Source organism: Gemmiger formicilis, assembly GCF_024462815.1.
GTDB lineage: Bacteria > Bacillota > Clostridia > Oscillospirales > Ruminococcaceae > Gemmiger.
This window is the reverse complement of sequence record NZ_JANGCG010000013.1, coordinates 1-57,671: the sequence shown is the minus strand read 5'-3', so window position 1 is coordinate 57,671 and position 57,671 is coordinate 1. Positions and strand designations below refer to the sequence as shown.

Annotated in this window: 48 protein-coding genes, 1 tRNA gene and 1 pseudogene; 20 read left to right on the top strand and 30 right to left on the bottom strand. The window is 56.0% G+C overall.

Annotated features, from left to right (window positions below):
* Positions 1-25: 25 nt before the first annotated feature.
* The gene (locus tag NE623_RS11035) at positions 26-838 is read left to right on the top strand and encodes a substrate-binding periplasmic protein (protein ID WP_256272479.1); all 813 of its coding nucleotides are present in this window, start codon (positions 26-28) and stop codon (positions 836-838) included.
* Entirely contained in the window at positions 828-3,005 is a 2,178-nt protein-coding gene (locus NE623_RS11030) for an ATP-binding protein (RefSeq protein WP_256272480.1), read from the top strand. The genes NE623_RS11035 and NE623_RS11030 overlap by 11 nt, the downstream gene beginning before the upstream one ends.
* 103 nt (positions 3,006-3,108) lie before the next feature.
* Here the strand turns inward: NE623_RS11030 and NE623_RS11025 are convergent, their stop codons facing one another.
* The gene (locus NE623_RS11025; RefSeq protein WP_256272481.1) at positions 3,109-3,912 is read right to left on the bottom strand and encodes an AraC family transcriptional regulator; all 804 of its coding nucleotides are present in this window, start codon (positions 3,910-3,912) and stop codon (positions 3,109-3,111) included.
* Between the two features lie 103 nt (positions 3,913-4,015).
* On the opposite strand from NE623_RS11025, the gene xylB reads away from it, so the two are divergent.
* The 4 genes from xylB (at position 4,016) to NE623_RS11005 (ending at position 8,682) form a co-directional block, all read left to right on the top strand.
* Positions 4,016-5,500, top strand: a complete 1,485-nt coding sequence (xylB, locus tag NE623_RS11020) for a xylulokinase (RefSeq protein ID WP_256272482.1) — start codon at positions 4,016-4,018, stop codon at positions 5,498-5,500.
* Positions 5,497-6,126, top strand: a complete 630-nt coding sequence (locus NE623_RS11015) for a DUF4867 family protein (protein WP_256272483.1) — start codon at positions 5,497-5,499, stop codon at positions 6,124-6,126. The genes xylB and NE623_RS11015 overlap by 4 nt, the downstream gene beginning before the upstream one ends.
* Positions 6,127-6,168: 42 nt before the next feature.
* Positions 6,169-7,659 carry an L-fucose/L-arabinose isomerase family protein gene (locus tag NE623_RS11010; protein WP_256272484.1) on the top strand — a complete coding sequence of 497 codons (1,491 nt, stop codon included), beginning with the start codon at positions 6,169-6,171 and terminating at the stop codon, positions 7,657-7,659.
* A gap of 177 nt (positions 7,660-7,836) precedes the next feature.
* Positions 7,837-8,682: a MurR/RpiR family transcriptional regulator gene (locus tag NE623_RS11005; RefSeq protein ID WP_256272485.1), complete on the top strand. Its 846-nt coding sequence runs from the start codon at positions 7,837-7,839 to the stop codon at positions 8,680-8,682.
* A 153-nt stretch (positions 8,683-8,835) separates the two neighbouring features.
* On the opposite strand, the gene NE623_RS11000 is transcribed toward NE623_RS11005, so the two are convergent.
* The 3 genes from NE623_RS11000 to NE623_RS10990 form a co-directional block, all read right to left on the bottom strand.
* The gene (locus NE623_RS11000; RefSeq protein WP_256272486.1) at positions 8,836-9,435 is read right to left on the bottom strand and encodes a TetR/AcrR family transcriptional regulator; all 600 of its coding nucleotides are present in this window, start codon (positions 9,433-9,435) and stop codon (positions 8,836-8,838) included.
* The gene (locus NE623_RS10995) at positions 9,425-13,891 is read right to left on the bottom strand and encodes an efflux RND transporter permease subunit (protein WP_256272487.1); all 4,467 of its coding nucleotides are present in this window, start codon (positions 13,889-13,891) and stop codon (positions 9,425-9,427) included. The genes NE623_RS11000 and NE623_RS10995 overlap by 11 nt, the downstream gene beginning before the upstream one ends.
* Before the next feature lie 237 nt (positions 13,892-14,128).
* Entirely contained in the window at positions 14,129-16,564 is a 2,436-nt protein-coding gene (locus NE623_RS10990; protein WP_256272488.1) for a GH36-type glycosyl hydrolase domain-containing protein, read from the bottom strand.
* Positions 16,565-17,009: 445 nt separating this feature from the next.
* On the opposite strand from NE623_RS10990, the gene NE623_RS10985 reads away from it, so the two are divergent.
* The 7 genes and pseudogenes from NE623_RS10985 (at position 17,010) to NE623_RS10955 (ending at position 25,092) form a co-directional block, all read left to right on the top strand.
* Entirely contained in the window at positions 17,010-18,029 is a 1,020-nt protein-coding gene (locus tag NE623_RS10985; protein WP_256272489.1) for a LacI family DNA-binding transcriptional regulator, read from the top strand.
* Between the two features lie 83 nt (positions 18,030-18,112).
* A pseudogene (locus tag NE623_RS10980) lies at positions 18,113-19,558 on the top strand (carbohydrate ABC transporter substrate-binding protein).
* A 159-nt stretch (positions 19,559-19,717) separates the two neighbouring features.
* Positions 19,718-20,677: a carbohydrate ABC transporter permease gene (locus NE623_RS10975; protein WP_256272527.1), complete on the top strand. Its 960-nt coding sequence runs from the start codon at positions 19,718-19,720 to the stop codon at positions 20,675-20,677.
* Between the two features lie 5 nt (positions 20,678-20,682).
* A complete protein-coding gene (locus tag NE623_RS10970) occupies positions 20,683-21,573 on the top strand; it encodes a carbohydrate ABC transporter permease (protein ID WP_256272490.1) in 891 nt (296 codons plus the stop codon).
* Between the two features lie 132 nt (positions 21,574-21,705).
* Complete coding sequence (locus tag NE623_RS10965) at positions 21,706-22,413, top strand: LytR/AlgR family response regulator transcription factor (RefSeq protein WP_256272491.1); 708 nt, start codon at positions 21,706-21,708, stop codon at positions 22,411-22,413.
* Positions 22,410-23,537, top strand: coding sequence for a hypothetical protein (locus NE623_RS10960; protein WP_256272492.1), 1,128 nt, complete (start codon positions 22,410-22,412; stop codon positions 23,535-23,537). Before NE623_RS10965 ends, NE623_RS10960 begins: the two co-directional genes overlap by 4 nt.
* On the top strand, positions 23,530-25,092 hold the full coding sequence (locus NE623_RS10955; protein WP_256272493.1) for an MFS transporter: 1,563 nt from the start codon (positions 23,530-23,532) through the stop codon (positions 25,090-25,092). Before NE623_RS10960 ends, NE623_RS10955 begins: the two co-directional genes overlap by 8 nt.
* Here the strand turns inward: NE623_RS10955 and NE623_RS10950 are convergent.
* Positions 25,055-25,369, bottom strand: a complete 315-nt coding sequence (locus NE623_RS10950) for a PTS transporter subunit EIIB (RefSeq protein ID WP_256272494.1) — start codon at positions 25,367-25,369, stop codon at positions 25,055-25,057. The genes NE623_RS10955 and NE623_RS10950 overlap by 38 nt on opposite strands.
* Positions 25,370-25,557: 188 nt before the next feature.
* Positions 25,558-26,322, bottom strand: a complete 765-nt coding sequence (locus NE623_RS10945) for a MurR/RpiR family transcriptional regulator (RefSeq protein ID WP_256272528.1) — start codon at positions 26,320-26,322, stop codon at positions 25,558-25,560.
* 20 nt (positions 26,323-26,342) lie between these two features.
* Here NE623_RS10945 and NE623_RS10940 point away from each other — a divergent pair, with 20 nt between their 5' ends.
* Both NE623_RS10940 and NE623_RS10935 read left to right on the top strand, forming a co-directional pair.
* Positions 26,343-26,915 carry an alpha/beta hydrolase gene (locus tag NE623_RS10940; RefSeq protein ID WP_256272495.1) on the top strand — a complete coding sequence of 191 codons (573 nt, stop codon included), beginning with the start codon at positions 26,343-26,345 and terminating at the stop codon, positions 26,913-26,915.
* A gap of 142 nt (positions 26,916-27,057) precedes the next feature.
* A tRNA-Ser gene (locus NE623_RS10935) sits at positions 27,058-27,146 on the top strand.
* A gap of 344 nt (positions 27,147-27,490) precedes the next feature.
* Here NE623_RS10935 and NE623_RS10930 read toward each other — a convergent pair.
* The 5 genes from NE623_RS10930 to NE623_RS10910 all read right to left on the bottom strand — a co-directional run bounded on the left by NE623_RS10930 (position 27,491) and on the right by NE623_RS10910 (position 31,820).
* Positions 27,491-28,846, bottom strand: a complete 1,356-nt coding sequence (locus tag NE623_RS10930; RefSeq protein ID WP_256272496.1) for a M48 family metallopeptidase — start codon at positions 28,844-28,846, stop codon at positions 27,491-27,493.
* A gap of 118 nt (positions 28,847-28,964) precedes the next feature.
* Entirely contained in the window at positions 28,965-29,396 is a 432-nt protein-coding gene (locus NE623_RS10925; protein WP_256272497.1) for a relaxase/mobilization nuclease domain-containing protein, read from the bottom strand.
* Entirely contained in the window at positions 29,383-29,652 is a 270-nt protein-coding gene (locus tag NE623_RS10920; protein WP_256272498.1) for a plasmid mobilization protein, read from the bottom strand. Before NE623_RS10920 ends, NE623_RS10925 begins: the two co-directional genes overlap by 14 nt.
* A complete protein-coding gene (locus NE623_RS10915; protein ID WP_256272499.1) occupies positions 29,649-30,833 on the bottom strand; it encodes an AAA family ATPase in 1,185 nt (394 codons plus the stop codon). Before NE623_RS10915 ends, NE623_RS10920 begins: the two co-directional genes overlap by 4 nt.
* Before the next feature lie 750 nt (positions 30,834-31,583).
* On the bottom strand, positions 31,584-31,820 hold the full coding sequence (locus NE623_RS10910) for a helix-turn-helix domain-containing protein (protein WP_256272500.1): 237 nt from the start codon (positions 31,818-31,820) through the stop codon (positions 31,584-31,586).
* A gap of 180 nt (positions 31,821-32,000) precedes the next feature.
* Between NE623_RS10910 and NE623_RS10905 the strand changes: the two genes are divergently transcribed.
* The gene (locus NE623_RS10905; protein WP_256272502.1) at positions 32,001-32,561 is read left to right on the top strand and encodes a helix-turn-helix domain-containing protein; all 561 of its coding nucleotides are present in this window, start codon (positions 32,001-32,003) and stop codon (positions 32,559-32,561) included.
* A 622-nt stretch (positions 32,562-33,183) separates the two neighbouring features.
* Here the strand turns inward: NE623_RS10905 and NE623_RS10900 are convergent.
* Positions 33,184-33,495, bottom strand: a complete 312-nt coding sequence (locus NE623_RS10900; RefSeq protein WP_256272503.1) for a hypothetical protein — start codon at positions 33,493-33,495, stop codon at positions 33,184-33,186.
* 445 nt (positions 33,496-33,940) lie between these two features.
* Complete coding sequence (locus NE623_RS10895; RefSeq protein ID WP_256272504.1) at positions 33,941-34,594, bottom strand: DUF3846 domain-containing protein; 654 nt, start codon at positions 34,592-34,594, stop codon at positions 33,941-33,943.
* Between the two features lie 293 nt (positions 34,595-34,887).
* Here NE623_RS10895 and NE623_RS10890 point away from each other — a divergent pair, with 293 nt between their 5' ends.
* Positions 34,888-35,208 (top strand): transposase, encoded by a 321-nt coding sequence (locus tag NE623_RS10890; protein WP_256272505.1) that lies wholly within the window; start codon positions 34,888-34,890, stop codon positions 35,206-35,208.
* 70 nt (positions 35,209-35,278) lie between these two features.
* Here NE623_RS10890 and NE623_RS10885 read toward each other — a convergent pair whose 3' ends face one another.
* The 6 genes from NE623_RS10885 to NE623_RS10860 all read right to left on the bottom strand — a co-directional run bounded on the left by NE623_RS10885 (position 35,279) and on the right by NE623_RS10860 (position 45,648).
* Positions 35,279-36,124 carry an MFS transporter gene (locus tag NE623_RS10885; protein ID WP_256272506.1) on the bottom strand — a complete coding sequence of 282 codons (846 nt, stop codon included), beginning with the start codon at positions 36,122-36,124 and terminating at the stop codon, positions 35,279-35,281.
* Positions 36,125-36,225: 101 nt separating this feature from the next.
* Positions 36,226-37,602, bottom strand: coding sequence for an MFS transporter (locus NE623_RS10880; RefSeq protein ID WP_256272507.1), 1,377 nt, complete (start codon positions 37,600-37,602; stop codon positions 36,226-36,228).
* A 304-nt stretch (positions 37,603-37,906) separates the two neighbouring features.
* Positions 37,907-40,702: an alpha-L-rhamnosidase gene (locus NE623_RS10875; RefSeq protein WP_256272508.1), complete on the bottom strand. Its 2,796-nt coding sequence runs from the start codon at positions 40,700-40,702 to the stop codon at positions 37,907-37,909.
* A gap of 21 nt (positions 40,703-40,723) precedes the next feature.
* A complete protein-coding gene (locus NE623_RS10870) occupies positions 40,724-41,815 on the bottom strand; it encodes an alpha/beta hydrolase (RefSeq protein ID WP_256272509.1) in 1,092 nt (363 codons plus the stop codon).
* Between the two features lie 682 nt (positions 41,816-42,497).
* The gene (locus NE623_RS10865; protein WP_256272510.1) at positions 42,498-43,304 is read right to left on the bottom strand and encodes an SGNH/GDSL hydrolase family protein; all 807 of its coding nucleotides are present in this window, start codon (positions 43,302-43,304) and stop codon (positions 42,498-42,500) included.
* Between the two features lie 88 nt (positions 43,305-43,392).
* A complete protein-coding gene (locus tag NE623_RS10860) occupies positions 43,393-45,648 on the bottom strand; it encodes a glycoside hydrolase family 3 C-terminal domain-containing protein (protein WP_256272511.1) in 2,256 nt (751 codons plus the stop codon).
* 137 nt (positions 45,649-45,785) lie between these two features.
* On the opposite strand from NE623_RS10860, the gene NE623_RS10855 reads away from it, so the two are divergent.
* Complete coding sequence (locus NE623_RS10855; protein WP_256272512.1) at positions 45,786-46,571, top strand: helix-turn-helix domain-containing protein; 786 nt, start codon at positions 45,786-45,788, stop codon at positions 46,569-46,571.
* A gap of 329 nt (positions 46,572-46,900) precedes the next feature.
* Here the strand turns inward: NE623_RS10855 and NE623_RS10850 are convergent, their stop codons facing one another.
* From NE623_RS10850 to NE623_RS10840, 3 genes are all read right to left on the bottom strand, one after another.
* Positions 46,901-47,524, bottom strand: coding sequence for a helix-turn-helix domain-containing protein (locus NE623_RS10850; RefSeq protein ID WP_256276153.1), 624 nt, complete (start codon positions 47,522-47,524; stop codon positions 46,901-46,903).
* Positions 47,525-47,931: 407 nt separating this feature from the next.
* A complete protein-coding gene (locus NE623_RS10845) occupies positions 47,932-48,387 on the bottom strand; it encodes a hypothetical protein (protein WP_256272515.1) in 456 nt (151 codons plus the stop codon).
* A gap of 32 nt (positions 48,388-48,419) precedes the next feature.
* On the bottom strand, positions 48,420-48,980 hold the full coding sequence (locus tag NE623_RS10840; RefSeq protein WP_256272517.1) for a hypothetical protein: 561 nt from the start codon (positions 48,978-48,980) through the stop codon (positions 48,420-48,422).
* Between the two features lie 61 nt (positions 48,981-49,041).
* On the opposite strand from NE623_RS10840, the gene NE623_RS10835 reads away from it, so the two are divergent.
* Positions 49,042-49,440, top strand: coding sequence for a DUF2264 domain-containing protein (locus tag NE623_RS10835; RefSeq protein ID WP_256272518.1), 399 nt, complete (start codon positions 49,042-49,044; stop codon positions 49,438-49,440).
* On the opposite strand, the gene NE623_RS10830 is transcribed toward NE623_RS10835, so the two are convergent.
* From NE623_RS10830 to NE623_RS10800, 7 genes are all read right to left on the bottom strand, one after another.
* Entirely contained in the window at positions 49,391-50,176 is a 786-nt protein-coding gene (locus NE623_RS10830; protein WP_256272519.1) for a hypothetical protein, read from the bottom strand. The two genes, NE623_RS10835 and NE623_RS10830, sit on opposite strands and share 50 nt — an antisense overlap.
* Before the next feature lie 140 nt (positions 50,177-50,316).
* A complete protein-coding gene (locus NE623_RS10825; RefSeq protein ID WP_256272520.1) occupies positions 50,317-50,514 on the bottom strand; it encodes a hypothetical protein in 198 nt (65 codons plus the stop codon).
* Positions 50,515-50,694: 180 nt separating this feature from the next.
* The gene (locus NE623_RS10820; protein WP_256272521.1) at positions 50,695-52,644 is read right to left on the bottom strand and encodes an FAD-dependent oxidoreductase; all 1,950 of its coding nucleotides are present in this window, start codon (positions 52,642-52,644) and stop codon (positions 50,695-50,697) included.
* 11 nt (positions 52,645-52,655) lie between these two features.
* On the bottom strand, positions 52,656-53,423 hold the full coding sequence (locus NE623_RS10815; protein WP_256272522.1) for a 3-ketoacyl-ACP reductase: 768 nt from the start codon (positions 53,421-53,423) through the stop codon (positions 52,656-52,658).
* Between the two features lie 16 nt (positions 53,424-53,439).
* On the bottom strand, positions 53,440-54,795 hold the full coding sequence (locus tag NE623_RS10810; protein ID WP_256272523.1) for an oxidoreductase: 1,356 nt from the start codon (positions 54,793-54,795) through the stop codon (positions 53,440-53,442).
* A 16-nt stretch (positions 54,796-54,811) separates the two neighbouring features.
* The gene (locus NE623_RS14915; protein ID WP_256272524.1) at positions 54,812-55,372 is read right to left on the bottom strand and encodes a helix-turn-helix domain-containing protein; all 561 of its coding nucleotides are present in this window, start codon (positions 55,370-55,372) and stop codon (positions 54,812-54,814) included.
* A gap of 211 nt (positions 55,373-55,583) precedes the next feature.
* Positions 55,584-55,778, bottom strand: coding sequence for a hypothetical protein (locus tag NE623_RS10800; RefSeq protein WP_256272525.1), 195 nt, complete (start codon positions 55,776-55,778; stop codon positions 55,584-55,586).
* Between the two features lie 156 nt (positions 55,779-55,934).
* Here NE623_RS10800 and NE623_RS10795 point away from each other — a divergent pair, with 156 nt between their 5' ends.
* Positions 55,935-56,585 (top strand): YczE/YyaS/YitT family protein, encoded by a 651-nt coding sequence (locus NE623_RS10795; RefSeq protein WP_256272526.1) that lies wholly within the window; start codon positions 55,935-55,937, stop codon positions 56,583-56,585.
* 269 nt (positions 56,586-56,854) lie between these two features.
* Here the strand turns inward: NE623_RS10795 and NE623_RS10790 are convergent.
* On the bottom strand, positions 56,855-57,671 hold an 817-nt coding region (locus NE623_RS10790; protein ID WP_256276152.1), incomplete at its 5' end, for a transposase.

Sequence of the window (57,671 nt, the reverse complement as noted above, 5' to 3'; positions counted from 1 at the left end):
TGTATGCTGCAAAGGACGCCACCGTATGAAACGTTGTTTTCTCTGTCTGCTTTCTGCTCTGTGTCTGGCTGTGCTGCTGGCGGGCTGTGCTTCCCGCGGCCAAACGGCTGACGCGGACGCCGATTTGCCTGTCATAAAAGTCGGCTATGACAACTACCCGCCGTTCAGCTATCTGGACGCGGACGGCCAGCCCACCGGCATTGATGTTGCACTGGCGCGGGAGGCCTTCTCCCGCATGGGTTACCGGCCGGAGTTTGTCCCGGTTGACTGGGTGGAGAAAACCCATCTGCTGGACAGCGGCGCGGTGGATTGCCTGTGGAGCAGCTTTACCATGACTGACCGCGAGGATGACTACCACTGGGCCGGGCCGTATATGCTCAGCCGCCAGGTGGTAGCCGTTATGCCGGGCAGCAAGATTCAGACCCTTGCCGATTTGGCCGGGAAAACCGTGGCCGTGCAGGCCACCACCAAGCCGGAATCGCTTTTTCTGAACCACACCGATTCCCGCATCCCGGAGGTGCACGCCCTGCTCACGGTGCAGAAACGTGAGCTGATTTTCAGCTATCTGAGCAAGGGCTATGTTGATGCCATAGCCGCGCACGAAATCTCCATCGTGCAGTTTATGCAGGATTACGGGCTGGAATACCGGATTCTGGACGAGCCGCTGCAGGTTGTGTGGCTGGGTGTGGCGTTTTCGCGCAGCGATACCCGCGGGCTGGACACCGAGCTGAACGCCGTACTGGCGGAAATGAGGGCGGACGGCACGGCACAGGCCATTCTGGCCGGGTATCTGCCCAACCCCGAGCGCTATCTGGAGGTGGACGGCTATGGCAAATAATCTGCGCCTGAGCAGCCGGAGCTTCCGGATTCTGACCGCCGTCATCGGCGTTGTGCTGCTGGTCAGCACCTGCCTCTATTCCATCAACATCGATATGAACCATATGGCGGAGGTGCTGACCCACCGTGTGGAATACATCGAGGGCCAATGCACCGATTACAGCAGCCTGACGCTTGCCTCGGAGGCCAAAAGCATACTGCGCGTAACCGAGAGCGCCCAGCAGTGCGCCCGGGACATCCGGTACTGTGACGTGCAGTATGATGGCCCCGCGCCCACCAAGCATGAGGTGCTGACCGGCTGTGTGGAGAGCCACTATCTGACCGGCCTTGTGCTGATGGCACCGGACGGTACCATCACAGACAGCTACTCCAAGGATGATGCCGCGCTGCCGCTGTTACAGGACGCGCTGGTCTCGGATTCGCTGCTGGACGTGGCCGCCCACCCCGAAAAGAGCTACGCCTTGCGCATTTCCTGTGCGGATAATTCCTACATCGACCTTGCCGCCAGCGCCCTGCTGGACGGCGAGGGCATTGTGGCGGTGTTCTACCACACGCCCGCCGAATATGTGCAGGCCTACAGCCTTTCCTACCAGCGGCTGCTGGAGGGCTTTAACGTGAACAATGACGGCACGATTGTGGTGACGGACGGCACAACCATTCTGGCCTCCAACGATGACGCCCTGCGCGGGTTTTCCACCAGCGAGGTACCCGCGCTGCAGCTCATTCAGCAGCGCGGCCGCTATGATGAAATGCTCTACGTCCGGCAGGACGGTCTCTGGCAAAGCGGCTGGTTCGGCTACCTTGTGCAGGGACGTGGGTTCTATGTCTGCGCCTATCTGCCGGAGCAATCCGTCTTTGAAACCCCGCCCAAAAATATGATTTTCATTGTGGTGACCTATCTGATGATTGTACTGCTCATTGAGCTGGTGCGCCGCCGCACAATGCGCAGCTATGAGGCCGAGCATCTGCGCCAGCAGCGCGCCTACCAGATTGAGCTGGAGCAGGCCGCCCACAAGGCCGAGGCCGCCAACGTGGCCAAGACTGAGTTCCTGCAGCGGATGAGCCACGATATCCGCACGCCCATCAACGGCATACGCGGCATGGTGGAGATTGGCAACCATTACAGCGATGACCCGGACAAGCAGGCCGAGTGCCGCCGCAAAATCTGGGACGCCTCCGGCCTGCTGCTGGAGCTTGTCAACGAGGTTCTGGACATGGGCAAGCTGGAATCCGGCGAGATTATCCTTGAGCACCGGCCTTTCAATATGGTCAAGCTGCTCACCGGCCTGCGGGACGTGCTGGAAAAGCAGGCCGCCGGGCGCGGCATCAAAATCATCTGCGAGGATATTGCCCTGCCCCACCCCGAGCTTATCGGCAGCCCGGTGCACGTCAAGCGGCTCATGATGAACATTATGAGCAACGCTGTCAAATACAACAAGGACAACGGCACCATCACCGTCACCCTGCAGGAGCTGCGCTGTGAGGGCGGCAAGGCGTGGATACGCTTTACCTGTGCGGATACCGGCATCGGCATGAGCGAGGAATTCCAGAAGCACATCTTTGAGCCGTTCACGCAGGAGGCGCTGGACGCACGCTCCACCTACGGCGGCACCGGGCTGGGTATGTCCATCACCAAGAGTCTGGTGGACAAGATGGACGGCACCATCACCTTTGAGAGCAAGCAGGGCGTGGGCACAACCTACGTGATTACCCTGCCCTTTGAGATTAACCACGACGCCGAGCCCCAGCCCGGGCACGAAAAGTCGATGGACGTGTCCACCCTGCAGGGGATGCGCGTGCTGCTGGTGGAGGACAATGACCTGAACCTGGAAATTGCCCAGTTCCTGCTGGAAAACGCCGGTATGAAGGTCACCACCGCCCGCAACGGGCAGCAGGCCGTGGACACCTTTGCCGCCGCAGCCCCCGGCAGCTTTGACGCGATTCTGATGGATGTGATGATGCCGGTTATGGACGGCTACGAGGCCACCCGCACCATCCGCAGGCTGGACCGCCTGGACGCGGGCAGCATCCCGATTCTGGCCATGACGGCAAACGCCTTCACCGAGGACCGCCGCCGCGCCTACGAGGCCGGTATGAACGAGCACCTGACCAAGCCGCTGGAAACCGAGCTTGTGTTAAAGACACTGGCTAAGTACGTAAAGAAATAAAATCACGCCGCCGCGACGGGTTTTTCTCGCCACGGCGGCGTTTTTGTTTTCGCCCACCGGGCGAAAACTCCACCATATTTATTATTTCTTATTTTTTATTTGTTTATCTGTTCATCCTCCGGAACACACTCGGTGCCACACCTTTGGCCTTCAAAAACACCCGGTTAAAGCTGCGGATGGTGCCGAAGCCGCACTGCTCGGCCACCTGGGTGATGGGCAGGCTGCTGCCGCGCAACAGTGCCTCGGCGCGGCTGACGCGGTACAGGTTGACGAAATCCTGAAATCCGGTGTGCAGCCGCTGGTTGAAATACGCCGACAGATAGGTGTAATTGTAGCCAAGCGCCCGGGCCATCTGCTCCAGCGTCAGCGGGCCGGTGTAGTTTTCCTGCACGTAGTTGACGATACGCGCCTCCAGCGGGTCATCCGCGCCCTGCCCGGGCCGCGGGCAGAGGGTACACTGCTCCAGCGCCGTGCCGCAAATCAAATACAGCCCCGCCAGCTTTTTACAGCGGTTGTTGCCGGGCCACAGCAGCTCCATCAGGGGCGCGGTCTCCATGCGGAACACAGGGTTTTCAAACGCACGCTGGCCCAGCTGCGCCTTAAAATCCGGCACCCAATCGTTGGAAAATATCCACAGCACACTCTGGGAGCTCTGCTTGGTCGCATAGCTGTGTATCTGGTCGGGCAGCACCAGCAGTGCCTGCCCGGGGTGAATCTCATACGAATTTGTTTCCAGTGTGCAGGTCAGCGTCCCGGCCTGCACGCTCAGAAATTCATAGCTGTGGTGCAGATGCGCCGGAAAGTTGAAATCGTGGTCGCGCTGGCAGTAGAGGTATTCCAGCTGCTCGGAGCGCTCGGTCTCATAAATCAGCAATGCGGTCACTTCCTTGCGGGCGGTAAAATCCAAACTTATGTCTACTATTTTACACACTCTTTCTTGCCAGTGCAAGGGGGAAACAGGTAGAATAATGGTAAATTGGATTATCTGTACGTTAAAGGAGCAACACGCCATGTATTACATCGGCATTGATTTGGGTACCTCCGCCGTCAAGCTGCTGCTGATGGACGAGACCGGCCGGATTGCCAACATCGTCGACCGCGAATACCCGCTGGCCTTCCCGCATCCCGGCTGGAGTGAGCAGAACCCCTCCGACTGGTGGAGCGCCGTCTGTGACGGTATCCCCGCCCTGCTGGACGGCTTTGACGCCGCGCAGGTCAGGGGCATCGGCGCGGGCGGGCAGATGCACGGGCTGGTAGTGCTGGATAAAGACGATAACGTTATCCGCCCCTGCATCCTCTGGAATGACGGCCGCACCCAAAAGCAGGTGGACTACCTGAATGATACGATTGGCACCGAGCTTTTGAGCCGCTGCACCGCCAACATCGCGTTTGCGGGCTTCACTGCGCCCAAGCTGCTCTGGCTGCGCGCCAACGAGCCGGAAAATTTTGCCCGCATTGCCAAAATTATGCTGCCGAAGGACTACATCAACTACAAGCTGACCGGCGTCCACTGCACGGACTACTCCGATGCGTCCGGCATGCTGCTGCTGGACGTACAGCACAAATGCTGGAGCCGCGAGATACTGGACATCTGCGGCGTGACCGAGGCCCAGCTGCCCCGCCTGTTTGAGAGCTGGCAGCCTGTGGCTACCCTGACCGCCGAAGCAGCCCGCCTGCTGGGCCTGCCCGCCGGGGTTGTGGTCTGCGCCGGTGCCGGTGACAACGCCGCCGCGGCGGTTGGCTGCGGCGCTGTGGGCGGCGGAAAATGCAACATCTCGCTGGGCACCTCGGGCACCGTGTTCATTACGAGTGATACCTTCGGCGTGGACAGCCGCAACGCCCTGCACAGCTTTGCCCACGCGGACGGCGGCTACCACCTGATGGGCTGCATCCTCTCCGCCGCGTCCTGCAACAAGTGGTGGAATGAGGAAATCCTGCGCACCACGGACTTTGCCGCCGAGCAGGCCCCCATCACGCCCGACAGGCTGGGCACAAACGATGTCTACTTTTTGCCCTACCTGATGGGCGAGCGCAGCCCCCACAATGACCCCGCCGCGCGCGGCGCTTTCCTGGGACTGCGGATGGACACCCCGCGCGCCGCCATGACGCAGGCCGTGCTGGAGGGCGTGGCCTTCGCCATCCGCGATTGTGTTGAGATTGCCCGCGCACAGGGCGTGGAGATTGCATCCAGCACCCTCTGCGGCGGCGGCGCAAAAAGCCCGCTGTGGCGGGAAATTCTCGCCAACGTGCTGGGCATCCCGCTGACGCTGCCCCAGACCGAGCAGGGCCCCGGCTACGGCGGCGCTATGCTGGCGGCAGTGGCCTGCGGGGCCTACCCCACGGTACAGGCCTGCGCACAGGCCCTTGTGCACGCAAAAAGCACCACCGCGCCCGACCCCGCGCTGGTGGAAAAATACAACGCACGCTATGCCGTGTGGCATAAGCTGTACCCCGCACTGAAAGCATCCTATGTAGAAATGGAGGCATTGCAATGAAAATTTATTCTGTAACAGACCCCGAATTCAAAGCCTACGGCCGTGTTGTGACCGGGCTGAACGCCGCCAAGGCGGAAATTCTGGAAGCACTGGCCAAGACCCCGCAGCCCGCCGAAGGCACCGGCTACGTGCCGGAGGACGAGCGCCTGCAGGAGCTGCCCGCCGCCGTGGAGGTGTCGGAGCATCTGTTCGGCGGTATGCCCTGCCAGCTGGGCTGGTGCAACGGCCACAACAACGCGCTCAACTGTCTGGAATACCACCGCGACAGTGAATTCAACTTAGGCACCGAGGACTTCGTCCTGCTGCTGGCCAAACAGGACGAGATTGAGAACGGCAAGCTGGACACCGCCAAGGTCAAAGCGTTCCGCGTGCCCGCGGGCACGCTGGTAGAGGTCTACGCCACCACGCTGCACTACGCTCCCTGCCACACCGACGCCGAGAAGGGCTTCCGCGTGCTGGTGGCCCTGCCCAAGGGCACGAACACCGCCAAGCCCGACATGGCAAACAACGGCGGCGATGATGCCCTGCTGTGGGCCTGCAACAAGTGGCTGCTGGCCCACCCCGACAGCGCCGAGGCCAAGGCCGGTGCCTACATCGGCCTGATTGGCGAGAATGTGCATATTTGAAAGAGTTTTCAACAACAATCTTTAAGACGGAGGAAAACCACCATGAAATCCACAAACATCCCCGAGGTCAGGCTGGGCATTATCGCTGTCAGCCGTGACTGCTTCCCCATTGCGCTGAGCATCAGCCGCCGCGCCGCCATTGCTGCGGCCTGCAAGGCCAAGGGCCTCGACCTCTACGAGTGCCAGACCACCGTGGAGAACGAGCACGATATGCAGAAGGCCGTGGCCGAGGTCACCGAGGCCGGCTGCAACGCGCTGACCGTTTTCCTGGGCAACTTCGGCCCCGAGACCCCCGAAACCCTGATTGCCAAATACTTTGACGGCCCCTGTATGTTCGTGGCCGCCGCCGAGGGTGACGGCGATATGATCAACGGCCGCGGTGACGCCTACTGCGGTATGCTGAACTGTTCCTACAACTTAGGTATGCGCCACCTGAAAGGCTACATCCCCGAGTACCCTGTGGGCACGGCGGAGGAAATCGCCGACAAGATGGCCGACTTTGTGCCGATTGCCCGCACCCTGCTGGGCGTGCGTGATTTGAAAATCATCACCTTCGGCCCGCGCCCGCAGGACTTCTTTGCCTGCAATGCCCCCATCAAGGGCCTGTATGAGCTGGGTGTCGAGATTGAGGAAAACTCCGAGCTCGACCTGCTCGTCTCCTACAAGGAGCACGCCGGGGACGCCCGCATTGAGGAGGTCTGCAAGGATATGGCCGCCGAGATGGGCGAGGGGCACTACTACCCCGACCTGCTGGCCCGCATGGCGCAGTTTGAGCTGACCCTGCTCGACTGGGCCGAGAACCACAAGGGCAGCAAGAAATACGTTGCCTTTGCCGACAAGTGCTGGCCCGCCTTCCCCTCGCAGTTCGGCTTTGAGCCCTGCTACGTCAACTCCCGCCTGGCCAGCCGCGGTATCCCGGTGGCCTGCGAGGTCGACATCTACGGCGCATTGTCCGAGTATGTCGGTATGTGTGCCTCCGGCGATACCGTCACCCTGCTGGACATCAACAACAGCGTGCCCAAGTACATCTATGACGAGGACATCACCGGCAAGTTTGACTACAAGCTGACCGATACCTTTATGGGCTTCCACTGCGGCAACACGCCGTCCTGCAAGATGTGCAGCGACCGCGCCGTCAAGTACCAGCTTATCCAGCATCGCCTGCTGGAGCCCGCCGGCAGCGACCCCGACTTCACCCGCGGCACGCTGGAGGGCGACATTGCGCCGTCTGACATCACCTTCTACCGCCTGCAGTGCGACAGCGAGGGCCAGCTTCGCGCCTACATCGCGCAGGGCGAAATCCTGCCGGTGGCCACCCGCAGCTTCGGCGGCATTGCCGTATTTGCCATCCCGGAAATGGGCCGCTTCTACCGCCATGTGCTGATTCAGAAGCGCTACCCGCACCACGGTGCGGTGGCCTTCGGCCATTACGGCAAGACGCTGTTTGAGGTGTTCAAGTTCCTGGGCATTGCGGACATTGCCTACAACCAGCCCAAGAGCCTGCCGTACCCCACCGAGAATCCGTTTGCCTGATTTACGGCCGCCCAATTTCAATCCCATCCGGCCTTTTTCAAGGTTTCCGGATGGGATTTTTCTTGCCGATTTTGTCACACTGCATAAAGTGCCGCTCAAAGGCCTTGCAAAAGGCGCGGCGCGGGGGTACACTGTAAATAGCACCCCCGACACTATACAGAAAGGACCTTCCCCATCATGGTAGAACAGAGCTTTTGGGAAATGCTGCGCGCCAAGCGCGACAGCCTGACAAAATCCGGTGCAATCGTGGCCGATTATCTGGTACAGCACGCCGAGGATGCGCAGTACCTCTCGATTTCCTCGCTGGCCAAGGCCTGCGGCGTGGCCGAGGCAACCATATTCCGATTTTGTCGCTCCCTGGGCTTTGACGGCTACAACGAGATGAAGATTGCGCTGGCCAAGGCCATGGCAACCTCCGCCCCGGTCGCAAAAAAGCTGGAGCCCGGTGTGGACACCCAGACCCTGACCACCCACGCCTACAACACCGTGATTGACGCGCTGAACGGCACCCGCAGTACGCTGGACCCAAACGCCGTGGACTGCGCCGCCACCCTGCTGCAGCGCGCACGGCAGGTGTTCTGCTTTGGGCAGGGCGGCAGCCAGGCACTGGCCAATGACATCTGGGCCCGCTTTGCTACCATTTCCACCAAGTTCCATACAGCCGGGGACAGCCATATGCAGGCCATTACCGCCAGCCTGCTGGGGCCGGAGGATGTGGTGCTGTTCATCTCCTACTCGGGCTCGACCCGCGATATGATGGACACGCTGCATCTGGCCAAGGAGAGCGGTGCCAAGGTCATCCTGATTACCCACTACGATGATGCGCCCGGCGTGGCGCTGGCCGATGTGGTGCTTTTGTGCGGCGCTAAGGAAAGCCCGCTGGATTCCGGCAGTATGCCGGTCAAACTGGCCGTCCTGTTTGTGGCAAGCGTGCTGGTGCTGCGCTACACCCTCGACAATCAGGAGCTCGCGAGTCTCTCCCTCACCCGCACCAGCCACGCGCTGGGGAATAAGCTGCTGTAAGTAACAGGGCGTTCCGGCGGGGTGGGGCTCTGCTCCGCCCGCGGTGGTTTCCCGCAAGCCGCATTTACCGGGCAACATCCGGGGCATCCATCAAAGCAAAACCACCCCAGCCGGGAGCGCTTGCTCCGCAGGCCGGGGTGGCTTTTTATTGCTTTATTGCACGGTCAGGGCGCGGTGCAGCAGCTGCCTGATGTTGCGGGGCAGGCTGGTTTCCTCACCCTGCACGGCTGTGTAGCACAGCCCCAGCAGGCCGCCCACCACGATGGACAACAGCGCAGTGCAGCAGTATTCGGGGGTCAGCGTGGGGTCAATCTCACCCGCCGCGTGCAGCCGCCGCAGCAGGCCAAGCATCGTGCTGCGCAGCTCCTGTACGCAGTCGGTCATGCCCCCGCATTGCAGCGGGCCATCCGGCGGGCCGCCCAGCGCCTGGGCCAGCATACGGTAGCTGCCCATCCGTTCGGCCACAATATCCTGTAGGTAATCCGCGATGATTTCCTCCAGCTCTGCCAGTGTTGCGCAGTCGGCCATCAGGGCGCGGATGCGTGCATTTTCCCGGGCAAAGCAGTAGACCGCCAGCCCGTGCAGAATTTCATCCTTGGAGGAAAAATACTCGTACACGGTGCCTTTGCCGATGCCCGCGGCATCCGCCAGTTGCTGGATTTTCAGCGCGGCGGGGCTTACCCCCTGCCCGATGAGCTGCAGCGCGGCCTCGTACACGGCTGCCTTCCGGGCCTCATGTACATCAGCTGTCATTGCGCGCCTCCTCTTTCGGTTCGTCCGCGGGTTCTTCTGCGGGCTTTTCCTCCGCATGGGCCGCACGGCTCAAGTCCGGGCGACGCTTTTCCTCGCCGGGGGCGTTGTCCTGCTCTGCGGCGCGGCGGGCGGCAAAGGCAGCCGCAAACTCGGCAGCGTCGTCGGGCAGGTCGTCCATACCGTCATCGCCCACGTCAATATTGACCGGCGGCTTGCGGTAGAACAGGTCATACAGCACCGGCACGATGAACAGCGTCATCAGGGTGGCGTAGCTCAGACCGCCGATAATGACAATCGCCATACCGGTGCCCATCTCGCTGGCCATATCGTTGCCGAACAGCATCGTCACCATGGCCAGCACGGTGGTCAGCGTGGTCATCAGAATCGGGCGCATACGGGTGCGGCCGGTGGCTACCAGCGCATCCTCACGTTCCAGTCCGCCGATGCGCAGCTGGTTGGCGTAGTCCACAAAGACAATGCCGTTGTTGACAACCACGCCCATCAGCACAAGGAAGCCCATCAGCGAAATCAGGGACAGCTGCTCACCGGCAAGGGTCAGGCCAATCATACCGCCGGTGAAGGCCAGCGGAATCGTGAACAGAACAATGAAGGGGGACAGCAGGCTCTGGAACTGCGCCACCATGACAAAGTAGACGAAAACCAGCGCCAACGCCAGCATCTGTGCCATCTGGCCCAGCATCTCGGTGACCTGTGTGGTCTCACCGGCCAGCTCGGCGGTCACGCCGTCGGGCAGCTGCAGCTCTGCCAGCTTCGGCTCCAGCTCGCGGGAGAGCAGCGTGGTGTTGTAGCCCTCCGCCGTCTCGCTGGTCACGCTCAGCATACGGGAGCCGTTCTCGCGGGAAATCGAGGTATAGCCCTCGGTGGTGGTACGGGTGGCAAACTCGCCCAGGGTGTGCGTTTCCTTCACGGTGTTGCCGCTGTCATCGGTGGTGGACGTCTCAAACTCCATGTTGAAGATATCGTCCAGCGTAGGCACGTCTGTTTTATCCACAATTTTGACCGTGTAGCTGTCGCCGCCCGCCTTCAGGGTGGTGGCGGTGGTATCGGTGGTCAGCTTGGCGGCAATCTGCTGGTAGACCTGTGCCACGGTCAGCCCCAGGCGCATGGCCTTGTCCTTGTCGATGCTGATATTCACCTCGGCATCGCTGGCTTCCTGACCGTCCGAGACGTTCTCAATGCCGTCAACGCTCTCCATCAGCGCGGCCACCTGCTTGCCCGCGGTGCGCAAATCCTCCAAATCGTTGCCGTAGAGGTCAACCTGCGTACCGGAGCCGGACAGCGCGCTCATATCCATCATACCGTTGGTGTTCACGGTGACGGTGCAGTCCATATCGGCCGTTCTGGCGTCGATTTCCTTGGCAACGGCCTTGGGGGCGGCGCTGGTGTCCAGCAGGACATAGTAGGTAAAGGTTGTGTTGTCGGTGGTGCCGCTCGAGCCCGCCATCATCATGCTCTCAGAGCCGCCGGACATGGCACCGACTGTCTCAACGCCGTCAATGCCCATCACGGCATCCATCACGCTGTCCGCCGCGGCAAAGGCATCCTCCTTGGCGGTATCGTTGGTCACGTCCACGGTGACGGTAATCTGGTTGCTGCTCATATCGGGAATCATAACAATGCCCATTGTGGCCACACGCCAGACCGAGGCCGCCAGCAGCACCACGGCCAGCGCCAGCGGCACGGCCTTGCGGCGCAGGCAGAAGCGCAGCAGCTTCTCATAGCCGTCCAGAATCTTGTCAAACCACGGGTGCTTGATGTCCTTCTGCTTTTTCAGCACGGTGGAGCCCGCGCAGGGCACCACGGTCAGCGCCACAACCAGCGACGCCAGCAGGCTGAAGGTGATAGTCCACGCCATATCGCTGAGCAGTTCCAGCACCATGCCGGAGGTAAAGACCAGCGGCAGGAACACGCAGATGGTGGTCAGCGTGGAGGAGACGATAGAGCCCGCCACCTGCCTTGCGCCCTGCACCGAGGCGCGGGCTGCCGGGATGCCCCGGTTGCGCAGACGGTAGATATTCTCAATGACAACGACCGAGTTATCGACCAGCATACCGACGCCCAACCCCAGACCGGACAGGGAGAGGATGTTGAAGGTGATGCCGGTAAAATACATCAGCACAATGGCGAACAGCACGCTCAACGGCATACTGATGGCCACCACGATGGTCGGGCGCAGGTCCTTCAGGAAGAGCGCCAGCACGATGATGGCCAGCACAGCGCCCTCGACAAGGTTGGAGAGCACGCTGTTGACAATCAGCTTGATGTAATCGCCCTGGTCCATAATGGTGGTCAGGTGCAGGCCCTCGTTCTCCGCCATCAGCGTCTCCATGGCCGCCTTGCTGGCGTTGGAGACGGTGGAGGTGGACGCCGTGGAGCTCTTGTAAATCGAGAGCAGAACCGCACGGTTCTTGTCCACCTTGGCGTAGGCATCATCGGCGTTGTCGGTCATTTCCACATTGGCCACATCGGCCAGCCGCACATCGCCAATGCCGTCGATGTTGCACAGCACCATATTTTTCAGCTCATCGGCATCGCTGAAGGCGTCGCCGACCTTGATGATATAGCGGTTATTGTCGCCCGCACCGCCCTCGATATAGCCCGCAGGCATCGAGAAGTTCTGGGCGTAAATCAGCTGCTGCAGTGTGGTCATATTCAGCAGCTGGTTGAGGTTTGCGTTTTTCAGGGCCTCCTCGCGGGCGGAGTCATACTCCTCCTGCGCGGCCTCCAGCTGGGTTTTGCCGGCCTCCAGCTGGGTGCGCCCGCTGGATAGCTGGAATTCGCCCAGCTGCAGCTGGGCCTCGCTGCCGCTGAGCAGCAGTTGCACGGCCATATCGGCCATGGCCGGGTCAATGGCCTCATTGCCCAAATCGCCCAGCATCTTCTGCAGCTTGGCGCGCTGGTCATTCAGCTGGGTCAGCAGCTCCTGTGCCTTGGTCAGCTGCTCATTCAGCGCCTGCACAGTCTCGTTCAGCGTCTGCTGCAGCGGCTTCAGGCCGTTGTTCAGCTGGCTTTCGGCCTGCTGGCGGGCCTGCAGCAGCACGGTGGCGTTCTGCAGGGCCAGCTTGGTGGTGGAAAGGGTGGTCAGGTTACTGTTCAGCTCGTTGACGCGGGCGCGGCGGGCGGCGTTGGCGTCAATCACGCTCTGGCAACGCGCCTGCTCGCTGCGGTCATCGTCAATCCGCTGCTGCAGTCTCTCCGCTTCCTCCTGGTTTCCGGCTGCCTCGGCGGCGTTCTTCTGGTCGGTCAGCGAGGCAATCTCCACATCCAGCGTCTGAATCCGGGAGACCATCGCCGTGTATTGGGCGTCCAGATAGGCGGAGGTCTGCTCCACCGTCATATTCTGCTCGAGCAGACCTTCGTTCTGGGCCGTGGCGCGGATGGCAGCGTCCGCGGCGTCAATCGCGTTAATCATGGCGCCCATCTTGGCAAGGTCGCTCTGGGCCTCGGCCAGATTGGCGGGCAGCATGGCAGGGTCATACGCCGCGCCGGAGTCGGCAATGACCTGCTTGCAGCTGGCAAACAGGGCATCGTCAATCGGCAGCGTGACCTCCGGCAGGGTGGTGGTGTTGTTCTTGGCCTCCTCCAGCTTGCGGTTGGCGTCATCCAAATCCTTCTGCAGGTCGGCAATCTTCTTTTCCAGCGCGGGGATTTCCTTGTTCAGCTCGGTGATGGCATCCCGCAGCTGGGTCGTCACATCGGCCTTCTGGCTGTTCAGCTGGGCCTTGCCCGCGTCCAGCTGGGCCTGTGCATCGTCCAGCTCCTTCAGGCCGCTGTTGATTTTGGCCTTATTGGCGTCCAACTCCTTCTTGGCCTCGGCCAGACGGTCGCTGACCTGCACCAGCAGCTTGTCATTGACCTCGTCAATTTTATCCTGGTCCAGCGTAATCTCCACGGTCTTTTCCACAAGACCGGTGGTGGAAATGCTGGCCACGCCGTCCACGCGCTCCAGCTGGGGCAGCACGGTTTCGTTCACATAGTCGGACAGCGCGTAGATGTCCATGCCGTCATAGTCCACGGCCACATACTGGGTGGCCATCATATCGGGGCTGATTTCCATCAGCGTGGGCGTGCCGGCCATATCGGGCAGCGTATCACCGAGCTGGTTCACCGCGGTGCTGGCCTTGACCATCGCGCTGTCCATATCGGTGCTTTCCTGATATTCCATATAAATCAGGCTGTAGTTTTCGTTGCTCTGGCTCGTCACGTTCTTCACGCCATTCAGCGTGGATAGGGCGCTTTCCAGCGGCTGGGTGACGTCCGTCTCGACCTGCTCCGGGCTTGCGCCGGGATAGGTTGTGATAACCAGCAGATACGGCAGATTCATGGCGGGCAGCAAATCGGTCTGGATGCCCATCAGACTGACAAAGCCCAGCACCAGCACCAGTATGACCGCCACCAGAATGGTAAATGGCTTCTTTACACTGTATTTTGGCATGGATACGTTCCCTTTCTCTTTCGACCGACCGGTCGGTCGAGTTTATTATAGCACTATGGAAAGGGGATGTAAAGACAAAAAAATATGCCGTGCGGACATATTTTTGTCCGCACGGCGAAGGGCCATGTTATAAGCCGGATTCCCGCGCAATATCCTTGATGGTCATAAAAAAGGACCTCTTTTCTGGTACAGCCGTTATGACTCCACTATACCAGAAAGAGGTCCAAAAGTCTATAATCAGCCCATCGTGATATTCACCTGCACCGTGCTGCCTGCGGGTGCGGGGGTCAGGACGTTGCCGCTTACCGGCTGGCCGTCCACCGTCATGGCCTTGACGCCCTTCTCCACATGGGCGGCGTTGTCGACCGTGATTTCATAGGTGGCACCGCGCCAGACACGGCGCAGGGTGAAGCCGTCCAGCTCATGCGGGATGCAGGGGTCAATCCGCAGCCCTGCCAGCGTCGGCTGCACGCCCAGAATATACTGGCTCACGTCCACAAACGTCCAGGCGGCCGTGCCGGTCAGCCAGCTGTTCTTGGCCTCGCCAAAGCTCGCGGCATCACGGCCCGCCACCATCTGGCTGTAGACATAGGGCTCGGTGCGGTGGATTTCGCTGATGTCCTCGATGTAGGCGGGGCAGGTCTTTTTGTAGATTTCAAAAGCGCGGTCGCCGTGGCCAACTACCGTCTCGGCGCAGCTGACCCACGGGTTGTTGTGGCAGAAGATGCCCGCGTTCTCCTTGTATCCCGGGGGGTAGCTGGAAATCTCGCCCAGTTCCAGATGATACCGGGTGTAGGCAGGCTGCAGCAGTACAATGCCGTACTTGGTATCCAGCTTGTCCTTCACGCTCTGCAGGGCGGTGACAGCCTCGCCGGACTTCACGCCGATGCCCGCCATCACGCACATACCCTGCGGCTCGATGAAGATTTTGCCTTCCTCACATTCCTCGCCGCCGACCACATGGCCGTAGGCATCGTAGGCGCGGCGGAACCATTTGCCGTCCCAGCCTGCGGTCAGGGCGGCGTGCTCCATTGCAGCGGTCTCTTTGCGCACGTCGGCGGCCTCGTCTGCCTGCCCGACGGCGTCCAGGATCTCGGCCAGGGCGTTGCCGTATTTCACATACATACCGGCGATGAAAACGCTCTCAGCCACGGGGCCCTCGCTCGGGCCGGTGGTCTGGAAGCTCTCGCCCGGCTCCTTGCTGAAGCAGTTCAGGTTCAGGCAGTCATTCCAATCGGCGCGGCCAATCAGCGGCAGGCCGTGCGGGCCCTTGTGGTCGCGCAGATAGCCGAAGCTGCGTCGCAGATGCTCGAGCAGCGGCTGGGCCAGCGCGTGGTCATTGTCGAAATCGACCTGCTCCTCCAGAATACTGTAGTCGCCGGTCTCGCCCAAGTAAGCGTAGACCGCGGCAATCAGCCACAGCGGGTCATCGTTGAAGCCGGAGCCAATGTCCATATTGCCCTTCTTGGTCAGGGGCTGGTACTGGTGGTAAGCGCTGCCGTCGGGGAACTGGGTGGCCGCAATGTCCAGAATACGCTCCCTTGCGCGGGCGGGAATCAGGTGCACGAAGCCCAGCAAATCCTGGCAGGAATCGCGGAAGCCCATACCACGGCCGGTGCCGCTTTCATAGTAGCTGGCCGAACGGCTCATATTAAAGGTGACCATGCACTGGTACTGGTTCCAGATATTGACCATACGGTCGAGCTTTTCATCGCTCGACTTGACAGAGTAGGTGGACAGCAGCCTGTTCCAGTGGTCATGCAGGGCGGCCAGTGCGGCGTCCACCTGTGCATCGGTGGCGTAGCGGGCGGCCATCTCCTTGGCGCGGGTCTTGTTGATAACGCCGGGCGCGGCCCACTTTTCCTCCTCTGGGTTCTCGATATAGCCCAGCAGGAAAATCAGGCTGCGGCTCTCGCCTGGGGCCAGCGTGACGTTAATCTGGTGCACGCCGACCGGTGCCCAGCCGTGCGCCACCGAGTTGGTGCAGGCCCCCTTCTCGACAGCCTCGGGGTTGGCGTTGCTGCGCCAGCCGCCCAAAAAGGCGTCGCGGCTCGTGTCAAAGCCGTCCACCGGGGTGTTGACCGTGAACATGGCGTAGTGGTTGCGGCGCTCGCGGTACTCGGTCTTGTGGTAGATGGCGCTGCCCTCGACCTCGACCTCACCGGTTGAGAAGTTGCGCTGGAAGTTGGTGGAATCGTCCACGGCGTTCCAGAGGCAGAACTCTACATAGCTGAACACGGTAAACGTTTTCGGCGCGTCAGACTCGTTGGTCAGCACCAGCCGGTCAATCTCGCAGTTGTCGCTCACGGGAACAAACAGCTCCAGCTTGGCCGCAAGGCCGTTCTTTTTGCCGGTGATGACGCTGTAGCCCAGGCCGTGGCGGCACTCATAGCTGTCCAGCTCGGTCTGGGTGGGCTGCCAGCCGGGGTTCCAGACGGTATCGCCGTCCTTGATATAATAGTAGCGTCCGTTGGAGTCCGCCGGGACGTTGTTGTAGCGGTAGCGGGTGATGCGCCGCAGCTTGGCATCCTTATAGAAGCTGTACCCGCCTGCCGTGTGGGAGACAAGACTGAAAAATGCTTCACTGCCCAGATAGTTAATCCACGGCAGCGGCGTGCGCGGTGTGGTGATGACGTACTCCCGCGCAGCGTCATCGAAATGACCGAACTTCATAGATATCCTCTCCTTTAACCGGAAATGAAAGCTCACGTCGAAAACGATTAAGCTATTGTCTTTACAATAGCGCATTTTCCGCACAAATGCAAGAGGGTCGTGTGAAAATTACGATAAATTGGCAAATTATACAATTTCAGTCGCTTAATTCTGAACGAAACGTCCGCAGTCTGCCTATAGCTTTCCTTATTATATTATAGCGTTTACGCCCGGTTTTCGCTCCTTCGCACGGTCAACGCAGGGATAACTGTTACATTTTGCTTAAAAAGCAACGAAAATCACAAACGAAACCACCAAAAACATCCCCGCAACTTGTGGCAAAACGCCAAATCCAACGATTTTGCACAAAAATCTAGAAAAAGCGCTTGATTTTCTGGTTGACCTGTTGTATAGTAAAAGCACGAAAACGATTAAGTGATTACAAATCCGCTGGGAGGTGATATTCATGGCATCCATCAAGGACATCGCAAAGGCTTGCGGCGTTTCGGTGGCTACCGTGAGTAAGGCGCTGAACGGCCACAGTGATATAAGTCAGGCCACCAAGGAAAAGGTCCGGCAGGCTGCTGACAAGCTGGGCTATATGCCAAACTCCGCAGCGCGTGCCCTGAAAACCAACCGCACCTACAATCTGGGCGTGCTCTTTGTAGACGATGCCCAAAGCGGTCTGACGCATGAGTTCTTCGCCGCCGTGCTGGACAGCTTCAAACGCCACGCTGAGGGCCGGGGCTATGACATCACCTTTATTAACCACAACATTGGCCACGGCCACTCCAGTTATCTGGAGCATTGCCGCTACCGCGGCGTGGACGGCGTGATTGCCGCCTGCGTCCAGTTTGATGACCCCGAGGTCGTGGAGCTGGCCTACAGCAATCTGCCGCTGGTCACCGTTGACCACGTGTTCAACAACCGGGCAGCCGTTCTCTCCGACAATATGGAGGGCATCCGCCGACTGGTGGATGAGCTCGCCGCCCTCGGGCATGAGCGCATCGCCTTTATCCACGGCGAAAAGCACAGCGCCGTCACCCAGAAGCGTCTGGTCGGCTTCTACCGCGCCTGCGAGGCACACGGCATCACGGTGCCGGATGAATACGTCATCCACGGCAGCTACCACGATGTCTCCGGATGCGCGGACGCCACCCGCCGCCTGCTGGCACTGCCCAAAAGGCCCACGGCAATTCTTTTCTCCGATGATTTCTCCGCCATCGGCGGGATTCAGGCCATCCGCGAGGAGGGTCTGCTGATTCCCCGGGACATTTCGGTGGTCGGCTATGACGGCAGCCTGATTTCACAGGTTATGTCGCCCCAGCTTTCCACCTACCACCAGGACACCGAGGCCCTTGGCCGTGAGGCCGCCGCGCTGCTGATTGAGGAGGTCGAAGCTCCCCGCACAGCGCTGCCGGAGCAACGGCTGATTGCAGGCAGCTTCCTGCAGGGGCAGTCCATCGGCCCACCGCCGAAAACCTAATTCTTTGGCTCTCTGCCCGCAAGAGTGCGGGCGCTGAAATGAAATTTCATAATACGTTTCTTTAGAAGGAGGAAAACACAATTATGAAAAAGGCTGTTTCTTTACTGACCGCGACTGCTATGGCAGCAACCATGCTGGTTGGCTGCGGCGGAGGCGCCGCAAGCTCGTCCGCTGCACCGGCTGAATCCACCTCTACCGAGACCGCCAGCAGCACCGCTGAATCCACCACCGCTGAGGAGGGTCAGGTCCTGAACATCTGGTGCTGGAACGATGAGTTCCAGTCCCGCTTCAACGACTACTATCCCGGCGTCAAGGAAGTTGCCGCGGACAAGTCCACCACCACGCTGGACAACGGCGTGACCGTGAAATGGACCATCAACCCCAACGATAACAACAACTATCAGAACAAGCTGGATGAGGCCCTGCTGAAGCAGGACAGCGCCGCCGCCGATGATAAGATTGATATCTTCCTGATTGAGGCTGACTACGCTCTGAAGTATGTTGACTCTGACTACACGCTGGACGTCAAGAAGGACATCGGCCTGACCGATGATGACCTGAAGGACCAGTACCAGTACACGAAGGACATCGTCACGGTGGACGGCGTCCAGAAGGGCACCACCTGGCAGGCAACCCCGGGCCTGTTCGCTTATCGCCGCAGCATCGCCAAGGATGTTCTGGGCACCGATGATCCCGTTGAGGTCCAGGCCGCACTGAGCGATTGGGACAAGTTCAATGACGTGGCCAAGCAGGCCGCTGCCAAGGGCTACAAGATGCTCTCCGGCTACGATGATTCCTATCGCACCTTCTCCAACAACGTGTCCGCCGGTTGGGTGGACGGCACCACCGTCAAGGTTGACCCCAACATCATGAACTGAGTTGACCAGACCAAGGATTACACCGACAACGGCTACAACAACAAGACCAGCCTGTGGAGCGACCAGTGGGCCGCCGATCAGGGCCCTGCCGGTAAGGTTTTCGGCTTCTTCTACTCCACTTGGGGCATCAACTTCACCCTGCTGGGCAACTCTCTTGCAACCCCGACCTCTGAGGGCGGCAAGGAAGAAGTCGGCAACGGTATCTACGGTGACTATGCAGTCTGCCAGGGCCCTCAGCCTTATTACTGGGGCGGTACTTGGATTTGCGCAGCAACCGGCACTGACAACGTTGCTACCATCAAGGACGTTATGTACTCTCTGACCTGCGACTCCGACATCATGACCAAGATTACCGAGGACACGCAGGACTACACCAACAGCAAGAGCGCTATGGATGCCATCGCTGCTGACCCCAGCTTCGGCTCCGACTTCCTGGGCGGCCAGAACCACATTGCTCTGTTCGCAGAGGTTGCTCCCACCATTGATATGTCCAATGCTGGCCCGTACGATCAGGGCTGCAACGAGACCTTCCAGTCCTGCTTCAAGGATTACTTCGACGGCACCGTTGACCTCGAGACCGCAAAGAGCAACTTCGAGAATCAGATTAAGGTTAAGTATCCTGAGCTGACCAGCGTTGAGTGGCCTGCCTGATGCGCTGACCGCACCGCAAAACTGAATCCATACTTATAACACAAGCCACGCCGGGGGCGGGTCAGCGCCCGCCCTCGGTTTTGTATTGTAAAGGCCCTGCCCTTCGTGGGGCAACGCCCGATAAGGAGGGTGAGACCTGTGAAAACCAAACGTAACGGCATGAGCTACGCCAAGTGGGGCTACATCTTCTTAGCGCCATTCTTTATCACGTTCTTTGTATTCCAGTTCTGGCCGTTGGCAACAACGATTTATTACAGCTTCTTTGAATATTTCCGCAGTGGTCTGAAAGTCATCGGCCCCAACTTTGTGGGCTTGAAGAACTACGCCGCGATGATTCAGGAAGTGCCAAAGTATTTCGGCAACACGATGATTATGTGGCTGATGGGCTTCATCCCGCAGATTGTCATCTCGCTGCTGCTGGCCGCATGGTTTACCGACCTACGCCTGAAGCTACGCTTCCAGGGCTTTTTCAAGACGGTCATTTATATGCCCAACCTGATTATGGCCTCTGCATTCGCAATGCTGTTCTTCACGCTGTTCTCCAACTCGGAGACCGGTCCTATCAACTCCATCCTGCTCAAGCTCGGCCTTGTCAGTGAGCCGGTGCGCTGGCTGTCCAACGTCTGGACGGCCCGCGGGCTGGTGGGCCTGATGAACTTCCTGATGTGGTTCGGCAACACCACCATCATCCTGATGGCTGCCATTATGGGCGTTGACCCCGGCCTGTACGAGGCCGCCCAGCTGGACGGTGCGTCCTCGAACCAGATGTTCTGGAAGATTACCATTCCCCTGATTCGCCCGCTGCTGGTCTACACCCTCATCACCAGCCTGATTGGCGGCCTGCAGATGTTCGATGTGCCGCAGGTTCTGACGAACGGCAAGGGCGACCCCAACGGCTCGACCAACACGATTATTATGTACCTGAACCAGCATCTGTACAGCAAGAACTACGGCACTGCCGGTGCTATCTCGGTGCTGATGTTCCTGATTTGCGCGGTGCTCTGTGTGATTATCTACTTCACCCTCACGCAGGAGGATGACGGTCTGACCCGCGAGCAGCGCAAAGCCGAAAAGGCACGCAAAAAAGCAGCACACGCTGCCGCTAAGAAAGGAGCCTGATGGATATGCCGAATGCGACAAAGCCTGTACAGAACACGGAGAAGGCCCAGCACATCCATGACCCGGCCCTGACAGCCCGCCGTGTGATTGCCTACATCGTGCTGTTTTTCCTCAGCTTTTTGTGCCTGTTCTTCTTCTACGTGCTGATTGTCAACTCCACGCACAACAACTTTACCATCCAGCAGGGCTTTGATCCCATGCCCCGCGGCAGCTTTGGCACCAACTTCTACAACACCACCCACGATGCCAACGTGCCGATTCTGACCGGCCTGCGCAACAGTCTGATTGTCTCTGCGGCCAACGCAGCGCTGTCGGTGTATTTCAGCGCGCTGACGGCCTACGCCATCTACGCCTATGACTTCAAGTTCAAAAAGGCGGCGTTCACGATTATCCTGCTCATCATGACAATGCCGACACAGGTTTCCGCGCTGGGCTTTTTGAACCTGATGGACTCGATGCACCTGACCAACACGCTGTGGCCGTTGATTCTGCCCAGCATTGCCGCGCCGACCGTGTTCTTCTTCATGAAGCAGTACATGGATTCCAGCCTCCCGCGTGAGATTATCGACGCAGCGCGCATTGATGGCTCCGGTGAGTTCAACACCTTCAACAAGGTCATTCTTCCCATCCTGAAGCCCGCCATGGCTGTGCAGGCCATCTTCAGTTTCGTCGGCGCGTGGAACAACTACTTCATCCCCGCGTTGATTATCAACGATGCGAAGTGGAAAACCGTTCCCATTCTGGTTGCCCAGCTGCGCAGCGCAGACTTCCTGAAGTTTGATATGGGCAAGGTCTATATGGCCATCACCGTCGCCATCCTGCCCGTCATCATCGTCTACCTCTGCCTGTCCAAGTACATTGTCCGCGGCGTCGCCCTCGGCAGCGTCAAGGGCTAAAAAGAGCTCTGCCTCTGCATAAGTAAAGTCAGAAATAGCCGGCCTGTGCCATTTGGTACAGGCCGGCTATTTGCAAAATGCAGCAGTATCCCCTATAATAAAGGCAGAACAGTTCACGAAGGCGGAGAGCATATGCTGCGGATTGCGGTGGTGGATGATGAGCCGGCTATGCGGGAACAGCTTTGCGGCTATGTACGGCAGTATGCGGAGGAAAACCATCTGGCGGTGGAGGTAGTGCCGTTTGCAGACGGCGCCGCCATTGCCATGCCGTATCAGACCGGGTTTGACATCATCATGCTGGATGTGGATATGCCGCTGCTGGGCGGTATGCCAACGGCGGAGCGCATCCAGAAAGAGGACAAAAACGTTGTACTGATGTTCATTACCAATATGGCCCAGTGCGCCATCCACGGCTATGAGGTGGACGCGCTGGACTTTGTGGTCAAGCCGGTGAGCTATGCGCCGTTCAGTATGCGGCTGGCGCGGGCGGTCAAGCGGGCGCGGCGGCGCGCCGCCATGACGGTATCGCTGCAGACCGATGACGGGTTGAAAATCCTGTCCGTGAATGACATCCTGTGGATAGAAACCGTCGACCACGCGGTCATCTGCCACACAAAAACGGACTCCTTTGTGGTCAAAAGCAGCCTGCAGAACGCCGAGAAGCTGCTGCAGAAGCATGGCTTTGCCCGCTGCAACAAGTGCTATCTGGTCAACCTGCGGCACGTGCAGGGGATTCAGGGGGACGCCGTGCGGGTGGATGATGTGGAGCTGGAGCTCAGCCGCCGCCAGAAAGCCGCCTTCACCCAGGCCATGTTGGAATATGTGGGGGAGATACGATGAACTTTCCCGCCCTGTTGAGCACCCCGGGGTTGGTGTCCACGCTGCTGCTGTGGGTGTCCATACTGGTATACACCCACTCTTTGTCCCATCCGCCCCATGCCCAGCGCACCATGTTGCTGGTGCTGCCGGTGTTGTTTCTGGTCGGCCACGTCAAGATGGGCCACGCAAGCGGCATTGTGTTGCCTGTACTGCTGGATTTTCTGGGGTACGCGCTCTGTGCGTGGGCCGTGTGGCGCACCGCAAAGCTCACGGTCAGCACCGCCGTTTACTGCGCGGTCTGGGTGGTGATAACCACCTACAGCGCCTATGAAATCTGGCTGCTGCTGTGCTGGGTTCTGGATCTGAACGCAGCCATGACGCCTGTCCAGCTGATAGAGGCCCAGATTCTGTTCACCGTAGCATTTTATCTGCTGATTCGGTTTACTGTGGTGCCGATGCTGCCGCTGGTCGAGGGGTTCCGCATACAGCCGCTGCAGCTGGGCAGTGCGCTGGTGCTGGGGCTCATCTTTACGGTGCAGTTTCAGGCGCTTATGCGGATGTACCGTGGCGGGCAGCCGTTTTCCTCCCGCTATGTGTTCGGCACGCTGCTGATACAGCTCTACTGCCCGGCCATTCTGATGGGGCAGAACGCGGCGTTCGGGCTTTCAGCATTGGGCAGGGAGCTGAAAACCGTCAACGCCCTGTATGAGCGCCAGCGCAGCCAGTACCAGACGGCAAAGCGCAATGTGCAGCTTATCAACAAGCGCTGCCATGATTTAAAAATGCAGCTGGCCGCCGTGCGCAAATCTCTGCCCGCGGATTTCCCGGAGCAGGATTGGTCAGATGCCCTGCGCGCCGTCAACCTGCTGGACCATTGCAGCAACACCGGCAATGAGGTGCTGGACACGGTGCTGACCGAGAAGGCGCTGGACTGCGAGACGCACAGCATCAGCATCAACACGGTGGCGGACGGCAAGGCGCTGGCCTTTATGGAGGCCGCAGACCTCTACGCGCTGTTTGCCGGTATGCTGGACGGTGCCATCGGCCTTGTGGCCAATCTGGAGCCGCCCGATTCCCGCCAGATAGATGTAACGGTGGTGCGGCGGGGGATTCTTTGTCAAGCAAGGAGAACCCCCTATGAGTGAAAACGCAAAGGCTGCGAGTGTCAACCGCGCCAAAACCTATCAGCTGGTTTTGTTCCCGCTGAATAACGGTGCCACGAACGTCTATTATGTTCTGGTGCTTTCCTACATTGCCACATTCGGCAGCAAGGTGCTGGCCCTGTCGATGATTTTCGCCTCGGTCATGGTCACCGGTATGCGCCTGTTTGACGCCGTCACCGACCCGGTTATCGGCGCGCTGATGGACCGCACGAACGGCAAGTTCGGCAAGTTCCGGCCGTTTATGGTCATCGGCAACCTGATTATGGCCGTCAGTATTCTGGTGCTGTACTGCCTGACCCCGCTGATTCCCGACACGATGATGTGGGCGCGCTACGCCGTATTTGTCGGCCTGTACGCAGTCTGGGTCATCGGCTACACCTTCCAGACCAGCTGCACCCGCTCCGGCCAGACGGTCCTGACCAATGACCCCAAGCAGCGCCCGCTGTTCACGATTTTCAACACCGTCGGCTCGCTGCTCGGCATGGGTGCCATGCAGTTCTTTGCGCCGATTCTTGCCAAGAATTATGAGGGCGGTTACGCCTCCGCAGGCTTCTTCCGCACGCTGGCTCCGGTCGGCATTGTAATCTCGATTCTGCTCACCCTGCTGGCCGTAATCGGAATCTGGGAGAAGGACCAGCCCAAGTACTTTGGCATCGGCGGCGAAAAGACCGAGAAAATCAAGGTTGCCGAGTATGTGCAGATTATCAAGGAGAACAAGCCGATGCAGCGCCTGATGGTGGCCGGTGCCGGCTGCAAGCTGGCGCTCTCCATCGCCTCCAACACCACCGTGCTGTGTATGCTGTACGGCTGCATGATGGGCAACTATGATGGCCTGTACCTGCCTATGATGGTGCTGGGCTATGTGTTCAGTGTGCCGTTCTTCCTGCTGACGGTGCGCACCAGCCAGAAGCACGGCCAGAAGGCCAGCCTGATGCGTTATGTCAGCGTGGCGCTGGTCTGCTATGTCGGCGTGCTGGTGTTGCTGCTGCTGTGGGGCCACGGTGACGGCTTTACCCTGAGCCTGCTGGGCGAGGGTGGTCTCTCCATTAACCTGTACACGATTCTGTTTGTCCTGCTGTTCGGCATCGGCTACGGCGCGTACTACGCCACCGCCGATATGCCGATTCCGATGGTAGCTGACTGCTCTGACTATGAGACTTACCAGTCCGGCAAGTACATCCCCGGCATTATGGGTACGCTGTTCAGCCTGGTGGATAAGCTGGTGTCCAGCCTGTCCGCCACTGTGGTCGGCGTGGCCGTCAGCTTTATCGGGCTCGAAAGCCTGCCCACCCAGTATGACCCGTACACTCCGGGCATGAACGTGGTGGTTATCGTGCTGTTCTGCGTCATTCCGATGATTGCATGGGCCGCCACCCTGATTGCCATGAAGGGCTACAGCCTGACCGGCGAGAAGATGAAGGAGATTCAGGCCGTCAACGCCTGCCGCCGCGACGCAGTGGCCGACGGTATGAGCCTTGAGGACGCCATGCAGAAATACGTCACGATGGCGGACGTACCGGAAAGCTACGTTTCCTAAACAAAAAAGCTGCGTTGAGACATTTGAACTGCACCCCATTTGTTAGACAGTGCTTGGCGTGGGTGCCGATGACGATCTGGTACTGGCCGCCGTTCTCCATCACCTTGATGACGGCGGGCATCTCGGAGATTTGCTGTGTGACCTCCGCCGAGGGGGTCTCCTTCAGGACAAGGCGCGGACGAGTGGCACAGTTTGCCGCACTGATGATGTTTTCCGGGCCGACAGCCTCGCGGATGTCCGCGGCGAGCTTGGCATAGTCACGAATTTTCGTAGCCATAACAGTGATTCTTCTTCATAGTGTTTTTAACGGAGTGGGTAGAGGATATTCCGTTCCCTGCGCGCTTTGGGAACTGTCATCAGTATAGCCGAAAAGTCTGCGTTGTCAGTAGTTTTGGGTCGTAAAAAACAGCACGCGCCGCAAAGCAACCTATTTTTTGCGGAAAGCGTGCTGTTTTTTGTGTAGTATTACTCATTCGGGCGGTTGTGCACACGCCGTGCCAGGGACTCCAGAAGATAGACCGCCTGGATTTGTGACGAATAATCGTAGTTTTCGGCTTCGTTGCGGCGCATGGTTGTGTAATAAGGCAGCGTCAGGTCGCAGAGCTTGACCAGCGTGATGGGGTAAAATGGGTCTGACACGCAGAGCGCAAATTTGCCCAGATTGGAAAAATACCGCACACCGTAGCTGGCAATGCTGCCGGAATTGCCGATGCCCACCATAAAAATGCGCTCCATGCGGGCAATGATGGCCGCGGCGTTTTCGAGCTTTTCCTGATAGGCCGGTGTGCCGACCCGCCAGAAAAAGGTCTGCAGCTCACTCAAGGAATCGGGGATGTCCTTGTCGCGGGCGTTGGTGCCGCCCTCCTCCTTCAGCTTCCATTTGAACTGCGAGAAGCCCTCGCACCCCATCTTTTTGCAGAAATGCAGCACGGTGGTGGTGGAAACGTGCGCCTCTGTGGCAAGCTCCCGGATGCGCATATAGGGGACGGCGGAGCGATGCTCCATAACATACTGGTAGACAAGTATTTCCAGCTCGTTCAGGCTTTTCAGCGCCTGTGCAGTGAACCATAGGCAGGCTCCTTTGTTGTAGAGGGATAGAGGCCGCGGCCCTGCTTTAAAGGTAGCATCCCGGCAGGAAAATGTCAACCGGCGGCGCAGATTTTGTCTTGTGCCTGCGGCGGCGCGGTGGTATACTTTGGGGGTGGGGCCAGACCGCCCCACCGGAATCATCAAGCAAGGAGGGTGCCGAGATGAAGCTGGTTGTCTGCTTTCCGGGTATTGGCTACCACTGTGATAAGCCGCTGCTGTACTACAGCCGCAAGCTGGCGGCTACCGCCGGGTATGACCACGCGCTTCTGCTGCAATACACCTGCCAGAAGGACGGTCTGCGGGAGAATCCCGCCGCCCTGCGCGCCGCCTTTGACGCCCTGTACACGCAGGCCGAAGCCCAGCTAGCCGCGGTGGGCTGGGCACAATATGACGATGTGCTGTTTCTTTCCAAAAGCATCGGCACGGCCATTGCCTCCGCCTACGCCCAAAAGCACGCCGTGCCCTGCCGCCACGTGCTGTACACGCCGCTGGCCCTGACCTATGAGTTTGCCCCGCAGCACGCGATTGCCTTCCTCGGCACCGCCGACCCATGGAGCGATGTGGACGCCGTCACCGCGCAAAGCCGCGCCAACGGCACGCCGATAACCGTCTACGCGCAGGCAAATCACTCCCTCGAAACACCCGACACCCTGCGAAATATACAGATTTTGGGGGAGGTTATGCAGAATACGGCAGACTTTCTGCACGGCTGTGTTCCCCGCACCATGCCATAGCCCGCCGCCCCACCGAGAATGAACCCGAGAATTACCCCCTGCAGAGAATTGACATTCCTCGCGGGAGCTGTTATAATAAGCTGTACAGCCAATCGGCACCAGTTGTACCGTGCCCGACCGGCCCCGCAGCAAAACCGAATATGCAGACGTATCGAAGCGGTCGTAACGAGATTGACTCGAAATCAATTTGGCAGCAATGCCACGTGGGTTCGAATCCCACCGTCTGCGCCAAAAGCAGCACCTTGCGGGGTGCTGCTTTTTGTTTTTGCGGCAAACTTTGCAAGGGCGCGGGAAAATCCACCGGTCGCACGAAAAAGCGCATTGCAATGTACTTTTGCAATGCGTTTTTTGTCAGCGTTCGAAGTTTAGAATAATTTTAACAGCGTATCATCCGCCGCATCGGTGTACTTTCCTTTTGCCAGCTTTTCATTTCTCAGTTGATTTACAGTGGTACGCATAAGGCGAATTTCCTCTGTGGAAAATGTAACGCATTTGTTTGAATAACCTTATAGCAGAGAAACTTCTTTCGAAGTGTACTTGTGAAAATGCCACGCAAGGATAACATAGAATCGGTATCACTCGCTGATAATTTTCTGATAAATAATGCGAACGAGTGAATCCGGTTCAAACCAGTCGCCCCTTGAAAACTGTAATTGACCCTTAATCGTGATCTTGGAAATGGCAAGATCTTTTGTAAGAAGCCCCTTCTTTACATCTTGCTTTTCAACAACGATTTGTGTAAAGCCGGCATCGGAGAATTCCTGCATAACGTCCTGATAACTTCTTCCGATGCATTTCTTAGCCGAATCGGGAGTTTGGATTCTTCCGTTGTGCAGCGCAGTAAGCTCTTCGGTACTAAGAGGCTCATAGTAAGTGATCATTATTTCAGAATCACTGCGATGCCAAGAATCCTTTTCAAAACTATTGCTTTCGCCTATACTGACAGAAATGACCTGCCCACTCTTTGTAAAAAGCCCTTTTTCAGAGGTCTTGACTGTTTTCACAGAGATAAATCCATCGGATTCAAAAGCGAATTTTACTTCATTGAAATCTTTTCCGATGTAAAATTTAGCGGATTCTCTCACCGGAATTTCTCGACTGGCGGGAGAAAAATCACTTTCAAAGGAGTTCTCATTTAAGTATGACTGGATTTTCCTGAATTGCTCTGTGTCAGACCATTCGTTACATTCATACGCACGAAGAGCGGTAAGAGGATGGTCATATTGACTGAACATTAAAAATTCTAAGGTTTTATCCCACGTTGAATTGGCAACGAGTTCTTTGTAATCTTTTGCCTGTTCCATAAACGCAGACACGCTGGCATCGGCAACAATATCCTTGTCATAACCGGCAAAGCGCATACAGACCTCTACCATCTTATCTGGCGCACCATCATAAAGAACCGCAGCTCTATCTGCGGAAAACTCGCTGCATCTCATCCAATAGGCAAAAGCAATTTGAAGAGGTGCTGTGATTAGAGAGGAAAGACCGGGTAGTTGAAAAGCACCACTCAAAATCAGCCTGCCCATCGTGGTATAAAGAACATGGTGACAAGCTATATGTCCGCACTCGTGAGCAAGAACAGTTGGAATCAATTCATCCGGCAAGGTTTCAAGTAGCCCCGACGTCATCACGATAAAGGGCTTTGTATCTCCGCTGGTATACGAATTGGGAGAAACATTCAATTCGATATATAAATCAGGAACCTCAATGCCAAGTTTTTTGCAAATAGGTGGAAGCATATCATAATACTTGGACATTTGATTCTCGCCTAGCCGTAGACGCGAGGACATATTAGATAGCTGATACTGACGTTCGTTCCAAATGCTCATAAATCCCTTCAAAAGCGGTGCGAAGCCCGGAATGGATTTCAATGCCTGTAGTGCCGCCTTGTCTGAGTCGTGCATGAAAACGCTTGTGTTCATTGCCATTTGAAGTATCCTCCTCTTTTATGGAATCATCCTTCTTAAGAATAGCACAACACGACACGAAATACTAGACCTTTTCAAATTAACGGAACGCAAGATTTTGAATGTTGCCATACAATTCTTACCGTCCGTCCACATAGGACACGGAATTGATAACGAAGTGGTTGTGCAGGTTATCCGTATTCATATGGGTGGCAACCAGCACTTGGAAACGCTTGCCCCAGACCTTGCGTGCCAGCGCCACGCCGATTTCGTGGCACTGCTCCGGGGTTACCTCGCCCTCGCGGAAACTCTGGTAGGCATGGAGCGCCACCACGCCGTCTGTTTTACCAAAGCGTGCCTGTACAGCCCGCATATCTTCCCACGCATGGTCTGCCCTGCAATGGATGCCGGTGACAAGCTGGGCGCTCTCGTTCAGCTTGGTCTTGGCATCGTTCTCTGCATAGTGCAGCGTTTGGGCAAGGGCATCGTATTCGGTTTTGTCCGGGTTGGCGGCATAATCAAGGACGCGCTGTAAGCTGTCCTTAATCGTCCAGATCTTAGTTACCGCCAATGAGCAGGTCCCTTATTTCATCTGCACAGGCTGTAATTTTAGCACCTGCACTCGGTTGACAGTTTTCTGCCATTTCATCAATCTTATCCAACACATCAAATACCTCCTTGGGCGGGTGTCCACCCGGTTCATATCCCAGCGCCCGCTGGCGTAAGTATTCCGAGAGCGACAGCCCGCATCGTTTAGCCATCAGCGTCATTTTTCGTTTCTCTGTGACGCTGACGCGAACATTGATTCCAACGCTGCGTTTTCTCATGCGCCAGCGGCCTCACAGGGGTTCGGGGCTGTCCCCGTAGGCTTTTCGGCGGGTTGCCCTGTGGCAACACTTCGCCCATGCTTGCTCTCCTTACGCGACCCTTGTGACGCTAATGACGCTGATGACGCTGTTTGTGAGATATCCCATTTGAAAAGCTGGGTTATGTCAATTTCAGCGTCATTAGCGTCATCTGCGTCATTTCCGTCACGAGAGAACTTCATCTGCCGCGCCTGCGAGGTGCGGTGGGTTTCATAGCGGATACCTCTTGGGGTGAATACGGTATCGTAATGCTCCACGATTTTCCGGGTCAGCTGGTGGGGCAAAACGCCCTCAATATCGGCTGCAGAAAGCAATTCGGTAGCCGTGCCTTGCCATGTTCCGACACTATCGATGTAGTCAGCCACTTTCCAAAGGTAACTCGGCACAGCCTTAGCGATAATTTGTTCGGTGCTTTCTTCCTCATCCAGTATCCAAACGCAGTTTTCTTCGTGCAGACGCAGCGTTTTGTTATCCATATCGCGCCCGGTCACCAAGATGCTGGCGGTCTGGCTCATACGCTTGCGCTGCATGACCCAGCTGGTATCGGACGCGCCCATCAAACCGTTGGAGCCTGCAATCTGCTGGAACGGATCATCTGCGGCTTGTTTGCGCAGATGGTGGATCAGCAAAATGCAGACATTGTACTTATCAGCCAGTGCCTTCAACGCACTGATTTCCTTGTAATCGCTGGCATACATACTGTTGTTCTGGTCGCTGGAGCGCACCTTTTGTAAGGTATCGATGACGATCAGCCCGGTATCCGGGTGCTGGTAGATAAAGCTGACAAGCTGTTCCTCCAGCCCCTGCCCGATGCTGCTGCATTCCGTCTGCATGACCAGCCGTTCGGGGGCTTCTTCGCTGCCCACAAGCTGGAGAAGGCGCTTTTGCAGGCGGTTAAAGGTATCCTCCAGCGAGAGATAAAGCACGGTGTGCGGCTCAATTTCGCGTCCCCACATAGGCTTTCCCTGCGCCACCTGCAAACACAGCCACAAGGTTAGCCAGCTTTTGCCCGCTTTGCTGGGGCCGGCAAACAGCGCAAGACCGGCGGGGAGCAAATCAGGGATGATCCACTTGACCGGCGGCAGCGGCGTGGAGAGGAGTTCTTCGGCGGAGATCGTTTTCGGAAGTTTTTCATAATTCATTCGCATCGTCCTTTCTGTTTTGGTATATATCTATTATCTCATACTATCGTCGTTTTGTGTGTAGTAAGTTTTACTCTCTAGTGTTAAGTTGTACGGCTCACGCTGCCACACAGCCCCACAAACGCGCCAAACGGCGGGTCTGCGGGTGATGTCGCGTCCGTGTGCGACGCGGGGCATCCGCCCCACACCGGGCGGATTTGGGCGGTTACTGCAAGTGAATCAGAACTGATTCACTTTTATGCCTTACGCTCTGGAAAGTGAATCAAATCTGATTCACTTGCAATAAATTCCCCGAAAGTATACGGTTCTGATTCCCTACTTTTATTAGACTGGAAAATGTGAATCGGTTTCGCATACTTTCGGGATAACTTTTCGATTTACAGCTGCATTTGTCCACTTTGCCCCAGCTGCGGGGACGACTTGCAAGGCTGCCGTTCGGCTGCAACGGCATCATGGGTATTTTTACCCCAGCCAGGTTCTCTGCCTGCCGCCCTCATTGTGTGAACTATGACTGGACGGAAGTATCTTTACGACCACATCTGTCATTGCGCTCCACTCCGCCACGGGGTGTTTACCAGAGACTGAATCGCTCGTGCCCGGTGGCAGTCATGGCGCGTACTCTGTCTGCGCTGCCGTACTCGTAAGTTGACGGCAATGTGGTGAATGTACCTTGCTTGTCGGATATGCAGTTTTCAAGGTGCCGAATCTATTTGAGACGGGGAGGTGCTCTTACCAGAATCAAGGCAGCTCCTACGCGCTCACGCGGGTCTGACCGCACGGACTTTTCAGAACATAATTGATCACATTGATTTTTGGGATTTTGTAGGCGTTTCCCAGCCGGATGCAGCTGATTTCGCCCTCCCCCAGCAGATCATAGGCCGCGTGGCGGCTGATACCCAGCATGGCTTGCAGATCCTTGACCGTTACAATGTCCGGGTACTCCGCAAACATGAGCTTGTACATTTCCCTGATTTCTTTACAATCCATTCGATCACCATCCTTACATCAGTATTTTGCCTTCGCTTGCAAGCGAAGTATACATATAAGATACTTCGCTCACGAGCGAATGTCAATAGAAGTCACAAAAAATTCATTTTTCGATTTTTCACTTGCGCTTTCATGTTATGGTGTGCTACAATAGAGAAAATTTATTGGAGGGCTTTTTTCATGGAAGTAGGTCAAAAAATCAAACTAGTACGACTTCATAGAGGTCTGACACAAAAACAACTGGGTGACCTTCTCAATCTTGGGGACGGCGGCGCGAATCGAATCGCACAATATGAAATAGGATACCGTGTTCCCAAGCCATCTCTACTGAAGGAAATCGCAAAAGTTTTGGATGTCAAGGAAGAAACATTTTTCGTAAGCGACAAGTTTCTTCCGGATATTCTGCGGACAATTATGTGGTATGATTTTGAACATAGAAGATCTTTCAAACTGGCTGAAACCACGCTTGATGCTTCGATTGCGCCGATAGAAAGTAAAACAATCGAACTGCGCGGCAACGCCTGCACCACATGGGGCGACTCAATCGCACCCGCAACCGTACTGTGGGTGAATGTACCACTCTTTAATGACCTCATGAAGGAGTGGCTTACCCGAAAGCAGGAACTTGCCTCCGGCACTATCACAAAATCCGAGTATCTCGAATGGTTGCTCCAATGGCCCGCTTCCTCCGATATGGCCGGGAAGCGCGAACCGAAAAGAAAATGGAGAAAAGCCAAATAAAAGGTATCACCGCGTTCCATAACCATCCATAAAATCATATACCAAGAAAAGCACACACGACCAAATCCGCTGAAAAAATCAGATGGATTGGTATCGCGTGTGCTTTCCTTAGTTTTAGATGATTTTGTGTGAGGATCCTATTTGCGGCTGTTATTCATTTTCCGTTTTATAATATGTCTGCTGTTCCAACAGAACATCCAACATTTTATTTACGCTTACCAGAGGATATTCTTAAGTGAAATCCTCAAATTGCCAGACGGTGTCTGGCAATTTGAGATGTCGCACCACGGTGGAATGCTGTTAACTTTTGATAAGAATTATGGAATTGAATTATCTTATTAGAAAAGCGGTATAATTATTGCAGAACGATAGCGTTCGGATTACACGCCGTGAAAAGACTTTGTCGCAATCATATCTTAACTATTAGATTTTCCAGTCAGTGTCTGGAAAATTGAGTTTGATGCCACATTCTATTTTGTGAGGGCATGCATTCAACATTACCGATTGTGGAAATTCTACATTGCTGATACAGTGACCTGTAAATTCTAGGCGGCGCTAATTATCAATTAAGTCTTAATCTTGTCGTTTCTTGCCTAATGGCTCGCTCTGCCCCGCATTCAATCTATCTAACAAGATATCCGTAATGCAGCATCTGGCGGCGTATAAGAGCTTCGCAGCGGTCACATATCTCTTGGCTGTATGCGATTCGATAGCTGTCGATGAGCACCTTTACATCGTTTGTGTTAAAGTTGAAGTGAAGCTGTATACCGTATAATTCCTCTGCCGCATCAAGCTGATCATCAAAATATCTCGATAAAGACTTGACTTCAACGGCCTTTAGACAATCCTCTAAGCTGCGTTCAAGAGGAAAATCCATATTGGTATTCAACGGTACGATCACCGGCACCCCCGCGCTTGCCACCGGCAGCGGCACGGAGAACGACCCCTATCAGATTTCCTCCGCCGAGGGGCTGAAATGGTTCCGGGATAAGGTGAATAATGCCAAAACCCCAGATGAAACCAAAATCTGCGCTGTGCTGACTGCGGACATTGATTTGAATAATGAGGAATGGACGCCCATCGGCCCGAGTGAATCCAGTGCCTATACCGGTACCTTTGACGGGCAGGGACACACCGTCAGGAATCTGAGCATAACCGGCGATGTCAAGCGCGCCGGTCTGTTCGGCTGCGTAATAGGCGGTGCCATCCGGAAACTGACGGTGGCAGGCTCGGTGTCATGTACTGTTGACCAGGGGTGGTGCGGCGGCATTGCGGGCTACGCTGAGAGAGAAACCATTGAAAACTGCGCCAGCCTCTGCACGGTCTCCTACACAGGCAAAGATGCCAGAGTCGGCGGAATTGTCGGATATGTCCCCAGTTCAAGTTCTATGACAATAATCTGCGATTGCTATAACATCGGCAACATCACCGGCAGTAGCGACACCGGCGGTATCTGCGGTTATAATCTTTCCGGACGAATTTTCAACTGCTATAATGTCGGCGAAATCACTGGTGGCAATTATGTTAGTAAAATCGTAGGCTACGGCCAAGCTAATAACAACCCCACCAACTGCTACTATCTGAGCGACACAGATACAGATCCCGCAGCCAAAACCGCCGCGGAATTTGCTGACAGGACAGTAGTGCTGAAGCTGCTCAAGGCTGGCCGCAACGATTCTCCATGGGACAGCTGCCAGTATGTGGCTACGGCAGGAATAACCCTGCCCGTGTTCAATGGACAGGGCGATGCCCATAATGCCAATGGGGGTCGGCAAGAACAGCTCCGGGTCACGAAACAGCTTTTCGTAGTGTCGGAGCTGCTTGTCGGTCAGGCTGCAAAATTCCTCCCCGGAAAAACCGCAAATAAAAAAATTGCCCGCGATAATATCATAATCCTCAAGGGAACGGTTCAGCGGCAGACCATCCACCTTGCCCGAATCGTTGCAGATAAGCGCCACATCGTCCTTTGACCATGGGTATACGGCTTGCATATCCCCACCGACAAGCTGCTGAAGCGTGCGCAGCTCATTCATAGCGAACCGTTCTTCCGGATGCTTGCCCGGCTGAATATACAGAATTCGGATTTTGTTCTCGTTTATCAGGTAGAAAACTCCTTTTTGATAAAAAAATACCGCTGTATCGGGTGATACAGCGGGGGTGACAAAGAATTTGGGGAATTGAACCGTAATCTCCTATGATATATATCAAAATGCTCATTTTTGAATAGTTGTATTCACTGATAATGCGCTGACAATTGATATAGTCCCCTTAGAGTAGACATCTAAAAAAGCAAAAATTTTCAAGTCTACACTAAGGGGGCTTTATTATGTCAAGAAGAAGGAACAAGTACTACGACAGGAAGCTAAAGCTGCAAGCAGTGCAGGATTATCTTGGAGGCGGTGGCAGTTTACGGACTATTTGCAAAAAACACGGGATCAAAGACAAAAAGCAGCTGCGGAACTGGATAAAGTGGTATAATGGTCATAAAGAAATCAAGGAGAGGCGAGCAGCCGGAACGGAGATTTATATGACCAAGGGCAGAAAGACAACAGAAAAGGTCCGCGCGAACTCCCGTTTTTCCTCTGCGCTGGCATTTTTGAGCAGCATTATGCTTCATTGCTCTGTGGTTGCTGCGTTGCTTCCGTAATAAATCCCGGCATTCCGATGCCGATTGGATTTTCTGGTGGATGGCGTGTAAGAAAAAGTGTTTGGGGGTGTCATTTTGTGGAGACACCCTGTTCAATCGCCAGAGTTATTTCATCGACTTCTTTTTTTCCAAGAGGATACAAGGTCCCAAAAACCAGCCCGGCAGCAGCGCACAGGATCAGCGGAAGCATGATGGAACAGAAGATGATGCCGTCTTCGACGCTCTGCGGTTGTTGCGCTGCTCCTCCAATAAATCCTGTTGCCGCCAACATATATCCAGGGATTGCCCCCGCAACGCCTTGGGCGGCTTTGGAGACAAACGAGGACAGGGATGCGACGGCGGCTTCGGCTCGTTTGCCGGTTTTATATTGCACATACATCGTGTTGTCGGCCTGAATGCCGTAGGCAAGGGGTCCGATAAAGCCCCCACCGATCCCGGCGAAAACAGCGCCCAAATAGATCAGCAGCAGAGACCGGACATCTATAAACCGGATCAGTGACCCACCTACGGCAACGATGATCCCCGCGAGAAAAACGTTTTTCTTTCCGAGTTTGTTTGCCAAAACAGGTGCCACAGCCATGCCGAGCAGAGTAATCACAAGGGAAATAACCGAAACACCTGACATCAGTTTGAGATCCTTCATAATATAAGTGTAGAAAAAGGTGCCGGTGCCACTGCTAAGGGAGGTGCCGACCGTGGATAGCAGAATCGTGAGGAAGTGCGTCCAGACTGGCTTGAAGCGAAGGAACTGAAACAATTCCCGCAGGCTATACCGTTCGTCGTCGGTGCCTTTGGGCGTTATCCATTCATGTGTTGCAGCTTGCCTCCAAAGTTTAGCAAAACAAATGATTTTATGCTGTTCTCCCGTACAAACGAGAAACAGCCGATCAGATCGTCCAACGGGATCATGCGGCAAAATCCCCCCCAAAAAATCCGGGATTCTGATGCCGATTGGATTTTTGGGAGGGATGCAGGAAAAAGTGCTTCTCAGCCGCAAGGGATTGACGTAGAGATAACTTAGTACCGATTGATCATCTGTGCTTCCGCTTCCTCGCGGGTGATCTCACCATTGTTGCACTTGGACATGAGCTGAACATCATGGTCGTTGAGTTTGTACAGGCGCAGGACGAGCAGCGTGCAGATCCCCCCAATGATGCTGCCAAGGCAGCTGAAGGTCCACAATTTATCGGCAAACCCTGCCGCCTGAATGACGCCCTCACCTTCTTTGAAACCGATCAGAGTCAGGGCAAAAACGCTGACGGCGGTTGCGACCGCACCGTTCAGTTTGGTAAAGAACGTCTGCGCCGCAAAAGTAACGCCACGCATTTTCAGTCCGGTTTTGTACTGCCCGTACTCATAACAATCGGGGGTGAATTGGTATTGCAGGATCGCGGCGATGCCCAGAGGAAATCCACCCAGTGCGTTTAGGATCACATAGACCATCATGTTCTCATATCCGGCTATGTAGCGAACGATGCCCAAAATCAAAGCAAACATATAGGAGAAATAGAAAATTTTGAATTTGTCATATTTCTTGCATAGTTGTACAGCAATCGCCGCACCGATCAGTGTCGGAACGATCACCGCCATCGAGACAAAGGAAGCAATTTCTTCGCCGCCGAGGCAATACCGGGCAATGTATAACCCCCAGGTGGCACCAACATTGAGCAGACTGCTGATAAGAGGAGCAGCAAAGAAAATCAACAGGTATTTATTGGAACGCAGGCATTCAACCATATCGCGCAGCGTATAGTTTTCCTCGGCTCCTCCATCCCGTGCTTTTTCTCTTTCGATCACGCGCTCTTTTGCAAACAGACACATCGGGATCATCATGGCAGCGGACAAAATGGACAACACGATCACAGTCGTAGCCCAGCCGCCCAAACTCTGTCTGACCAGTGGCAAAAGGATGCCGGTCACAATGCCGGCAAAAATTGCAAAAATTCTTCCGATGCTGTTCAGGGACACGCGCTCTTTCTGGTCAAGCGTCATTGTAGTGACAATGCCAAAAATCGGCACATCGCAAAGCGTATAGGCTGTATCCCACAGCATATAGGCAAGGGTCGCCCAGATGACCTTGGCCACCAACGGGATGCCCGTAGGGATCACGAAAAGAAGAATGGTAGAGACCGGGATCGCGATGACAGACATTCGGAGCCAGGGGAGAAATTTTCCTTTCTTAAAATGCACCTTATCCATGATCATGCCGAAGATGGGATCGTTGATGGCATCCCATACTTTTGTGATCAGTGCCACGACCGCAACCAAAGCCGCCGTGATGCCGACATCCGTGAAATAAGTGGTCATGTATCCAATCAGGCCGTAGAATACGTTCTGGCCCATAAAATACATACCGTAGCTGAATTTTTCCTTTTTGGTAACAGCGTTTTCCATTATGTTATCCTTCCTTTCCGTGTGTTGGAAAATGGGGCGTTCCATCGCGGTGCCGCCCGCTGATCTGACGTTTTTGCCCGGAATTACTGCTTTACATCGCAATCAAACGTATAGGAACCACTTCCGATCATGTACGAACTTCCGTCTGGCAGGTTTACCACTGCCGTAGTGTTGCAGGGGATATCCACTTCTATATCTTCATGGTCTGTATTGACTGTTTGCTTTAAGTCTTGTAAGCTCCATAATGGTCTCCTGCGCTTGTAGAAATTAGCGTTCCTTCGTCGGAAACGTGTTCCCGAAACGTTCAAAATTCTTCCAGCAATACGTTGAGACGTTGTGCTTGCTCTGCGCTCACCCCGCCCGCGAAAGCTTCTGCGGCCTGCCGCAGCGTAAGCCCATACGCAAGATCCGGGATCATATCCACCTCCATCATATTGGAAAGGAACGCCCTGATCGCCGGCTCAGCCAACAAGTCTTCCAGCGTGGAGTCTACGCTGTAGCTTTTTTTCAAGGGGCTTGCGGCCTTGTAGGTGACCGTATATTGCCCGGCCTTTACGCAGCAGATCCCGTTTTCCACCGTTTCAAACAAAGGGTTATCCGTATCGTGGTATACGGAGTCTGGCGCATACGGAAGGATCACCTGCGCCTTTGCACCGAACGGAACGGTGACGGTGACTGTGATTTGGTCGCCGTTTGCGATCTGCCACCCACAGCGATAGCACCCGCTGGCCGAATCGTAAACCGCGCTTGCCGAGCCCAACTTGTGATCCACCTTGGGGCTGATGCGCATCATCTTGCCGCCCGGGCCTTGCTCCGTCACATCGATCCCGGCTACATGGCGGAAGATCCACTCCAATACAGCGCCATAGGAATAATGATTCAGGCTGTTCATCCCGGTGCTGGAAATGCGACCGTTTTCATCCAGCGAGTTCCAGCGCTCCCACACCGTTGTGGCCCCTAACTTTACTTCGTGGAGCCAGCCCGGGTACTCCTCGTTCAGGAGTAGCCGATAAGCCAAATCCGTCATGCCATGCTCGGTCAGGACGTTACACAGCAGCGGGGTCCCCACAAAGCCGGTGTTCAGCTTATTTTTGTTGTCCCGAAGGAGTTTTCGGAGCATCTGCTCCGTCAGACGTTCATTGTCCGACAAATGGTATTTCAGTGCAAGGACGAGCCCTGTCTGCGTTTTCACGGCACATCTGCCGGTAGCGGTAAAATATTCTTCCTTCACCACCTGCCACTGGCGGTCGGCGATGGCCTGGTAGTTCTGTCTTGTTTCTTCCAGACCGAGAACTGCGGCCGCTTTGGCAACGATCTGGGCACTTGCCGCATAGTAGATGTCAGCGATGTAGGCTTCGTCCGTCGCCCCGTAAACGCTGTTTGCAACGGCCCCGGCACGGTCAAGCGCCAGCCAGTCTCCGTAATGAAAAACCTGTCTCCATCCATGGTGATTGCCGTCGATCTTGCGGATATAATCGACCCATGCTTTCATGCTCTCGATCTGGTTTTCAAGGATCGTTTTGTCACCGCTGAACAAATATACATTCCACGGAATGATACACGCAGCATCGCCCCATGCGCAGGAACACTTGCTCGGCCCGAATGTGGGGACGACCTCGGGGACCATACCGCCAGCCAAGAGCTGTTCCTGATACAGATCGTATAAATATTTCCGATAGAAGGCAAACGAATCGGCCAGATAGCTTGCCGTTGCGGAAAAGACCTGCGTATCGCCGGTCCAGCCCATTCGCTCATCGCGTTGCGGGCAATCGGTTGGCACATCGAGAAAGTTTCCCCTCATGCCCCATTCTACATTAGAGATCAGTTGATTTACCAGCGCATTGCCCGTTTTCACGTTGCCGATGCTCTCGTAATCGCTGTGCAGCACGATGGCTGTAAAATCCTCGCATGACAGGTTGGAAACACCGCTGACCTTTACATAACGGTAGCCATAGTATGTAAAATGGGGAACAATGGTTTTTTCTTTTCCATCTGAGACATAGATATATTCCGAAAGTGCCGTTCTCAGGTTTTCGTTATAGAAACACCCATCTTGAAGCACCTCGCCGGTTTGAATGCGAATCGTTGTCCCCGCCGGTTCCCGCACACGCAGTTGGAAAATTCCTGTGATTTCCTGCCCCAAATCGAATACTTCTTCACCGCGCGGCGTATGGATCAACGCCACCGGCTTCCGCAGCATTTGTGCCTTGACCGGGATAGACAGCCGTTCCATAAGCCGCCCCTTCGGTGCCTGTGCGATCCGTGCGCAGCATTCCGGGGTAGGCGGCAAGGTATCATCCCGCCGTTCGCCGTCATAAATGTTGGAGAACCACAGGTTGCTTCGTTTTACCGACCAAGTCTCATCGGTGCCGACCACCTCGTTTGTGCCATCTTGGTACGCAATGTGAATCTCCGCGATCAGCTTCCATTCACTTCCATAGTATTCTTTCCGCTCAGGATTGCTGAATCCGAACCGCCCTTTGTACCAGCCGTTTCCCAGCAGGATCGACAGCATACCACCTTCTGATACCTGCTCCGTAACATCATAAGTCTGGTACTGAATCCACTGTGCATAATTGTTACAGTACGGCGTTAAATACTCGTCGCCGATTTTGCTCGATACTTTGCTGGTTTCCCCCAGAAAATATGCTTCGTACAATCCCAGACCGCAAATATACAGCCTTGCGCGTGCAACTGCCCGGGTCGGGCTGATCCGCTTGGAAAAAATCGGATGACGTTGCTGGCTGCTGTCACAGGTGATCCACTGGGCTGTCCATGGCTCCTCCATTTTGGCGGTCTCAAAAAACTGCACGTCGGACTCGATCGTTTCTGCGGCATCCGTTGCCACAAGGACTTTCCAGTAATATCTTGTGTAGGGTTGTGGATCAAATTCTACCCTTGCGGCGCGGCTGTCAAGTGCGGCCTCTCCCGTATCGAAGCAAAGCGTGGTAAGGGTCGGCTCTTTGCTGATCACGATCCTTGCGTGGCGCTGTTCCTGCCCTTTGCACCCTTTTACCTTCCACGAAAACACCAGCGGCTTCAGAGCATAGCCTACAGGGTTTGTGATGTGATTGGTTTTTGCAGCATAAATCTCGCCCATACGGTTTTCCTCGCTTCTCTGTTATCTGTGCGCTTCCCAAAAGACAACTGCTTCCTGAAGCCAGTTTTTCACTTTGGTTTCTGACCCAATGCCAAAGCCATGCCCCAGACCGTCAATGATTTTGACGCTTACATTTTCTTTGCCCAGTGTTTTTTCCAACGCCGGAAGCTGTGCTTCTACGTTGGCAAAGCCGAACTCATCCTGACGCCCTGCGATGGAAAACACGGCCAAACCTTGATCCTCCGGGAGTGCTTTGATATTCCAATCCAGTCCGTACATAGGAAAAATCGCCTTCGGTCTTGGCAGGTGATGATTGTGGCAGCAATCGGCATAGCTTGCAAAAGAATAGGCTGTCGTCATAAGTCCCCCGGCCGAGAACCCGAAGATGGCATAATCATCCATACAGATCGCAAGTTCCTTTTGATGGTTCGTCAGATAACGGATCGCCTGTGTCAGTTCCTTAGCAGCTGCCTGCCCCTGCTTCAACGGCTCTGTTTCGCCCAGTTGCTTGCCGATCGGATAGCTGAGGACAAAGACGGAATATCCCATTTTATGCAGTTCCATCGCGATGGGGTATCCCTCGCAATCCGTCACATTAGAAATGAAACCGCCCCCGGGAACCACAATGGCAAGTGGCTTGCCCGGCTGCCCGTAGTAAAACATTCCCGTCAGATGGCTTCGATAGGGATGGTCCTTCATGGCTTCCTGCGGGTACAGGCCGGACACCAATTTGGCTTGTCCCTTCTCCACAAGGCCCGTCAGATAATTGAACGCATCCAGCGCGGTGTCGGTCTGTTCCGCACGGCCCTGTGCCTGCATGAAATCCTTGTACTTTGCAGGGGCAATGGCTTTTAGCGCGTTATCCTCCAGATTGAAGAACATATGATTAAAGCCGCCAAAGATTGGATGCTGCATAAAAAAACCGACCTTGTCCTCCTTGGTTGCCGGTCGGAAGTGTCCGCTTTCATCATAATAACAGCTTTCCTTTATTTTGGGGAAGCCGCATAAGCCGAAAAGTGCTGGCAGAAACACCGCCTTTTTTTGATACACATACCAAATCGCGCCTGCCACACAGAACAAAAGAGCGGCCAATGCCCCACAAACGATTTTCATACCCGTTTCGTCCTCCCTTTTACGAATATCTTACGGGAAATCTGCTTTACCCCAACGGAAACCAAAGAGCGTGCCGTCCATGGTCAGTCATCGGCTTTGATGCCGACTTTTTTACGCTGTTGGGTTGGTTCTCGCCATTATTATAGCACGCTCCACGTGCTGCCACCACACGGAAACAACTAATCCTGTATGATTTCAACGGCTTTCTCCGCAGTTCCGGGAAAGCGGAGTACATCCCGCAAGGGAACACCAACGGCTTGTATCCGGGTAGGCGTGGCTCTGGGCGCACCCGCCGGTGTATGCCATAGCAAACGGTGGTCTTGGTGCGATCCGCGCCAAGACCACCGCTTTTATAGTTTCAAAATGCAACAGGAGGCACCCATTTCGGGTGCCTCCTGTCAGACTGTCGAAAAACCTTCTTTGGCTTTATCTTGCATTTACAACCTATCGATTGTTTTGTAGGGAACGGTCTTGACCGTTCCGTGCTGCCTTGCCAAAAGCACGACGTAACGAGAAAACCGCGCGCCATTCGGCGCGATTTTATGCGCTGCGCGCGGCCAGATGTGCGGATGGGTCGAGACCCATCCCTACAAATCTTCCGGTAACAGGCTTTTTCTACAAGCTGACAGGAGGCACCCATTTCGGGTGCCTCCTGTTGTGTCAAGAAGGAAAACGCGGCCCTTTATTGACCCAGATAATCGTACAGGTACGCCTCCATCTTGGGGGTCCACCAGTTCAGGTAGCCCGCCTGCGTGGGATGGATGCCGTCGAACATATAGAGCTTGTAATCTTCCTCAGAAACTTGATTCATTTCGGCATCATTCCACAGGTCGATGACCCCGATCTCATACTTTTCCTGCAACTTCAGCAGCTGCTCCACCATCTTGCCGTAGGCGGGGCTGTCGTACTGGGTGCCCGTATAGAACACCACCGGGCAATGCCATGTGGTGTCGGCATATACGATGATGTATTCGAGCGCGCCAAGGACGGTTTTGGTGTCAAAGTCCTCCAAATTGCGGGAACTGCTGATTTCCCCCAGCGGGATCGCGTTGCTTGCATCGTTGGTGGAAAGCTGGCAGATGAACGCATCAAACTGTGCGTTGGGGTCGATATTGTGCAGCATCCGCTGGATGTAGGAGGTCTTGTCGTTGTCGGCCAATGTGGTGCCGCCGACAGCCTCTTTGACATAGGTGCAGTTGTTGCGAACGGCAATGTACTCCGCAAAGGAGGTTTCCAGCGAGGCAGCCCCCTCGGTCACCGAGGACCCCAAAAAGCACAGGTTCATACCGCTCAACGGGCTGTTTTCCACCGGCGCCACGTTTTCGGGGCGGTAGATCTCGGCGTTGCCGGGCAAGCTTTTGAGGTACATCGTATTCAGGAAGCGGAACGGCCCATGGCCCAAAAGACCTTGCAGAGCACCATAAGCCAGCGCTAATAGCAGGACCAGGATCAGAGCAATGATCAAAAGGACTTTTCCTACTTTTTTCATACAAACTATCTTCTTTCTTCACTTGAGTTTCCGGATGTCCCGCGCCGTGTAACAGGGGATCACGAGAGAACTTCAGATACAAAGCCCTTTACTGCGCCAGCAGCAGGTTCATCTGCTGGATCAGCAGCTCGACCTGATCACCGGGGATCACGCTGACCAGAGATTTCAGCGGCATTTCCATGATCATCTTTTTCATCATGTTCATCGACCCTTCATCCAACCCATCGGTACCGGCGCTTTGCGCAAGCGGGGCCAACAACTGCATGATGGTCGGCGCGGTCTTGGGGCAGGTCAGCAACTCGCCTAGTGTGGTGGTCAGTGTTACGACAAAGGGGAGTTGTTTTTCGGTGGTAAAGGACAACTCGGCCGTCAGGCGGATGTCGTCGCTGGCGCGACCCACCATGACCTCATACACGCCGCTGGGGGCAAACCAGTCGTGCAGGCGTTCCTCATAGTAGCTCAAGTCGCGTGCCGCCAGCGTCAGGGTCACCGTCTTGCACTCGCCCGGTTCCAGCAGTACCTTGGCAAAGCCGCGCAGCTCTTTGCTGGGACGCTCCGGTGTGCCGTTTTTGTCGCGGACGTAAAGCTGGACGACCTCGCGCCCGGCCACCTTGCCGGTGTTGGTCACATCCACACTGACGGTGACAGTCTGGCCATCCTGCAATGCGGGCGCGGAAAGCTGCAAATTGCTGTAAGCGAACTCGGTGTAGGACAAGCCGTGACCGAACGCAAAGCGGACAGGGACCTGCTTGGTATCGTAGTAGCGGTAGCCGACAAAGACATCCTCGCCATAGGCAACACGCTTGTCATTGCCCGGAAAGTGCAAATAGCTGGGGTTGTCCTGCAAACGGAGCGGGAAGGTCTCAGCCAGATGTCCGCTGGGGTTGGCCTCGCCGTACAGCAGTTGGTCGGCGGCCTCACCGACGCCCTCGCCGCCGAGATACAGTTCCAGAATGGCCGAGACGCGGTCGGCCCACGGCAGCTCGACCGCGCTGCCGTTGTGCAGGACCACGACCACATGGGGCTGGACCTTTGCGATCTCGTCGATCAGGCGATTCTGGCAGGCGGGCAGTTCCATCGAAGTGCGGTCATACCCTTCAGACTCAAACGATTCGGGCAAACCGGCAAAGACAACGGCGACATCGGCGTTTTGTGCCGCCTGAATGGCCTCGGCCAACTCTGCGTCGGTCATCTCGTCCCGCATCGCCGAGAAGCCCTTGGCGTAGCAGACGTTGCGGCCCTTTTGCTGCGCAACTTCCCACGCGGAGGTCACGCGGCTGGGATGGATGTGGCTGGAGCCGCCGCCCTGATAGCGCGGTGCCGCGGCAAACTCGCCGATGTAGGCGATCTTCTGATCCGTGCCCAGCGGCAAAACACCCTGATTGGTCAGCAGTACCGCGCACTGCGTCTCGACGGCAACGGCCTCGGCGTGGTCTTTGGCACGGTCGAACACGGTGTCGGGGCGGCGGGCATCCACATAGGAGAACACGACCTTCAGGATGCGTTCCACCGCGCGGTCCAGTACCGCCTCGTCCAGCGAGCCGTTCTGTACGGCCGCGACGATTTTGGCATCGTTGTAACCGTTGGAGGAAGGCATCTCCAGGTCAAGACCCGCTTCCAAGCCTTTCACACGGTCATTGGCGGCACCCCAGTCACTGACGACGTACCCCTCAAAGCCCCATTGGTCCCGCAGGATGTCGGTGAGCAGCATCTTGTTTTCGGAAGCATACACGCCGTTGATCTTGTTGTAGCTGCACATCACCGTTTTGGGCTGGGCGGCCTTGACGGCTTCCTCAAAGGCGGGCAGGTAGATCTCATGCAGCGCACGCTCCGAGAGGTCCGAGGAGATGGTCAGGCGGCGGGTCTCCTGATTGTTGGCGGCAAAGTGCTTGATGGAGGTCCCCACGCCCCGGCTTTGTACGCCGCGAATGTACGCAGCGGACAGCTTACCGGCCAGATACGGGTCCTCAGAAATGTACTCGAAATTGCGGCCGCACAGCGGGCTGCGCTTGATGTTGACGGCGGGTCCCAACAGGATGCTGACATCCTCGGCCTGGCACTCGTCGCCCAAAACCTGACCCATGTGCTCCAAAAGGTCGGGGTCAAAGCTGGAACCGGTGGCGCACCCGGCCGGGAAGCAGACAGCCTCGACGCTGTCGTTCAGGCCGAGGTGGTCCGCTTCACCTGCCTGCTTGCGCAGACCGTGCGGGCCGTCGGTCACCATCACGGCCGGGATGCCCAGCCGCTCGATCCCCTGCGTGTGCCAGAAATCCGAGCCGGAGCAAAGGCTGGCTTTTTCTTCCAATGTCATTTGGCCGATCAATGCTTTCAAATCGCGCTTCATATTCTATTCTCCTTGTCTGTTATTTGGCAACGGCATTGTACCGCGCATTCCTTACTTGCTATTTTACACAGCAAGACGTATAATGACTATATGGTATAAACTATCTCAACACGATTTCAACGAAAAGGTGATTTTTTATGCGGCCCGGTATCTTTGAGGAAAAATCCAACAACCACTTGAAGGAAGTCACGGCCAAGATTCGTGAGCGTTATCGGGCGAGCACCTACGCACAGTTGGAGGAAACGGCAAGTGGAGACTCGAATCGCGTCAAGGAAAAACGCTTTCTGTCGTTCATCGCACTGGGCAACGCCGTGCTGGCCGATGAGTTTCTGGCTCGTGCTTACAACAAGCAGGAATCGTTTCGCTTTGGGGTGATGAGCACCTCGTCGATCCAGCAGGCGCGATACGCCACCGTGGCTTCGGTCACGCTGTTTTGCCGCACGGCCATCGACAACGGCTTGCCGGAGAATCTCGCCTACAGCATCAGCGATTCCTATTTGCTGCACTTAGACGAGACCGAAAGCATTGAGGAGATCCAGTTCTTATCCCTCAGCGCGTTCCGGGAATACTGCCAGGTCATGCAGGACTGGCGGCTGCAATCCTGCCGCAAGGAGATCAAGCAGTGCTGCGAGTATATCCTGATGCACATCCACGAGCCCATCAGCCTGACGGAACTGGCCGAGCTGGTCAATCTTTCTCCCAATCATCTGTCCGCACTGTTTCTTAAGGAAACCAGCTTTCGCCCCACCGAGTACATCCGCGCACAAAAACTGAACTACGCCCGCTATATTTTGGACAACTATTCTCCGACCATCGCCACGCTGGCCAATCTGTTGGCGTTCCCCAGCCCGAGCGCCTTCGCCCGGCAGTTCAAGCAGCAGTACGGCCTGACCCCTACGGAGTATCAGCGACGAAAAGAATGAACAACGTCCCGGCAGTTCAAAGGATGAACTGATATAGTCCCCTTAGAGTAGACATCTAAAGAAGCAAAAATTTTCAAGTCTACACTAAGGGGGCTTTATTATGTCAAGAAGAAGGAACAAGTACTACGACAGGAAACTAAAGCTGGCAAATTGAGTTCTGCATAAAAGCTGAATATGCCTTGGGAGATCTGTCTAACTAGATTTTTGGGCTTGCATATCTTAGACATCCAATTTTCCAGTCAGTGACTGGAAAATTGAAATGGGAACCATATCAGACTGATGGAAGCAGTCTTAAAGTGTTAGCGTTCACATGAGGTCGGATAGTCATCTTATCTGGCTTTGCGTGAGCTGCTGATTTCCTTGATTGCGGCATAGTGTTTTCCACATTTTCGGCTGATCTCGTTGAAAAAATCGGACGCCACAAATTCCAGCAGCCATACCTTGGGAATCATATACTTGGGTGTCTGCAAGATGGTTTTCAGCAAGCCCTTGCTGCACCATTTCAGAATGGTGTGGCGTTGGTAGCCTGTCACCTCGCAGACTTGCGCAACGGTCAGTACATCCGGGTAATTTGCTAACTGTTGCTCGTACCATTCCTTGGCCAGTAGCCGTTCTTCGCCCTTATAGTTCAGCTTGCGCTCCAACGACGAGGCGGGTTTCTTGTGCTTGGGGTAGTTGTAATACCATCCGCTGGGCGGAGTGTAGCGCATCGGGTCGGACTCTCGGCGGTAGAGATACTCGGCAACATCTTTCTTGGCGATTTTATAGCAGCGCGTTCTCTTTCCGTTGTTTTTGCAGGGAACAAGCCCGCTTTGCAGGAGATAAAGCGAAGTGCGCGTTCCGATATGGCATACGATGCGGAAATCATTGCGACTCATCGGGTTCGGATAGGGCGCTAGAATTTCTTCAATCTTTTCTGCCAAAGGGTCTTTGCTTACAGTTTTTTTCTTCATTTCGGGTTCTCCTTGTTTGCAAAGTGGAACCCGAAAAATCACTACTTCATTTTTTTCTTCTTGCATTTTTTCTCATTCGTGTCCGCGAACCTGCACCATTATCCGGCTTTTTAGGTAGGGGTTATCTTGCATCTTATCTTGCATTTCTCCCAAAAAGTCGCCATTTTTGCCCCAAAACGGGTGATTTTGCTTATTTTCGTACCTACATTGTTTTTTTGTTGTGGAGCAGTATTATCCCTACACACATCGCCCAAAATCAGCGGACAAACCAGCCTGTATCAGCCTTGGTTATCACCATATTACCTTTTCAAAGATTAACTCGAAATCAATTCGACAGCAAGCCACGTGGGTTCGCATCCCACCATCTGCGCCAGAATGGGGCTGTTGCACATGTGACAGTCCCTCTTTTATTCGTAAATGCCGTCCACCGCGTTGCGGGCGGCAAACACGGCCTCGCCGTGGGTTTCCACGTTGGCGGAGGCGTGCGGGTAAAAGCCGTGATTACCGTGGCAGTCATACGGATTGAACGCCAGGTTGCGCCGCTCTGCAATCTCCTCCGGTGTGGCAAGGCGTGCGCGCAGCAGGTGGCAGCTGCCGGTAAAGCTGCGCGGGTTGTAATTGACACGGTTATCGACGGGCGGAATTGGGAAATCCATGCCGCGCTCCTTGATGTAAACCAGCGCCGGGGGCATCGTGTCCTCCAGTTGCACCACGCAGTAGAGGCCCGGCTCGTCACATTCCAGCGCAATCCAATCGCCGTCCGCGTATGGGGCGGTGTGTACAAGAGATACACCCTCCCCGGCGCGGCTGACCGCCAGCGTGTCACCCGATGCGCTGATTACCTTCAGCTTGATTTCTGCCATACAGTCCTCCTTTACGGCCGTGGCGGGCCGTTTTACCCTTCTTCTCCATAGTTGAAATACGCAAAGTCCGCATGGCTGCGATGGGCGTCCATATCCTGCGCGCAGATACCCACCATCGCGCCGGTAAAGGCACAGCGGCCGCGGCGGGTCTCAACATAATCATCGCTCAGATGGTCGGCGGGCTGGGGGCCGCCCAACGGCTGCCAGCCGCCGTCTGCCTTATAGAAAAACTGCACCTGTGCGCGGTTCACCCGCACCTTCAGCACAACCTCCCCCTGCGGCAGGGAAACCGCCTCGCTGCCGTAGGAAAAATCCTTGCAATCGCACCTCAGAATACGCAGAATTCGGGTGTTCTGCACCTTGTCCCACGTCACATAGGCGTAAATCCAGTTGCCGGTATCGTAAAAGAGCACAAGGCCCGCCACCTGCTGGAAGTTCTGCGGTGCAAAGTCGATTTTTGTCTCTGCCGTAAAGGTAAAGTACTGCCAGCGGCGGGCAAACAGGGTCTGCTTGTGATGGCTGGAGAGCCTCTGCCCACCATACAGCCGCAGCCAGCCAGGGCGGGCAGACAGACTATAGTCTGTTTCGGGCACCAGCGGGGGTGCGCAGTGTCTTGAAGGTGTGGGGCAGGGGCCTATCCGGCGCAAAGGGCACTTGGATTGGTGGCTGGCGCAGCCGATTGCGGATAACGGCGGTGTGCTGACCATCGGCTACGCCTACCCGAACATTCTGATGTCGGAAAACTACAACGTGCCCGGCTCACCCTACTGGTGTATGAAGGTCTTTGCGTTCCTGATGCTGCCCGCCGGGCATCCCTTCTGGCAGACCCCCACCGCACCGCTGCCCGCACTGGATGCCGTGCGCCCGCTGCCGGGGGCCGAGATGCTGGCCCAGCGTGTCAACGGTATGGCGGTTCTGTACCCCGCCGCTGCGCGGATAAGCCATCCCTTTCCCCAGATGGAGGAAAAATACGCAAAGTTTGCCTACTGCTCACGCTATGCGTTCAGCGCAGCCAGCGAACGCTTGAGGAGGCCGCGCCGGACTCGGTGCTGAGCTTTCGGTAACTCGGCCATATCTGGGTAAAGGGCAGGCCGGAAAGCTGGTCGATGACCGCAAACGGTCTGCGTGCCGTCTGGGCCCCGCTGCCCGGCGTGCAGGTGGTAACCGAAATCACCCTTTGTGCCGAGGGGCATATCCGCCGCCATACCACCACAAGCACGCTGGCCTGTGAGACGTTCGATGTCGGCTTTGCCCTGCCAGCAGACTGCCCCGGTACGGCGCACAGCTGCACAGAGCACACGGCCCGCGCCGCCTGCCCCGGCGGCTGGTGCGCGGTGGAGGATTTAACCCGCACCGGCACGCCGCTGGCGTTGGAGCCGATGCCGAACACAAGTCTCCAATTCCCGAAAAGCTGTATCCCGATGATACAATATGCCGTCACTCCCGGCACAACCGTGCTGGAAACCAAGGTAACCTTTGCCTGCAATCCAGCGGCCGTGCCGTGCAGGATGTGCATATCTCCGACTGTGCGTTCACCTCGGTCTGCGCGGGCATCCGCATCGGGCTGAAGTCGATAGGGGAGATTTCTCAGGTGGTCATCTCCAACTGTACCATGCGCAATATCTGGCGCGAGGGCATCAAAATCGAATGTACCGAGGGCGGCTCCATCACGGATGTACTCGCCGAGAACATCACTATGCACAATGTCAGCCGCACGGTAACAGATTCCGCCGCCGTGCAGAATCACCATCAGCTCCGGGTGTTCTGTGCCAAACTCCAAGTATTTCATAGTTTTCCTCCCCGCTCCGGCTCACTGCTTCAGCTTCAAACAGAAATCGCAGCACTCGTCCCCGCGCCCCAGCGTCTTTGTCCGGTGCCATAGCAGCTTTGGGTACCGGGAAATCCTTTTCCGTCGTTTTATGGAATGTCTCAATCCAGTAGTTCCGTTTCATTGTGTTCATTCATAATTTCCATAAACACAGCCGCTTTCTGAAAGCGCCCGGAAATCACGGCAAAGATTCGCTGCATGTCCGCTTCGGACAGATACATGGTCAAGCCTTCGATGATGACCAGCACCGGCACAGCTTGCTCCTTGATTTCACCGCCCCAGTTGTCCATGGCGGACATGGCAATCTACGAAATCAAGCCGTTTTCCGGCAGCAGCTTTGCACGCACGGCCATCGTTTCCGGCACACCGGTGAGGTTCATTATTCGGACCGCCGCCGGAATTTCAATGGCGAAGCGCCGGACGCTTTTACAGCAAAAACCGCAACCTCTTTTTTACAGGAGGTTGCGGTTTGTTGATTTTTACTCTATGTTCCCGGTTTCCCTATAGCTGCGCCAGACGTTCTCGAAGAAGTCGTCATCCTCCGGGATGGGACGCGGGGCGCGCCAGGCGGTTTTGCAGGCGCCGTTTTCAAACCAGAGCTCTTGAATCAGCGGGTGCTCCGTCTCATCCAGTGCAAAGGTAAAGGTATCCGGCAGCTGGGCAAAAGGCTTGGTTCCGTTGGCCTTGTCGGTGTACAGCGCGCTGCCGCGGCTTTGGCCGCCGTGGGCGGTGTAGTCGGCCATGGCGGCCAGATAGGCGCGCTGGCTCAGCAGCATATCGCGCAGGCGGTACGCCATGGCAAGCTCGGCGGCGTTTGCCACCTTGACAGTGCTGCCGAACGCGGCCAGCTGGCTTTCCACCGCCGTGCCGTAGGCCTGTATCTGCACCGTGTCGCGGATGGCTGCACCGCAGCGGCTCATGCTCTCGGCGGCGGTCTGCCACAGCGTGCGCACATTGCCGGTTTCTGCCTTGCAGTGCTCGGCCAGTGCGGCCATTTCGGTCAGTGCAGCGGCGGCGGTCTTTTCAAAGCAGGCCGGGGCCTCGCCCTGGCAGCGCGCAGCGATGTACTGCGCGGCGCGGGTACTGCCCACCTGCCCGGCGTTCAGCGCCGTGCCGCCCGGGCGGTAAACACCGTGGCTGGCAGCGACCTCGCCGACCGCAAACAGTCCCTTGACGTTGGTCTGCCACCAACAGTCGATGCCCAATCCGCCGTTGTTGTGCTGGGCGCAAAGGGCAATTTCCAGTGGCTGGGTGTACAAATCCACGCCCTTGTCACGGTAGAAATCAATCGCGGGCTTGTTCATATGGGCAAGGCGCTCGATGGGCGTGCCGAAGCAGGCCCCCGCCTTTTCCAAGTACTCGCGTGCCTCCGGCAGCAGTGCCTTGTAGTCAAACGCGCCGCCCGCCGGGTTGGTGCGGTAGTCCAGATAGACCTTGCGGCCCTTGCAGCTTTCCAGATAGACCAGAATGTCAATAATCGAGCTGCCGCCCGCCACCTTGCGCACATCAAACGGCCACTGGTAGCCCTTTAAGAACAGCTTGCTCAGCATATCGTGGGCATCGGTGAAGAAATCCATCAGGAACTCTTTTTCATCACTGCCGTCCGCCGCCGTGGAGTAGACGCGCGGCAGCACCTGCATATAGGTGCCGGACACGTTCCAGCGCGGTGCCACCGATGCAAGGCCGTACTGCCACTCGGTCAGGTTTTTGCCTTTTGCACCAGCCTCCAGCGCAAGGCCCGTTGCACCGTACTGGCTGAATGGGTAGACGCTGTCGGCGTACATACCAGCCGGGCCGCCGGTGGTGTACACAACGTTTTTGCAGCGAATCAGCACAAAGCGCTCGTCCTCGCTCTGCGCCGTGACATTCAGGCAGAGCAGACCGCAGACCGTGCCGTTCTCGCTCAGCACTTTAATGACCTGCGTCTTGTCCAGCACCGGCACACCCTTGGCCTGCACGGCTGCTTCCAGACATTCGGTCATCTGCTTGCTGGTGTAGGGGCCGACGCTGGTAGCGCGGCGGCGGGGGTCATGGTCGGTCTTGTAGCCGATGTACTCGCCATAGCGGTTGCGCGGGAACGGCACACCCAGCTCGACCAGCTTTAGGAAGCACTGGGTCGAGAGTGCGGCCTCGCACAGCGCAATATCGCCGTCCACACATTTTCCCTCGTACAGCGTCTGCGCCATCTCGCGCACGCTGTCGGGGTCGCCGCCGGAAAGGGTCAGCTTGTAATAGGTCTGCTTGTCACTGCCGGTGTTGCGGCTGGTGCCGCCCACGCGGTTCTCGGTCACAAGCAGGATATCGTGCTGGCCCAGCTGCCACAGGCGGTCTGCGGCGTTGAAGCCTGCCGCACCGCTACCCACAATAGCGGTGTTGCAGCGGTAAACCCTTGCGGTGTATGCGTCGGCGCGGAAAATCTCGTTTTCCATATGCTATCCTCTTACAGGCGCTGGATGTGGAAGCCGCCGTCCACATCAAGATAGTTGCCGGTGGTGTACTTCAAGCGGTCGCTGCACAGCAGGCTGACCGCACCGGCCACGTCCTCCGGCGTGCCCCAGCGGGCAATGGGGAAGGTGCCCTTTGCAATCAGGTCATCGTACTTGCCCTGCACCTTGCTGGTCATATCGGTGGCGATAACGCCGGGACGAACCTCATTGACGAGGATGCCCTCGGAGGCAAGGCGGTCAGCGTAGAGGGTGGTCAGCATGGACACCCCCGCCTTGGAGACGCAGTACTCGCCGCGGCTGGTGCTGGACACCACCGAACTGCAGCTGGACACGTTGACAATGACGCCCTTGCGGCCGTCCAGCGGCTCCTGCTTAATCATCTGGTTGGCCACCAGCTGGGTCAGGAACATATTGCCCTTGGTGTTGATGCCGATTACGCGGTCGAAGCTCTCCTCGGTCATTTCCAGCAGGTCGGCGCGCACCTTGGGGGCCACGCCCGCGTTGTTGACAAGGATATCCACACGGCCGAACGCAGCCAGTGCGCCGTCCACAATCTTCTTGCGGTCTGCGCTCTCGCCGATGTTGGCCTGCACGTAGGCACAGTCAATGCCCAGCGCCTTCAGCTCGTCCAGCGCGGCCTGATTTTTCTCCTGTGCGCCGGTGGCAACCATCACAATGTTGCAGCCGTCCAGACCCAGCTGCTTGGCAATGGCAAAGCCGATGCCGCGGCTGGAGCCGGTAACAATAGCAGTTTTTTTCATACCAGTTTACTCCTCATCAGCCGCGGAAGTTTGCGGGCTGTGTCTTTTTGATTTCCAAAAATTCCTTATAGAACGGCATAAAGGTCTTGCTGTCGCGGATTACGCAGCCCGTGGGCTTGTGGGCGCGAATCAGGTCGCCGCACTTGCCGCAGGTCAGGCAGACGCGCTTAGGGTCAATGCGGCCCTGCTTGATGATTTCGTTGGCAAAATCCGGGTCGGCAAAGGCCATACGGCCAAACAGCATACCATCGCACAGGCCCTGCTCCACCGCACCGGCGGTAAACAGGTCTGCGTAGGCGCGCAGATAGCTCGGGGCGGAGGCCCAGACGGTCATCTCCGGCACAGCCTTTTTTACATCGCCGATGCCGTGAATCATACGGGCCAGACCCACAAAGGGGTGCTCGTCCGGCTCATACTTGCCAAAATCAAATGGGCGGGTCACATGGGTGGTGGCGTAGGGGTTGCCCATCGTCAGATCCACCATGGAAAGGCCCAGTTCATTGTGTAAATCGCGCACAAGGCGGATAGGCTCGGTCAGGTCAGGGTTCGTGCCGCTTTCCGGGCTGACGCCAAAGCCCCACGGGTAGGCATAGCCGTCATAGATGCCGATGCGGGCCGTGACCATGAAGCTGTCGTCCTCATAGACCTTGGCGGCGCGGATGCCGTTTTTCAAAAGGCGGAAGCGGTTTTCAAAGCTGCCGCCGTACTCGCCGGGGCGGTTGTAAGCGGAGGCAAGCTCTGCCAGCAGGTAGCCATGGCAGCTCTTGATGTCGATAGCGTCAAAGCCAGCCTCCTTGGCCAGCTGTGCAGCCTCGCCGAATTTTTCCTCCAGCCCCTTGAGGTAATCGTCGGTGACGATGCAGGAATCGTCCGCGGCGCGGTACTGCTCCAGAATCGGGTGGCGATAGGCAATCATCGGGGCGGGCTTGTTGCCGGGGTTTGAGTAGCGGCCGCTGTGGTTGGCCTGCATAATCAGATAGGGCGCAAAGCCGTTGGCCTTGATACCGGCCTCCTTGACAGCGGCGGTCATCTTCTTGAACTCGTCCAGCGTGTCGCGGGTCAGCAGCAGCTGCGTCTTGGAGGAACGCCCCTCCTCGACAATCGAGATGGCCTCAAACCAGATGACCGAGCTGCCGCCGATGGCCTCGTTGACGTAGCGGCGGACGGTGTAGTCAGACGGTGCGCCCTCCGGCGTGGAGTCCGCGCCCTCCATCGGGGCAATGCCCAGACGGTTGGGGAAGGTCACCTTGCCGGCGGTCAGCGGCGTGGCCAGAATGTGGGTGTCTGCCGCAAACGGCAGGGACACGCCCAGCTCCGCCGCCTTGGCCTGGACCTCTTCCAGAGATTTGTAGTGGAATTTTTCGTGTGGCATTTTGTGTTTACCTCGCTTACTGGTTCTTGTCATCTTCACCGGCATATGCCTTGCGATAGGCCGAAGGGGTCAGACCGGTCGTTTTCTTGAACTGTCTTGAAAAATACGTAAAATCATCATACCCACATTCGGTTGCAATCTGGGTGATGCTTTTATCTGTCTTTGCCAGCATCAGCTTAGCACGGTTGATGCGCAGAAGAATCGCGTAAGCGATAAGACTGTAGCCCGTCTCTTCCTTGAAAATATGCGCGATGTAATTCTTGTTCAGGTACAGCTCCGCCGCAATCTTATCCACGGAGATATTCTCCGTAAAATGGTGGTTGATGTAGTTCATGATGTTGTAGGCCACGGTTACGCTGTGGCCCACCTTCATCGTCATAACATCGGCACATTCACGGTAAATCATAATGAACATCCGCCGCAAATCTGCGCCGACATAAAGCTCCCAATACTTCTTTTTACTATTATACTCTCTTTCCATCTCCAACACAATATCGTATAAATAATTCCATACAGGTTCCGATACCGTCAGCAGATGGGAAAAGTCGGGCGGGCGCTTGATGAAGGCTGCAATCACTTCCGGATATTTTACCTCATGATGGATTGGATTATTCTGTCAAAATGCCCTGCTCTCCGGATAGCCGGGCCCTTTGTTCTTTGCGATGTAATTCTACCATGCGGAATTGTCCATTTTCTTAGATTATTATGCCAGGAATTGGCACAAAATTGTTGTCATTCTCTTCACAGCCTGTTTCTTTGTCGAATATGTGCAATTTTTTTGTTTTGGTTTATGCACCCTGCACAAGAACCACCCCGGTATTTTTTGACTGTCCCGCTTCTTTTGTGCAGTTAGTAAAATTTAACCCACCAAATTTGTGCAGTTCTTCCTGCGGTTTTTTACGCCGTCCCCACGTTTGGACTATTCTGTTTTTCACTTTTCTGCCCGGTTTTTGGATTATCTTGTACCGGCCAGCCTTAAACATACAGGCTCCGCCTGCCGCCTTCCCACAAAACAGCCCCCTGCGTTTCGCTCACAAAACGCAGGGGGCTGGTATTTTTTTGATAGCAGGTGTATAATGCAGCTCAGATTGTCGAAAAAGAGTGCGCTGCTCAAATATATTGTTCGTGGGGGAATTTATATGAAGCGGAAAACGGTTGCCATGCGCTGGTTTTATTATCTGTTCGGTATGCTGGTCCTTGCGCTGGGCCTGATTCTGAACATTGAGGCCGGGCTCGGTTCCTCTGCCATTATGTCGGTTGCCTACACCGTCAGCCTTGTCAGCAGCCTGAATCTAGGCGATATGACGTTTATTGTCTACTGCCTGTTCCTTGCAGCGCAGATGATCATCAACGGGAAAAATCGCAGCTGGCTGGATTTGCTGCAGCTGCCGCTAAGCCTGGTGTTCACCCGGTTCATGAACCTTTTCAAGGCCATGATTCCGTATGAAAGCGGCTTTCTGCCCACCGATTTGCTGATGCTTGCGGGCGGCATCCTTCTGACCGGCATCGGGGCCGCTATGACCGTCAATATGCAGCTGATTCCGAACCCCGGCGACGGTATTGTCAACAGCATCGCCCGCCGCTGCGGCCGTGAGCTCGGCTTCTGCAAGAACTGCTTTGACCTTGGCTGCGTCGCGCTCTCCTGCCTGATTGGGCTTTTCTACGGCAACCCGCTTTTAGGCATCGGCCTTGGCACTGTGCTCTCCATGATTGGCGTAGGGCGTGTCATCGCCGTTTTTAACCATTTCTGTAAGGACTCTCTCGTCCACAGCGCCGGGCTGGATAGCTAAAGCAACGCAACCACAACAGTTTCTGCAAAGCCGCCATTTCGTTCTAATTCTCTCTAAACAAGAAAAGCGGCTGCCACACAATGCGACAGCCGTTTGCAAAGGTTGTTTCTGCCGTGCATTTCTGTAAGCAGTCCTGCAAATAAAAGTCAATAGGTTTTGCAGAGAAAGTCCAAAAAAATACTCGGCAGATAGCCGAGTAAAAATGCGTACAGCAAACAGGACTCCCTCGAAAATCGGAGGCAGCCAAATGACAAAATGAGCATTACAGATTAGCCTTCTTCGACCTGAGTTGCGCTTTCAGCGGCGTTCAGGCACTCCTTAACGCGGGCATAGTAAATACGCAGGAACTTGTTCGCGGCAGCAGTAGTGCAAACGAAGAACGGCTTCCCCTCGTCACGCTTTTTGGCGTAGAACTGGTAAACCGCTTCGTTTTCGGGTTTGCATTTAACGTAAGTAGAAACCACCTGAAAGAGCGCTTTCCTCAGCTGAGGTGACCCGCGCTTGGAAGTTGTCACACTGGAAAGCTGCATCTTGCCGGAGCCAACAACGCCGGGGTCTACGCCTGCAAAGGCCACAATAGAACTGCGGTGCGGGAAACGGCGAACATCACCCAATTCAGCCATGAGATGCGATCCTGTGGACTTTCCAACGCCGTACATGGCCATAACGGTCTCGTACTCCGGCAGCTGCTTGCAGAGATTCAGCATCTCGGCTTCCAGCTTGGACTGGTTTTCGCGCAGTGCAATAAGCTGGTCGGCGGCAACTGTAACCAGTAATTTAGCATTGCTGTCACGCGGCAGTGTGGTATAGGGTCCGCAACTGGCTGCGTAGAGAGCATCTGCCGCATCAGTACTAAAATGGTAGCCCTTTCTCTTGCACCATTTCTTGTATCGCTCTTCAAAAGCATCCGGTGACATACGGTTAATGCAGTCGCAATGCCAAAAGCTTCGGTAAAAGTCCACCCACTTCAAATGTCCGTCTGCCTTTTCGGGGCTTGAGAACAGCTCGTTTACACCCGGAAAGGTCTTGTCAGACAAAGAAATAAGGTTGTTTGTGAGCATGACAATATTCTTATTATACAAATCG

Excerpts from the sequence above, each read along its gene's own strand:
- NE623_RS10905 (WP_256272502.1), top strand. The coding sequence starts at position 32,001 with ATGGAAGTAGGTCAAAAAATCAAACTAGTACGACTTCATAGAGGTCTG.
- NE623_RS10950 (WP_256272494.1), bottom strand. The coding sequence starts at position 25,369 with ATGGCTACGAAAATTCGTGACTATGCCAAGCTCGCCGCGGACATCCGC.
- NE623_RS10850 (WP_256276153.1), bottom strand. The coding sequence starts at position 47,524 with ATGAAGAAAAAAACTGTAAGCAAAGACCCTTTGGCAGAAAAGATTGAA.
- NE623_RS10895 (WP_256272504.1), bottom strand. The coding sequence starts at position 34,594 with ATGAATGAGCTGCGCACGCTTCAGCAGCTTGTCGGTGGGGATATGCAA.
- NE623_RS10815 (WP_256272522.1), bottom strand. The coding sequence starts at position 53,423 with ATGAAAAAAACTGCTATTGTTACCGGCTCCAGCCGCGGCATCGGCTTT.
- NE623_RS10985 (WP_256272489.1), top strand. The coding sequence starts at position 17,010 with ATGGCATCCATCAAGGACATCGCAAAGGCTTGCGGCGTTTCGGTGGCT.
- NE623_RS10990 (WP_256272488.1), bottom strand. The coding sequence starts at position 16,564 with ATGAAGTTCGGTCATTTCGATGACGCTGCGCGGGAGTACGTCATCACC.
- NE623_RS10970 (WP_256272490.1), top strand. The coding sequence starts at position 20,683 with ATGCCGAATGCGACAAAGCCTGTACAGAACACGGAGAAGGCCCAGCAC.
- NE623_RS10890 (WP_256272505.1), top strand. The coding sequence starts at position 34,888 with ATGTCAAGAAGAAGGAACAAGTACTACGACAGGAAGCTAAAGCTGCAA.
- NE623_RS10995 (WP_256272487.1), bottom strand. The coding sequence starts at position 13,891 with ATGCCAAAATACAGTGTAAAGAAGCCATTTACCATTCTGGTGGCGGTC.
- xylB (WP_256272482.1), top strand. The coding sequence starts at position 4,016 with ATGTATTACATCGGCATTGATTTGGGTACCTCCGCCGTCAAGCTGCTG.
- NE623_RS10860 (WP_256272511.1), bottom strand. The coding sequence starts at position 45,648 with ATGAAGCGCGATTTGAAAGCATTGATCGGCCAAATGACATTGGAAGAA.
- NE623_RS10965 (WP_256272491.1), top strand. The coding sequence starts at position 21,706 with ATGCTGCGGATTGCGGTGGTGGATGATGAGCCGGCTATGCGGGAACAG.
- NE623_RS10875 (WP_256272508.1), bottom strand. The coding sequence starts at position 40,702 with ATGGGCGAGATTTATGCTGCAAAAACCAATCACATCACAAACCCTGTA.
- NE623_RS11030 (WP_256272480.1), top strand. The coding sequence starts at position 828 with ATGGCAAATAATCTGCGCCTGAGCAGCCGGAGCTTCCGGATTCTGACC.
- NE623_RS10945 (WP_256272528.1), bottom strand. The coding sequence starts at position 26,322 with ATGATTCCGGTGGGGCGGTCTGGCCCCACCCCCAAAGTATACCACCGC.
- NE623_RS10825 (WP_256272520.1), bottom strand. The coding sequence starts at position 50,514 with ATGTCCGCCATGGACAACTGGGGCGGTGAAATCAAGGAGCAAGCTGTG.
- NE623_RS11015 (WP_256272483.1), top strand. The coding sequence starts at position 5,497 with ATGAAAATTTATTCTGTAACAGACCCCGAATTCAAAGCCTACGGCCGT.
- NE623_RS10870 (WP_256272509.1), bottom strand. The coding sequence starts at position 41,815 with ATGAAAATCGTTTGTGGGGCATTGGCCGCTCTTTTGTTCTGTGTGGCA.
- NE623_RS10830 (WP_256272519.1), bottom strand. The coding sequence starts at position 50,176 with ATGAAATACTTGGAGTTTGGCACAGAACACCCGGAGCTGATGGTGATT.
- NE623_RS11035 (WP_256272479.1), top strand. The coding sequence starts at position 26 with ATGAAACGTTGTTTTCTCTGTCTGCTTTCTGCTCTGTGTCTGGCTGTG.
- NE623_RS10975 (WP_256272527.1), top strand. The coding sequence starts at position 19,718 with ATGAGCTACGCCAAGTGGGGCTACATCTTCTTAGCGCCATTCTTTATC.
- NE623_RS10940 (WP_256272495.1), top strand. The coding sequence starts at position 26,343 with ATGAAGCTGGTTGTCTGCTTTCCGGGTATTGGCTACCACTGTGATAAG.
- NE623_RS10915 (WP_256272499.1), bottom strand. The coding sequence starts at position 30,833 with ATGAATTATGAAAAACTTCCGAAAACGATCTCCGCCGAAGAACTCCTC.
- NE623_RS10910 (WP_256272500.1), bottom strand. The coding sequence starts at position 31,820 with ATGGATTGTAAAGAAATCAGGGAAATGTACAAGCTCATGTTTGCGGAG.
- NE623_RS11010 (WP_256272484.1), top strand. The coding sequence starts at position 6,169 with ATGAAATCCACAAACATCCCCGAGGTCAGGCTGGGCATTATCGCTGTC.
- NE623_RS11005 (WP_256272485.1), top strand. The coding sequence starts at position 7,837 with ATGGTAGAACAGAGCTTTTGGGAAATGCTGCGCGCCAAGCGCGACAGC.
- NE623_RS11000 (WP_256272486.1), bottom strand. The coding sequence starts at position 9,435 with ATGACAGCTGATGTACATGAGGCCCGGAAGGCAGCCGTGTACGAGGCC.
- NE623_RS10865 (WP_256272510.1), bottom strand. The coding sequence starts at position 43,304 with ATGAAAAAAGTAGGAAAAGTCCTTTTGATCATTGCTCTGATCCTGGTC.
- NE623_RS10800 (WP_256272525.1), bottom strand. The coding sequence starts at position 55,778 with ATGTTTAAGGCTGGCCGGTACAAGATAATCCAAAAACCGGGCAGAAAA.
- NE623_RS10960 (WP_256272492.1), top strand. The coding sequence starts at position 22,410 with ATGAACTTTCCCGCCCTGTTGAGCACCCCGGGGTTGGTGTCCACGCTG.
- NE623_RS10930 (WP_256272496.1), bottom strand. The coding sequence starts at position 28,846 with ATGGCAATGAACACAAGCGTTTTCATGCACGACTCAGACAAGGCGGCA.
- NE623_RS10795 (WP_256272526.1), top strand. The coding sequence starts at position 55,935 with ATGAAGCGGAAAACGGTTGCCATGCGCTGGTTTTATTATCTGTTCGGT.
- NE623_RS10855 (WP_256272512.1), top strand. The coding sequence starts at position 45,786 with ATGCGGCCCGGTATCTTTGAGGAAAAATCCAACAACCACTTGAAGGAA.
- NE623_RS10820 (WP_256272521.1), bottom strand. The coding sequence starts at position 52,644 with ATGGAAAACGAGATTTTCCGCGCCGACGCATACACCGCAAGGGTTTAC.
- NE623_RS10920 (WP_256272498.1), bottom strand. The coding sequence starts at position 29,652 with ATGAGAAAACGCAGCGTTGGAATCAATGTTCGCGTCAGCGTCACAGAG.
- NE623_RS10880 (WP_256272507.1), bottom strand. The coding sequence starts at position 37,602 with ATGGAAAACGCTGTTACCAAAAAGGAAAAATTCAGCTACGGTATGTAT.
- NE623_RS10955 (WP_256272493.1), top strand. The coding sequence starts at position 23,530 with ATGAGTGAAAACGCAAAGGCTGCGAGTGTCAACCGCGCCAAAACCTAT.
- NE623_RS10845 (WP_256272515.1), bottom strand. The coding sequence starts at position 48,387 with ATGGCAGAAATCAAGCTGAAGGTAATCAGCGCATCGGGTGACACGCTG.
- NE623_RS10810 (WP_256272523.1), bottom strand. The coding sequence starts at position 54,795 with ATGCCACACGAAAAATTCCACTACAAATCTCTGGAAGAGGTCCAGGCC.